52 protein-coding genes, 9 tRNA genes, 1 other RNA gene and 1 riboswitch (1 of these 63 running past the window's edge) are annotated in these 57,671 nt (G+C 36.0%); of the genes, 25 read left to right on the top strand and 37 right to left on the bottom strand.

Going from position 1 to position 57,671, the window contains the following annotated elements; translation table 11 throughout:
* The 4 genes from AC2A07_RS18030 to AC2A07_RS18015 all read left to right on the top strand — a co-directional run.
* On the top strand, nt 1-355 hold the 3' portion of the coding sequence (locus AC2A07_RS18030) for a hypothetical protein (protein ID WP_484051524.1). Its footprint begins 170 nt before the window's first position; 355 of the gene's 525 nt are visible here — the last part of the coding sequence; the start codon falls outside the window, past its left edge; it ends in the stop codon at nt 353-355.
* A gap of 558 nt (nt 356-913) precedes the next feature.
* Nucleotides 914-1,402 (top strand): hypothetical protein, encoded by a 489-nt coding sequence (locus tag AC2A07_RS18025; protein ID WP_484051523.1) that lies wholly within the window; start codon nt 914-916, stop codon nt 1,400-1,402.
* A gap of 186 nt (nt 1,403-1,588) precedes the next feature.
* Nucleotides 1,589-2,038: a hypothetical protein gene (locus tag AC2A07_RS18020; protein WP_484051522.1), complete on the top strand. Its 450-nt coding sequence runs from the start codon at nt 1,589-1,591 to the stop codon at nt 2,036-2,038.
* A 525-nt stretch (nt 2,039-2,563) separates the two neighbouring features.
* Complete coding sequence (locus AC2A07_RS18015; protein WP_484051521.1) at nt 2,564-2,689, top strand: hypothetical protein; 126 nt, start codon at nt 2,564-2,566, stop codon at nt 2,687-2,689.
* Nucleotides 2,690-3,507: 818 nt separating this feature from the next.
* Here the strand turns inward: AC2A07_RS18015 and AC2A07_RS18010 are convergent.
* From AC2A07_RS18010 to rplK, 16 genes are all read right to left on the bottom strand, one after another.
* Nucleotides 3,508-3,816 (bottom strand): DUF3467 domain-containing protein, encoded by a 309-nt coding sequence (locus tag AC2A07_RS18010; protein ID WP_073291426.1) that lies wholly within the window; start codon nt 3,814-3,816, stop codon nt 3,508-3,510.
* A gap of 142 nt (nt 3,817-3,958) precedes the next feature.
* Nucleotides 3,959-8,224, bottom strand: coding sequence for a DNA-directed RNA polymerase subunit beta' (rpoC, locus tag AC2A07_RS18005; protein ID WP_484051520.1), 4,266 nt, complete (start codon nt 8,222-8,224; stop codon nt 3,959-3,961).
* Nucleotides 8,225-8,347: 123 nt separating this feature from the next.
* Nucleotides 8,348-12,172 (bottom strand): DNA-directed RNA polymerase subunit beta, encoded by a 3,825-nt coding sequence (rpoB, locus tag AC2A07_RS18000; RefSeq protein WP_484051519.1) that lies wholly within the window; start codon nt 12,170-12,172, stop codon nt 8,348-8,350.
* Between the two features lie 510 nt (nt 12,173-12,682).
* Entirely contained in the window at nt 12,683-12,808 is a 126-nt protein-coding gene (locus tag AC2A07_RS17995; protein WP_484051518.1) for a hypothetical protein, read from the bottom strand.
* Nucleotides 12,809-12,899: 91 nt separating this feature from the next.
* Entirely contained in the window at nt 12,900-13,679 is a 780-nt protein-coding gene (locus AC2A07_RS17990) for a hypothetical protein (RefSeq protein WP_484051517.1), read from the bottom strand.
* A 25-nt stretch (nt 13,680-13,704) separates the two neighbouring features.
* On the bottom strand, nt 13,705-14,568 hold the full coding sequence (locus tag AC2A07_RS17985) for a hypothetical protein (protein WP_314498571.1): 864 nt from the start codon (nt 14,566-14,568) through the stop codon (nt 13,705-13,707).
* Between the two features lie 3 nt (nt 14,569-14,571).
* Nucleotides 14,572-15,390 (bottom strand): hypothetical protein, encoded by an 819-nt coding sequence (locus tag AC2A07_RS17980; protein WP_484051516.1) that lies wholly within the window; start codon nt 15,388-15,390, stop codon nt 14,572-14,574.
* A 66-nt stretch (nt 15,391-15,456) separates the two neighbouring features.
* Entirely contained in the window at nt 15,457-16,059 is a 603-nt protein-coding gene (locus AC2A07_RS17975) for a hypothetical protein (protein ID WP_484051515.1), read from the bottom strand.
* Between the two features lie 375 nt (nt 16,060-16,434).
* Nucleotides 16,435-16,851: a helix-turn-helix domain-containing protein gene (locus tag AC2A07_RS17970; RefSeq protein ID WP_484051514.1), complete on the bottom strand. Its 417-nt coding sequence runs from the start codon at nt 16,849-16,851 to the stop codon at nt 16,435-16,437.
* 619 nt (nt 16,852-17,470) lie between these two features.
* On the bottom strand, nt 17,471-17,827 hold the full coding sequence (locus tag AC2A07_RS17965) for a hypothetical protein (protein WP_484051513.1): 357 nt from the start codon (nt 17,825-17,827) through the stop codon (nt 17,471-17,473).
* 418 nt (nt 17,828-18,245) lie between these two features.
* Nucleotides 18,246-18,974, bottom strand: a complete 729-nt coding sequence (locus AC2A07_RS17960; protein ID WP_314498586.1) for a hypothetical protein — start codon at nt 18,972-18,974, stop codon at nt 18,246-18,248.
* A gap of 364 nt (nt 18,975-19,338) precedes the next feature.
* Nucleotides 19,339-19,941, bottom strand: coding sequence for a Crp/Fnr family transcriptional regulator (locus AC2A07_RS17955; protein WP_484051512.1), 603 nt, complete (start codon nt 19,939-19,941; stop codon nt 19,339-19,341).
* Nucleotides 19,942-20,292: 351 nt separating this feature from the next.
* Complete coding sequence (gene rplL, locus AC2A07_RS17950) at nt 20,293-20,661, bottom strand: 50S ribosomal protein L7/L12 (protein ID WP_056220716.1); 369 nt, start codon at nt 20,659-20,661, stop codon at nt 20,293-20,295.
* Nucleotides 20,662-20,707: 46 nt separating this feature from the next.
* The gene (gene rplJ, locus AC2A07_RS17945; RefSeq protein WP_314498594.1) at nt 20,708-21,304 is read right to left on the bottom strand and encodes a 50S ribosomal protein L10; all 597 of its coding nucleotides are present in this window, start codon (nt 21,302-21,304) and stop codon (nt 20,708-20,710) included.
* Between the two features lie 17 nt (nt 21,305-21,321).
* Complete coding sequence (gene rplA / locus AC2A07_RS17940) at nt 21,322-22,014, bottom strand: 50S ribosomal protein L1 (protein ID WP_484051511.1); 693 nt, start codon at nt 22,012-22,014, stop codon at nt 21,322-21,324.
* An 11-nt stretch (nt 22,015-22,025) separates the two neighbouring features.
* Nucleotides 22,026-22,469 (bottom strand): 50S ribosomal protein L11, encoded by a 444-nt coding sequence (gene rplK, locus AC2A07_RS17935; RefSeq protein WP_034749661.1) that lies wholly within the window; start codon nt 22,467-22,469, stop codon nt 22,026-22,028.
* 215 nt (nt 22,470-22,684) lie between these two features.
* On the opposite strand from rplK, the gene AC2A07_RS17930 reads away from it, so the two are divergent.
* Both AC2A07_RS17930 and AC2A07_RS17925 read left to right on the top strand, forming a co-directional pair.
* A complete protein-coding gene (locus AC2A07_RS17930; RefSeq protein WP_484051510.1) occupies nt 22,685-23,182 on the top strand; it encodes a hypothetical protein in 498 nt (165 codons plus the stop codon).
* A 7-nt stretch (nt 23,183-23,189) separates the two neighbouring features.
* A complete protein-coding gene (locus AC2A07_RS17925; RefSeq protein ID WP_484051509.1) occupies nt 23,190-23,933 on the top strand; it encodes an LVIVD repeat-containing protein in 744 nt (247 codons plus the stop codon).
* A gap of 63 nt (nt 23,934-23,996) precedes the next feature.
* Here AC2A07_RS17925 and nusG read toward each other — a convergent pair whose 3' ends face one another.
* The 4 genes from nusG to tuf form a co-directional block, all read right to left on the bottom strand.
* Nucleotides 23,997-24,539, bottom strand: a complete 543-nt coding sequence (nusG, locus tag AC2A07_RS17920; protein WP_047444878.1) for a transcription termination/antitermination protein NusG — start codon at nt 24,537-24,539, stop codon at nt 23,997-23,999.
* Between the two features lie 17 nt (nt 24,540-24,556).
* Complete coding sequence (secE, locus tag AC2A07_RS17915) at nt 24,557-24,760, bottom strand: preprotein translocase subunit SecE (RefSeq protein WP_484051508.1); 204 nt, start codon at nt 24,758-24,760, stop codon at nt 24,557-24,559.
* Nucleotides 24,761-24,773: 13 nt separating this feature from the next.
* Nucleotides 24,774-24,844 (bottom strand) — tRNA-Trp (locus AC2A07_RS17910).
* A 52-nt stretch (nt 24,845-24,896) separates the two neighbouring features.
* A complete protein-coding gene (tuf, locus tag AC2A07_RS17905; protein ID WP_047444879.1) occupies nt 24,897-26,111 on the bottom strand; it encodes an elongation factor Tu in 1,215 nt (404 codons plus the stop codon).
* Between the two features lie 246 nt (nt 26,112-26,357).
* Here tuf and AC2A07_RS17900 point away from each other — a divergent pair, with 246 nt between their 5' ends.
* A complete protein-coding gene (locus tag AC2A07_RS17900; protein WP_484051507.1) occupies nt 26,358-27,863 on the top strand; it encodes a DUF4394 domain-containing protein in 1,506 nt (501 codons plus the stop codon).
* A 138-nt stretch (nt 27,864-28,001) separates the two neighbouring features.
* Here the strand turns inward: AC2A07_RS17900 and AC2A07_RS17895 are convergent, their stop codons facing one another.
* From AC2A07_RS17895 to AC2A07_RS17875, 5 genes are all read right to left on the bottom strand, one after another.
* The gene (locus tag AC2A07_RS17895) at nt 28,002-31,103 is read right to left on the bottom strand and encodes an efflux RND transporter permease subunit (protein WP_484051506.1); all 3,102 of its coding nucleotides are present in this window, start codon (nt 31,101-31,103) and stop codon (nt 28,002-28,004) included.
* Nucleotides 31,104-31,208: 105 nt separating this feature from the next.
* The gene (locus tag AC2A07_RS17890) at nt 31,209-32,291 is read right to left on the bottom strand and encodes an efflux RND transporter periplasmic adaptor subunit (protein ID WP_484051505.1); all 1,083 of its coding nucleotides are present in this window, start codon (nt 32,289-32,291) and stop codon (nt 31,209-31,211) included.
* A gap of 1 nt (nt 32,292) precedes the next feature.
* Nucleotides 32,293-33,534 (bottom strand): TolC family protein, encoded by a 1,242-nt coding sequence (locus AC2A07_RS17885; protein ID WP_484051504.1) that lies wholly within the window; start codon nt 33,532-33,534, stop codon nt 32,293-32,295.
* A gap of 202 nt (nt 33,535-33,736) precedes the next feature.
* Nucleotides 33,737-35,101, bottom strand: a complete 1,365-nt coding sequence (locus AC2A07_RS17880; RefSeq protein WP_484051503.1) for an ATP-binding protein — start codon at nt 35,099-35,101, stop codon at nt 33,737-33,739.
* The gene (locus tag AC2A07_RS17875) at nt 35,102-35,782 is read right to left on the bottom strand and encodes a response regulator (RefSeq protein WP_314498629.1); all 681 of its coding nucleotides are present in this window, start codon (nt 35,780-35,782) and stop codon (nt 35,102-35,104) included.
* 324 nt (nt 35,783-36,106) lie between these two features.
* Nucleotides 36,107-36,199, top strand: a riboswitch (TPP riboswitch).
* 62 nt (nt 36,200-36,261) lie between these two features.
* On the opposite strand from AC2A07_RS17875, the gene thiM reads away from it, so the two are divergent.
* From thiM to tenA, 4 genes are read left to right on the top strand one after another with little or no spacing between them, the layout of a single operon-like run.
* The gene (thiM, locus tag AC2A07_RS17870) at nt 36,262-37,065 is read left to right on the top strand and encodes a hydroxyethylthiazole kinase (RefSeq protein WP_484051502.1); all 804 of its coding nucleotides are present in this window, start codon (nt 36,262-36,264) and stop codon (nt 37,063-37,065) included.
* Nucleotides 37,055-37,720 (top strand): thiamine phosphate synthase, encoded by a 666-nt coding sequence (thiE, locus tag AC2A07_RS17865; RefSeq protein WP_484051501.1) that lies wholly within the window; start codon nt 37,055-37,057, stop codon nt 37,718-37,720. The genes thiM and thiE overlap by 11 nt, the downstream gene beginning before the upstream one ends.
* Nucleotides 37,690-38,523 carry a bifunctional hydroxymethylpyrimidine kinase/phosphomethylpyrimidine kinase gene (gene thiD / locus AC2A07_RS17860; protein ID WP_484051533.1) on the top strand — a complete coding sequence of 278 codons (834 nt, stop codon included), beginning with the start codon at nt 37,690-37,692 and terminating at the stop codon, nt 38,521-38,523. Before thiE ends, thiD begins: the two co-directional genes overlap by 31 nt.
* Nucleotides 38,510-39,163: a thiaminase II gene (tenA, locus tag AC2A07_RS17855; protein ID WP_484051500.1), complete on the top strand. Its 654-nt coding sequence runs from the start codon at nt 38,510-38,512 to the stop codon at nt 39,161-39,163. The genes thiD and tenA overlap by 14 nt, the downstream gene beginning before the upstream one ends.
* 83 nt (nt 39,164-39,246) lie before the next feature.
* On the opposite strand, the gene AC2A07_RS17850 is transcribed toward tenA, so the two are convergent.
* The 11 genes from AC2A07_RS17850 to rpsU all read right to left on the bottom strand — a co-directional run bounded on the left by AC2A07_RS17850 (nt 39,247) and on the right by rpsU (nt 41,948).
* Nucleotides 39,247-39,331, bottom strand: a tRNA-Ser gene (locus tag AC2A07_RS17850).
* Between the two features lie 186 nt (nt 39,332-39,517).
* Nucleotides 39,518-39,589 (bottom strand) — tRNA-Thr (locus tag AC2A07_RS17845).
* Between the two features lie 42 nt (nt 39,590-39,631).
* Nucleotides 39,632-39,704: transfer RNA gene (locus AC2A07_RS17840), tRNA-Gly, on the bottom strand.
* Nucleotides 39,705-39,789: 85 nt separating this feature from the next.
* A tRNA-Tyr gene (locus AC2A07_RS17835) sits at nt 39,790-39,870 on the bottom strand.
* 20 nt (nt 39,871-39,890) lie between these two features.
* A tRNA-Thr gene (locus AC2A07_RS17830) sits at nt 39,891-39,964 on the bottom strand.
* Nucleotides 39,965-40,054: 90 nt separating this feature from the next.
* A tRNA-Gly gene (locus tag AC2A07_RS17825) sits at nt 40,055-40,127 on the bottom strand.
* 86 nt (nt 40,128-40,213) lie between these two features.
* Nucleotides 40,214-40,294, bottom strand: a tRNA-Tyr gene (locus AC2A07_RS17820).
* A 20-nt stretch (nt 40,295-40,314) separates the two neighbouring features.
* A tRNA-Thr gene (locus AC2A07_RS17815) sits at nt 40,315-40,388 on the bottom strand.
* A 108-nt stretch (nt 40,389-40,496) separates the two neighbouring features.
* Nucleotides 40,497-40,787 carry an HPF/RaiA family ribosome-associated protein gene (locus AC2A07_RS17810; protein WP_314498643.1) on the bottom strand — a complete coding sequence of 97 codons (291 nt, stop codon included), beginning with the start codon at nt 40,785-40,787 and terminating at the stop codon, nt 40,497-40,499.
* Nucleotides 40,784-41,671, bottom strand: a complete 888-nt coding sequence (locus tag AC2A07_RS17805) for a tyrosine-type recombinase/integrase (protein WP_484051532.1) — start codon at nt 41,669-41,671, stop codon at nt 40,784-40,786. The genes AC2A07_RS17810 and AC2A07_RS17805 overlap by 4 nt, the downstream gene beginning before the upstream one ends.
* A gap of 79 nt (nt 41,672-41,750) precedes the next feature.
* A complete protein-coding gene (rpsU, locus tag AC2A07_RS17800) occupies nt 41,751-41,948 on the bottom strand; it encodes a 30S ribosomal protein S21 (RefSeq protein ID WP_034702010.1) in 198 nt (65 codons plus the stop codon).
* A 156-nt stretch (nt 41,949-42,104) separates the two neighbouring features.
* On the opposite strand from rpsU, the gene AC2A07_RS17795 reads away from it, so the two are divergent.
* The 14 genes from AC2A07_RS17795 to AC2A07_RS17730 all read left to right on the top strand — a co-directional run bounded on the left by AC2A07_RS17795 (nt 42,105) and on the right by AC2A07_RS17730 (nt 56,175).
* Entirely contained in the window at nt 42,105-42,860 is a 756-nt protein-coding gene (locus tag AC2A07_RS17795) for a hypothetical protein (RefSeq protein WP_484051499.1), read from the top strand.
* Nucleotides 42,861-43,013: 153 nt separating this feature from the next.
* Nucleotides 43,014-43,413, top strand: a transfer-messenger RNA (tmRNA) gene (gene ssrA / locus AC2A07_RS17790).
* A gap of 482 nt (nt 43,414-43,895) precedes the next feature.
* Nucleotides 43,896-44,108, top strand: a complete 213-nt coding sequence (locus tag AC2A07_RS17785) for an OB-fold protein (RefSeq protein ID WP_484051498.1) — start codon at nt 43,896-43,898, stop codon at nt 44,106-44,108.
* Nucleotides 44,109-44,128: 20 nt separating this feature from the next.
* On the top strand, nt 44,129-44,404 hold the full coding sequence (locus AC2A07_RS17780; RefSeq protein WP_484051497.1) for a hypothetical protein: 276 nt from the start codon (nt 44,129-44,131) through the stop codon (nt 44,402-44,404).
* A gap of 204 nt (nt 44,405-44,608) precedes the next feature.
* Complete coding sequence (locus tag AC2A07_RS17775; protein ID WP_484051496.1) at nt 44,609-46,108, top strand: hypothetical protein; 1,500 nt, start codon at nt 44,609-44,611, stop codon at nt 46,106-46,108.
* 98 nt (nt 46,109-46,206) lie between these two features.
* Entirely contained in the window at nt 46,207-47,265 is a 1,059-nt protein-coding gene (locus tag AC2A07_RS17770) for a DNA cytosine methyltransferase (RefSeq protein WP_484051495.1), read from the top strand.
* On the top strand, nt 47,255-50,161 hold the full coding sequence (locus AC2A07_RS17765) for an ATP-binding protein (protein ID WP_484051494.1): 2,907 nt from the start codon (nt 47,255-47,257) through the stop codon (nt 50,159-50,161). The genes AC2A07_RS17770 and AC2A07_RS17765 overlap by 11 nt, the downstream gene beginning before the upstream one ends.
* Nucleotides 50,154-51,845 carry a response regulator receiver domain gene (locus AC2A07_RS17760; protein ID WP_484051493.1) on the top strand — a complete coding sequence of 564 codons (1,692 nt, stop codon included), beginning with the start codon at nt 50,154-50,156 and terminating at the stop codon, nt 51,843-51,845. The genes AC2A07_RS17765 and AC2A07_RS17760 overlap by 8 nt, the downstream gene beginning before the upstream one ends.
* A complete protein-coding gene (locus tag AC2A07_RS17755; RefSeq protein ID WP_484051492.1) occupies nt 51,845-52,435 on the top strand; it encodes an HNH endonuclease in 591 nt (196 codons plus the stop codon). Before AC2A07_RS17760 ends, AC2A07_RS17755 begins: the two co-directional genes overlap by 1 nt.
* Before the next feature lie 132 nt (nt 52,436-52,567).
* Complete coding sequence (locus AC2A07_RS17750; protein ID WP_484051491.1) at nt 52,568-53,017, top strand: hypothetical protein; 450 nt, start codon at nt 52,568-52,570, stop codon at nt 53,015-53,017.
* Between the two features lie 15 nt (nt 53,018-53,032).
* Entirely contained in the window at nt 53,033-53,452 is a 420-nt protein-coding gene (locus AC2A07_RS17745; protein ID WP_484051490.1) for a very short patch repair endonuclease, read from the top strand.
* Between the two features lie 718 nt (nt 53,453-54,170).
* Nucleotides 54,171-55,472: a serine hydrolase domain-containing protein gene (locus AC2A07_RS17740; RefSeq protein WP_484051489.1), complete on the top strand. Its 1,302-nt coding sequence runs from the start codon at nt 54,171-54,173 to the stop codon at nt 55,470-55,472.
* Entirely contained in the window at nt 55,420-55,656 is a 237-nt protein-coding gene (locus tag AC2A07_RS17735; protein WP_484051488.1) for a tetratricopeptide repeat protein, read from the top strand. The genes AC2A07_RS17740 and AC2A07_RS17735 overlap by 53 nt, the downstream gene beginning before the upstream one ends.
* 117 nt (nt 55,657-55,773) lie before the next feature.
* Nucleotides 55,774-56,175: a helix-turn-helix transcriptional regulator gene (locus AC2A07_RS17730; RefSeq protein ID WP_314498712.1), complete on the top strand. Its 402-nt coding sequence runs from the start codon at nt 55,774-55,776 to the stop codon at nt 56,173-56,175.
* Nucleotides 56,176-57,429: 1,254 nt separating this feature from the next.
* On the opposite strand, the gene AC2A07_RS17725 is transcribed toward AC2A07_RS17730, so the two are convergent.
* Nucleotides 57,430-57,573, bottom strand: coding sequence for a hypothetical protein (locus AC2A07_RS17725; protein WP_484051487.1), 144 nt, complete (start codon nt 57,571-57,573; stop codon nt 57,430-57,432).
* Nucleotides 57,574-57,671 lie beyond the last annotated feature (98 nt).

Raw genomic sequence — 57,671 nt, 5'->3', positions numbered from 1 at the left:
TAATAAGAGTAGTGATATGGTAAATGCTTATTGGTTGGATATTTCTTTTGTTAATCCCAAATTATTATATGATTTTAAATATACAAATGTATATGAAATAGATGGCTACAAATTAATAATCGACGAATCATTGGATAAAGCAAATGATTTAAAGGAGTCTTTTACTAAGACAAAATATGAAAATTTTAACTTAGCAAAAGACATCATAGATTATGATTCTAAATATTGGCTTTTCACATTTAATTTCAAAGATGAAATTATTCGCATATCTCCACAGCAAAAATCAAAAAATATAAAGGATTTACTTATAAAAAAAGGAGTAAAATTTAGCACAGAATTTCATGACTTAGAATAACTCTCTTTAAAGATTTTTTAAGGTTAATTCAGAAAACTGATTCAGCAAGGACTGAGAAATCAAGAAAATTTAGATAATAAAGTATATATTTTTAATGTTTATAAGCTCGCTTATATTGATTGCTTGTAATAAAAATGAAAAATCTTTAAAAACTAAAAAGATATTTTTAGTAATGAACACTTTTCTATTCCTACGAATCTAAAGACATTAAGAAACATGAAAAAAGAAATTTCAAATAATTCATTAACTAAAATTACGTAGCTGCGGCTAAGGAGGCAAGTGCAAAAAAATACAAAGTAATTGGTCAATCTTGTGCATGTGTAATGTTAGATGCTCTTAATGAAATTGTAGATATAAGATCCAATAATGCATGGTATATTCCTAAATTTATAGATCCGGCTCCCAATATTATCTTAATAAAGAAAAAGGTGGAGGAATCAACTTTTTAAATAGATTCCTTCTTCCTGCCGATAAAGAAATACAAGTACGTAAAGTTGGAAAACTTGAAGTTGGTCCTCTTATTCCCGAAGGTGTGGACAACAATAAAACTCAGTAGTTATGAAAAAAAGAGCTTTTAATTTTATAGGTATCATTATACTTGGTATATTCTTTTACTATACATTCGGTGTTTTTTCTTCAGCTGTAGGTTGGTATGGTTACCAAAAATGGAAATATAGAGGTGGTACTACAACAATTAAAGAATCAAAACAAAGGAAAGTTTTTGTAAAAGAATTGAATTATAAAATCGTTGATTCTGCAAATTTGAAAAGTTTCTATTTTAAACCTTACATTGAAAAAGGATTTAGATATGGTTATCATTCTATGGAAGATACGAGAATAGATAATTTTTCATACTATCCTTATAATTTAAGTTATGAAAGAAATATAAAAGATTCTATTGTGTTGAATATTTTTCCAGAGGATAAAAAAAAATTAGATAGCTCCGATATAGTATGGGGGTATTTAAAAAAATCATCTTTACAAGACACTATTAGAATTGAAATAGAAGGAATGGGAAAGCAGAAAGGAATAATAAAGGTATGGTAAATAATCTTTACTCCTGCTGGTAATGTTGTAGGATGTTGTGCAGAATTTCAAGCAGGAAATAATTTATTATTGAATAATCCTTTGGCTACTCTTTCACAAATTAACTTTACAGGAGCAATTAGACCAAGAACAGGTCAAACAATACCAATGTGTGAAAACTGGAAAACAACTTTTGGAAAATAATATATGTATACAGAAATAGAACAACAAAATTTAGATATAGATTGGTTTTTCACAGATAATAATGAAATTGCTTTTGTCGCATCGGCAGGAGGCAAACTTCCTGAAACAGTAGCAAATTTGGAAGATCAAAATGAGGTACTGTCTTCTTACTTTAGGAATTTACCTGAAATGTCAGAGATTATTATTAATCCTCAGTTAAAACATATCATACCTGATGCAAATGAAGCCTATTTATCAGATTTTATAAATATGGCTAAGAAAGGAGTTTATGCTTTTGATAAAACTGTTTTAAATAATTTTTTCGATTCTAATTATCACTTAGTAGCTAATCCTAAAACTCCTTTAAAATTAGAAGATTTATCACAAGATATATTGGAAATTATCTTAAAAACGCAATTAAATGAAAATCTTAAAAATACAAAAAAAATTGATATTTTAAAATTCAATAAGTAACTCCTTTGAGCGAAGAGTTTGATGATCTTTCTCCATATAATTATGCGTTTAACAATCCTATTAGATTTATTGATCCTGATGGTAGACAAGGAACAGATTGGTTTAAAGACAAACAAGGAGATTATATTGTAATTTGCTTTGGTTACCATAATGGGGAGAATTGTTGTAAAAAGATTATAGAATAAAAAACCATTGAGCAAAGTCCCAACTAGTGCGAGCGTCCTGCTCATGGAAAAGCATTTATGGATATAATGTCAAATCATAAAGAAGGAGAAAAAGTAATAATTTATGGATATAGTTTAGGAGGTGTAGGAGCAACTCAATTAACAAAAATGTTAGATCCCAAAGACATCAAAGTAAATTTACTTATTACAGTTGATCCAGCTTTTAGTTTTTTTGGAAAAAATATTAACATACCTGATAATGTAAAAAAGGTAAATAATACCTATCAAGAGAACAGATCTTTAATTTGGTTCTCGAGGTTTTACTGCGACACCAATTGAAGGTAATGATAAGACTGAAATCGTGAATAATAATGTAACTGATAAAACTTCTGGAAAAGGTAAAGATGCTTATGGAACAATTGATGAAAATACTATGAAAAGATCTATTCAACTTATACAACAGGAAATGCAAAAAAAAGATAAATGATGAGCAATAAAGGTACATACATAAATGCAACACTTATATTATTTTTGATGTTGTTTGTAATAGATATAATTTACATGATTTTTACACTTCTAAATTTTTCGTTTACATACGAAACATACGTAAGTGAATTATACAGCAATGTTGTAGCATTTATTTTTTGGTCATACCTGATAATTTTTATTTGTTTACTGTTCCTTCGGGTTTATATAAGTCGTTATATCAAAATATTATTTCTAATATTGTTAATCATAAAGATATGTTTAATCATTATTTATATTAAAAATGGAGGATTATAAAATTCAGTTAAAATAATAATTTACCGTACCGCCGCACAAAGTCTGTGACTTTGAGCTGATAAATAAAAACCTTGCAAAATGTGAGGTTTTTATTTATATAATGTGTCTATTCCTGAAATAGCGATACAAAAAAGACTTGTTGTCATTGGGAAAAATGCCTTCAATTCTTCCGTAAAATTAAGAAAGACTATATTGTATGAATTATACAGATTAAATACAAGTAATTTCAAGAGGCAAAAAGTTATCAAAAGAGCTGTAAGCGGTAAAAAGTATTTTACTGGACTTAAAATATATTGTAATAAAATACAAACGCATAGATTTGAGATCACTGTCGAATTCATTCACTGCTATATTTTTCATCCTCCAATTGCTAATCCACTAATTTTATGACATGAAGATGTAATGAATTTTCAGACATATCGAACGGCTGATCAACAAATAACTTCCAGTCTTTTTTACCCGAATAAAAAAATCCGTCTCACCAATAATGATGAGACGGATTCTTATATATTTTAAGAAATCTTAAGCTTGTACGTTGTTTCCACCTAATACGAAAGGTTCAACTTCTTTGATCTCTCCGAACTGCTGCTCATAGTTTGTGATGTTCTGCTGAAGAGCGGTAAGAACTCTTTTAGCGTGAAGTGGAGCAAGAATAACTCTTGAACGCACATTCGCCTGCTGTACACCCGGCATTAACTGGATGAAATCTACTACAAACTCTGATGGAGAATGGTTTACTAGAGCAAGGTTACAGTATACTCCTGAAGCTACCATTTCGTTCAGTTGAATGTTGATGTTGTTTGGATCTTGGTTTTGATTTTGGTTGTCCATTATTTTGTTTAAGTTTATGTTTAAAAAATTCAAGGCTCAAAAATATAAAAAACTTTCAACCTTGAATATTAAATTTTAATTTATTTTCGAGAAGCGTGATCCGGGATACTCAATTGGTATCCCGAAACACGAAACTCTTTTATTAATTTAAATCTTCGAATTCTTTCTTAGAACCTACGATTACATTCTGGTACTCTTTAAGACCTGTACCTGCAGGAATTCTGTGTCCTACAATTACATTTTCTTTAAGTCCGTTCAGACTGTCAACCTTACCGGCAACGGCTGCTTCGTTAAGAACTTTCGTCGTTTCCTGGAATGATGCTGCAGACATGAATGATTTAGTCTGAAGAGCAGCTCTTGTAATCCCCTGCAATACCGGCGTAGCGGTTGCTGGAAGTGCTTCTCTCACTTCAACTAATTTCTGATCTTCACGCTTCAACTTAGAGTTTTCGTCTCTCAGTTCTCTTGCAGTAATCATCTGACCCGGTTTGAATTCTTTAGAATCACCCGCTTCTGTTACTACTTTAAGACCAAATACTCTGTTGTTTTCAATTAAGAAATCATATTTGTGCTCTAAAGCAGCTTCAAGGAACTGAGTATCACCTCCATCAACGATGGATACCTTGGTCATCATCTGTCTTACGATGATTTCAAAGTGCTTATCGTCGATTTTTACCCCTTGCAGACGGTACACTTCCTGAATTTCATTTACTAAATATTCCTGAACCGCAGTAGGTCCTTTGATCTTAAGGATGTCGTCCGGAGTTACTGATCCGTCAGAAAGCGGCGAACCGGCTCTTACGAAGTCATTTTCCTGTACCAGGATCTGGTTGGATAATTTTACCAGGTAAATTTTTCTCTCACCTGTTTTAGCTTCCACGATCAATTCACGGTTACCTCTCTTGATTTTTCCGTAAGAAACTACCCCATCGATTTCTGTAACAACCGCCGGGTTTGAAGGGTTTCTCGCTTCGAATAATTCGGTAACTCTCGGAAGACCTCCGGTGATATCCCCTGACTTAGCAGATTTTCTCGGGATCTTGATTAAGACTTTACCGGCCTTAATTTTTTCACCATCGTTAACCATTAAGTGGGCTCCTACCGGTAAGTTGTAACCTTTCTGTTCAACACCTTTAGAATCTACCACCTTCAAAGTAGGTACGGCTTTCTTATTTCTAGATTCAGAGATTACTTTCTCTTCAAATCCTGTCTGTTCGTCAATTTCCAGCTGGAATGAAATACCCTGGATAATATCTTCATACTCTACCTTACCGGCATTTTCTGCAATAATTACCGCGTTATACGGATCCCATTTTGCAATAATATCGCCTTTTTTCACTTTATCACCGGACTTAACCAGCAACTGAGAACCGTAAGGTACGTTGGCAACCATTAATGGAGTTCTTGATTCGTTATCAGCAACCAATCTGAATTCCGTTGTACGGGATACCACTACTTCAGCGTTATTTCCGTTTTCATCTTCAGAAGTAATTGTTCTTACCTCATCCAATTCAACAATACCGTCTCTTCTTGCAGCGATTGATGGATTTTCTGATACGTTCGTAGATACACCCCCCTGGTGGAAAGTTCTCAATGTTAACTGAGTTCCCGGTTCACCAATAGACTGTGCAGCAATTACACCTACCGCTTCACCCATGTGGATCTTCTTACCGGTTGCCAGGTTTCTACCATAACATTTGGCACAGATTCCTTTTTTGGTTTCACAGGTCAATGGTGAACGTACTTCTAATGCTTCAATACCCATCTCCTCGATTCTCTTCGCTAAAGCTTCATCAATAATCTGATCAGCGTTTGCTACCAATTCGTCAGTTTCAGGATCATATACATTGTGAAGAGATACTCTACCTAAGATTCTTTCAGAAATTCTTTCAACGATTTCGTCATTTTTCTTAAGTGCAGTAACTTCAGTTCCTCTGAGTGTTCCACAGTCTGCTTCAGTAATGATGACATCCTGGGCAACGTCTACCAGTCTTCTTGTCAGGTAACCTGCATCGGCAGTCTTCAGTGCCGTATCCGCAAGACCCTTACGGGCACCGTGAGTAGAGATAAAGTATTCTAAGATCGAAAGACCTTCCTTAAAGTTTGCAAGAATCGGGTTTTCGATAATTTCCGCACCGGTAGAACCGGCTTTCTGCGGTTTTGCCATCAAACCTCTCATCCCTGATAACTGACGGATCTGTTCTTTGGAACCCCTCGCACCGGAATCAAGCATCATGTATACAGAATTGAATCCACCCTGGTCAACTTTCATTCTGCTCATGATCATTTCAGTTAATCCTGCGTTGGTGTTTGTCCAAACGTCAATTACCTGATTATATCGTTCAGTATCTGTGATAAGACCCATGTTATAGTTGGCTCTGATCTCGTCTACTGTTTCAATAGATGTTGCGATCATTTTCTTTTTCTCAACAGGAACAACAATGTCTCCTAGTGAGAATGAAAGACCTCCTTTGAATGCATTTGAATACCCTAAGTCTTTCATTGCATCAAGAAACTTCACTGTTGTCGGGAAATCTGTGTCAGCAAGTACTTTACCGATAACATTTCTTAATGATTTCTTCGTAAGAAGTTCATTGATATATCCTGACTGTTTAGGAACGATCTGGTTGAATAAGATTCTACCAACAGAAGTTTCAGTTAATTTCGTTGTGATTTCACCGTTTTCTTTGATTGGAAGTCTACATCTTACTTTAGCGTTCAGTGAAACTCTGCCTTCAGCATAAGCGATTTCCGCTTCTTCCGGAGAATAGAATGCAAGACCTTCCCCTAATACTTTTTTCTCATCTGTAGAGCTTAATTCTTTGGTCATGAAATAAAGACCAAGAACCATGTCCTGAGATGGTACTGTAATTGGAGAACCGTTGGCCGGGTTCAAGATATTCTGAGAACCTAACATCAATAACTGAGCTTCCAGAATTGCTTCCGGACCTAACGGTAAGTGTACCGCCATCTGGTCACCATCAAAATCGGCATTAAATGCTGTTGTTACCAACGGGTGAAGCTGAATCGCTTTACCTTCGATCATCTTAGGCTGGAATGCCTGGATACCCAGTCTGTGCAAAGTAGGTGCTCTGTTTAATAAAACAGGGTGACCTTTCATTACACCTTCCAAGATATCATATACTACAGGTTCTTTTCTGTCAATAATTCTTTTGGCAGATTTTACTGTTTTTACAATTCCTCTTTCAATCAGTTTTCTGATGATAAACGGTTTGTATAATTCAGCTGCCATATCTTTAGGAATACCACATTCGTGAAGCTGTAAGTTTGGACCTACAACAATTACCGAACGGGCCGAGTAATCTACCCTTTTCCCCAATAAGTTCTGACGGAAACGACCCTGCTTTCCTTTCAGTGAATCTGAAAGTGATTTTAATGGTCTGTTTGACTCAGATTTTACTGCAGAAGATTTTCTTGTATTATCAAATAGTGAATCTACCGATTCCTGAAGCATACGCTTCTCGTTTCTTAAGATTACTTCAGGAGCTTTGATCTCCAAAAGTCTCTTCAAACGGTTGTTTCTGATAATAACTCTTCTGTAAAGGTCATTTAAGTCAGAAGTTGCGAAACGTCCTCCATCCAATGGAACCAATGGTCTCAATTCCGGTGGTATTACAGGAAGCACACGCATAATCATCCACTCCGGTCTGTTGATCATTCTGGTGTTGGCACCTCTCAATGCTTCCACCACGTTTAATCTTTTCAGAGCTTCAGTTCTTCTCTGCTTGGAACCTTCGTTATGAGCTTTGTGTCTCAGGTCGAAAGACAAAGCATCAAGATCAATTCTTTTCAGCAATTCCTCAACAGCTTCAGCACCCATTTTAGCGATGAATTTGTTTGGATCTGCATCATCAAGATATTGATTTTCTAGAGGAAGGGTTTCCATGATATCAAGGTATTCTTCTTCTGTAAGGAATTCTTTATCATCAAAATCAGAACCGTCTAATTTCTTAGCGATACCCTGCTGAATAACAACATATCTCTCGTAATAGATAATCATATCCAATTTCTTGGAAGGAATCCCCAAAAGATAACCGATTTTATTCGGTAAAGAACGGAAATACCAGATGTGCGCAATAGGAACAACCAGACCAATATGTCCGATTCTTTCTCTACGTACTTTTTTCTCCGTAACCTCTACACCACAACGGTCACAAACGATCCCTTTATAACGAATTCTCTTGTATTTACCACAAGCACATTCGTAATCTTTGATAGGACCGAAGATTTTTTCACAGAACAAACCGTCTCTTTCCGGCTTATGTGTTCTGTAGTTAATAGTTTCCGGTTTTAAAACTTCTCCTCTGGAATCCTGAAGAATGGATTCCGGTGAAGCTAAACCGATGGTTATTTTATTAAATCTACTTGATTTATTTTTATTTGACATAACTTTTTTTTAGATTTTAGATTTCAGATTTCAGATTTCAGACGAAATCGTCATTCCAAATTCAAGGATTATAAAATTCTTAGAGTGTCATAGTCTGACATCTTGTGTCTGACATCTGATATCTTACTCTTCTAATCTTACGTCTAATCCAAGACCCTGTAACTCGTGAAGTAATACGTTGAATGATTCAGGAATACCCGGTTCAGGCATTGCTTCACCTTTCGCAATTGCTTCGTAAGTTTTTGCTCTACCAATCACGTCATCAGACTTCACCGTCAGGATTTCTCTCAGGATATTGGATGCTCCAAATGCTTCAAGAGCCCAAACCTCCATCTCTCCGAAACGCTGACCACCAAACTGAGCTTTACCTCCTAATGGCTGCTGAGTAATCAATGAGTAAGGTCCGATAGAACGTGCGTGCATTTTGTCATCTACCATATGTCCAAGTTTCAACATGTAGATAATACCTACCGTTGCAGCCTGTGTAAATCTTTCTCCGGTACCACCATCATAAAGGTGAGTATGACCGAATTTAGGAACTCCCGCTTTCTCAGTATATTCTGTAATCTGATCAAGAGTTGCCCCATCAAAGATTGGTGTTGCGAACGTCATACCCAATTTCTGACCCGCCCATCCAAGAACGGTTTCATAAATCTGTCCGATGTTCATACGGGAAGGCACCCCAAGTGGATTCAATACGATATCTACCGGTGTTCCGTCTTCAAGGAACGGCATATCTTCTTCACGAACGATTCTTGACACGATCCCTTTGTTACCGTGACGTCCTGCCATTTTATCTCCTACATTCAGTTTACGCTTCTTAGCGATGTACACTTTAGCCAGTTTCATAATACCTGCCGGAAGTTCATCTCCGATAGAAATTGCGAATTTCTCACGGTTTTTAACTCCCTGAATATCGTTGAACTTGATTTTGTAGTTGTGAATCAACTGTTTGATCAATTCATTCTTATCATTATCAACCGTCCAGTCTGCACCGCTTACGTTTACATAATCTTCAACTGAAGTCAGTAATTTATGCGTGAATTTTATTCCTTTACCGATAATTTCCTCATCAAGATCGTTGGTAACTCCCTGAGAAGTTTTTCCGCTGACCAATGTGTTTAATTTTTCGATTAAAGTATTTCTCAACTCGTCAAACTTAGCTTTGTAAGTGTTTTCAATTTCTTCAAGCTTCAGTTTTTCTTCAGTTCTTTTCTTTTTATCTTTAATGTTTCTTGAGAACAATTTTTTGTTGATCACAACACCTCTTAATGAAGAATCTGCTTTCAGTGAAGCATCTTTTACATCACCGGCTTTGTCACCAAAGATAGCTCTAAGAAGTTTTTCTTCAGGAGTCGGGTCAGATTCTCCTTTTGGAGTAATCTTACCGATCATGATATCGCCAGGCTTCACTTCAGCACCAATTCTGATCATCCCGTTCTCATCAAGATCTTTCGTCGCTTCTTCTGAAACGTTTGGAATATCTGCTGTCAGTTCTTCCATCCCTAATTTGGTATCACGAACTTCAAGAGAATATTCATCCACGTGAATTGATGTAAACCAGTCTTCACGTACAACTTTTTCATTGATTACGATTGCATCCTCAAAGTTGTATCCTTTCCAAGGCATGAAGGCTACTACCAGGTTTCTACCCAAAGCCAATTCTCCGTTTTCAGTTGCATAACCGTCACAAAGAACCTGACCTTTCTGTACCGTTTCCCCTACTCTTACGTTTGGTCTCAGGGTAATAGTCGTACTCTGGTTGGTTTTTCTGAACTTAGTCAGTTTATACGTTTTTGTAGCAGATTCGAATGATACTAAATCTTCGTCATCGCTTCTTTCATACTTAATCGTAATCTGGTCAGCATCTACATATTCTACGATACCGTTACCTTCAGCATTGATAAGAATTCTTGAATCCTTAGCAACCTGCTGTTCCAGGCCTGTACCTACAATCGGAGCCTGGGGCTTCAACAAAGGAACTGCCTGACGCATCATGTTTGATCCCATCAATGCACGGTTTGCATCATCATGCTCCAGGAATGGAATCAATGAAGCTGAAATACCGGAAATCTGGTTAGGAGCAACGTCAATCAGATTAACCTGTGAAGGCTCAACTACCGGATAGTCACCATCTAATCTGGCAATAATCCTGTCTGTTAAGAACGCTCCGTTATCATCCAGCTCAACGTTTGCCTGAGCAATTACTTTATCTTCTTCGTCTTCTGCATTCAGATAAATAGGGTCAGCATGTAGATCTACCGTACTTCCTTCTACTTTTCTGTATGGAGTTTCGATGAAACCTAAAGTATTGATTTTAGCATAAATACCTAAAGAAGAAATCAAACCGATGTTTGGTCCCTCAGGAGTTTCGATAGGACAGATTCTACCATAGTGGGTATGGTGAACGTCACGTACCTCGAAACCTGCTCTTTCTCTTGATAAACCACCAGGTCCCAGGGCAGAAAGTCTACGCTTGTGCGTGATTTCTGATAGCGGGTTGGTCTGGTCCATGAACTGAGAAAGCTGGTTGGTACCAAAGAATGAATTAATTACTGATGTTAAAGTTTTCGCATTAACAAGGTCAAGCGGAGTAAAAATTTCGTTATCTCTAACGTTCATTCTCTCCTTAATTGTTCTTGCAATTCTCGAAAGACCTACACCAAACTGTCCTGCCAACTGTTCACCAACAGTCTTGATTCTTCTGTTTGATAAGTGATCAATATCATCAACCTCAGCTTTAGAGTTTACCAATTCGATCAGGTGTCTTACAATCGCAATGATATCTTCTTTTGTAAGAACTTCAGTGGTCGTCGGGATATTAAGACCTAACTTTTTGTTTAGTCTGTAACGTCCAACTTCACCAAGGGAATATCTTTGCTCAGAGAAGAATAATTTTTCAATGATCCCTCTTGCAGTTTCCTCATCGGGTGGATCTGCATTTCTTAACTGACGGTAAATATATTCTACCGCTTCTTTTTCAGAGTTGGTAGGGTCTTTCTGTAATGTATTCTGGATGATAGAGAATTCATTTGAATTTTCTTTGTGAATCAGGATAGATTTCACGCCGGCATCCAAAATAAGATCTAAATGTTCTTTTTCAAGAATCGTTTCTCTGTCTAAGATGATTTCGTTTCTTTCGATAGAAACAACTTCACCGGTGTCTTCGTCTACGAAATCTTCGAACCATGTGTTCAGTACTCTCGCAGCTAAAGTTCTACCTTCTACTTTTTTAAGCGCAGCTTTAGAAACTTTCACTTCTTCCGCCAGGTCAAAGATCTGAAGAATATCTTTATCAGACTCGAAACCGATTGCTCTTAACAATGTAGTTAAAGGTAATTTTTTCTTACGGTCGATATACGCATACATTACGCTGTTAATATCGGTCGTAAATTCCATCCATGATCCTTTAAAAGGAATAATTCTTGAATAGTACAATTTTGTTCCGTTGGCGTGGTAAGTCTGTCCGAAGAATACCCCCGGAGATCTGTGTAACTGAGTTACGATAACACGCTCTGCACCGTTAATGATAAACGAGCCGGAAGGGGTCATATAAGGAACCGGACCTAAATACACATCCTGTACAACTGTCTGAAAATCTTCGTGTTCAGGATCTGTACAGTATAATTTAAGTCTTGCTTTAAGAGGAACTGAATATGTCAGACCTCTTTCCACACATTCGTCGATCGAATAACGCGGAGAATCTACCAGATAATCTAAGAATTCCAATACAAATTGGTTTCTTGAATCGGTAATTGGAAAGTTTTCCTGGAAGGTTTTGTGCAAACCTTCTTTCTTTCTGTCTTCAGGAAGGGTATCCAGCTGGAAAAAATCTTTAAATGACTCTAACTGGATATCTAAGAAATCCGGAGTAATGATTTTTCCTTTCGCTGTGGAGAAATTAATTCTCTCATTTCCTTTAGTAGTAATTGCGGTTGTTTTACTCATAAAACTTTTAAGAAAGGGTTAAAAAATATTTTGATTTTACAAAAAATATCAGAACGACAAGAAAATAAGTTAAAATATAAAAGGTAAAAGTGTTTTTGGCGCTCACGTAGGAACCTTTATTACTTTATATTACTGTCTTAATCTTTCTAACTGCAACGCTGGTATATCTTTTCACAGCGTAATGCAAAATATTTTTAATGATACTTTAGACGAAAAAAAATGCTCATAAATCCATAAACACGAAATCCCTTTCAAAAACATGAAAGAGTTGATTTACAATATTTTACTGATGTATAAACAATTATTAGCGCCAAAAGAACTGCAAATATACGGAATAAATTCTGGACAGACAACAAAATAACCACTTCGTTTTGAAGTGGTTATCCATTTATTACTATTTCCAGATATCTGCACAGATTTTAAATTAGCAATCAAGCATAAAAAAACCGCTTTACTTGATGTATTGCGGGATTACTATTGTATAAAATTATATCATACTGACCAACTGCGTTACTGGATTGATTCCAGAACCTGAACAGAAAGAGACGTACCACCATCTGAGGATTCAGAGTGGTCGACCCCGCCTGACTCAACCCTGATGGTCAGTGTATTGCCATCCGGAACATTCCTTCTCACGCAGGCAAATTGTATTCTGTTTACAGCTGCAAGATTCCATTAAAAACCCTGCCCGGATGACCGGAGCAGGGCTGATAAAATATTTGTTTTTTTAATAAGTCTGCAGAACCGAGGTTGTCATCGTTGATTGTGCCATATTACTATTCAGTGTCGTAGCATCAACAGCTCTTCCAATACCTAATGTGGTAAGAGTTCCGGCGGTGGTATTACCCAGATTTCTGTTGGTACAGGCTGCTTTAACCTGATATGACCCCAGCTCAAGAGCATCCAAGGTAACATTGAGATTAAAGATCCTGTAAGTTCCGACACCACCTCTTACTACATCGTTTCTTACTGCTTTAAGCTGAAATGGGCCTGAATTCCTACTCAGAAACACTCCGCAGGCATAACTAGCCGAACCTGTCGTCCAAGTTTGCCCGGCGCCTCTCGTGATCTGAACAGTAGTCTGAAAAGACAAAACAGCCTTGGAGAGATTATCATTTTTTGTCACATCAAAACTATCCGTAGTACCCTCCATATAAACCCAGTTTGGAGTCGACGGAGAAGTAGTGAAAGTAGAATTTAAACTATAAGAGCCTGTAGTTCCGGTCTGTGTAAACTGTATTCCGTTCACATCCTTTGTTGTATTGAGATAGAACAGAGATAAGCTTCCTGTACCATTTGCGATCTGAACGGTTTTCCATGTATCAGACACCCCGTCCTGAACACCGAAAAGTTGTCCGGCTGCTCCGGGAGCACCTGTTACCACTGATGTTCCCCCTGTTCTTATTTCCTGGCGGACATGTAATGTTCCATTAACATCAAGAGTCTTTTGAGGCGTTGCCGTGTTTATACCGACCTGACCCTTGACAACGATTAAAGAAAAAGACATTAGTACTATATATATGTTTCTCATTTTAAGGTATAATTACTGATGAAAAGTTTTGTGGAATTTCGTAAACGTCAACTTTGAGAGACGACTGCGTCATAAAGTTATTCAAATTTACCGTTGTAGCGGTAGCAGGCACTCCTACACCCAGGGTAATACCTGCCAGAGGGTTGGTTAATCTTGCACATGCTACACTGACAGTGTGAGAACCTGTAGAAACGTTTTCTACGCCACCTATTTGAGTATGGGTAATAAAGGTATTCGCATTCGGACTTCTGGTAAGCACATTGAGCCTGGCACTTTTCAAGAGACCGTCTACAAAAATTCCACATGCATATTTAATATCCGTGGCATCAGCTGCTGCATTATTTTGCTGCACAACCGTTTCAAACATGAAGTATGCACTGCTCACTGTACTGTTAACGGTAAAATTACGTGTAAGACTTGCAATTGATCTGAATCCTCTGCTCTGCAGACTGGCAAATGTAGCATCAACCACCAATTCTGTCGAGGGATTAAATGCAGCGGGCGCAACCTGACTGTCATCAAAGCGAAGACCCTGTGCTGTTCCCTGAGAAGTATTAGGGTTAGCGGTGTCAAAATCCTTATAAGAGTCGTTGAAAATAAGATAAAACTGGTTGGTCAGATATTCCGGGATCCGTAAAGTTTTCCAGGTCGGAGGATTATTAGCACCCCGCGAAACCAGCAGCTGACCGTTTGTTCCTGCCAGCATAGTACCACTACCGTTATCCAGAAAAATCTTTTTTCCTATATTCAGGTCTCCATTGACATCAAGATTAGCAAGAGGACTTGTCGTCTTAACACCAATATTACCTTGCGCACTTAACAAAACTCCTAAAAATAAATTCAGAATAATATATGTTTTTTTCATTTTTTAATTGGTATATGTTACTAGTTCTGCCACGTCAATTTTAAACAGCGACCTCAGTGCAAAGGCATTTGATCTTGTGTTGGTAACAATCGGAGCTGGACCGTAGGTTGGAATATTGATGCCGATTCTGAAATAATTATTGGTAGGATCTGAAGAAAATGTTTTTCTGCAGGCAACTTCTAACGTATAAGGACCCGCAACAACATTTTCCTCAGTGTAATTTAATGTATAAATTCCCTGAACCGGAGTTGCATCCACTGCAATAATACCATCCGGACGGAGAGCCACCAATTTATTATTTTTAAAAATACCGCATATAAAATTGACTGATGATCCACTGCCCGCAGATTTATTCACCAACTCCACCCCGGACTGTACCTGATAGGTAATTTTATTCTGAGAAGATCTTATCTGCAGAGTTGTAGCGAGATTACTTATTTTAACCCATGCCGCTGTGTAATCTTCTCCTAAAACACTTGTGGGAGGAGTCGATACAGCGACACCGTTTGAGAGCGTAGTAATACCTGCCTCATCATTTCGTAAATATGTATTCACTAATTTGTACTGTGAGTTCTCCATAAAAGGAACATTCACACTTTTCCATGTAGGCGGAAGACCCGAACCTCTGGACACCAATACCTGATCGACATTACCGGGATCCAAAGTTCCGGGAGTTGTAGTACTGGGTACGATTAGCGCTTTTCTAAGCACAACATCGCCATTAACATCCAATGTTGCTCTTGGAGTAGTGGTGTTAATTCCTATCTGCGCGTGAGCAACACCGCATGAGAACAGGAATAATAATTTGAATTTATTATACATTTTAAGTTTATTGAATTAAAGAATAAGCTGCTACAGGACTTGCAAACAGCCGTAAAATATTTAAAATCAAATACTTAAAGGTGGTGGTCTTACAGAAAAAACCTTGGAAAAACAGAAATCAAAAGATCTGCTGTTATAAAAAACATATTTTTGAGAATGTAAAAACTCTAATGAATAGGTTGCAGAATTATACTTTTCTGCCGGGTGAATTTTAGTAAAATCATGATTATTATCACCAGGAGCAACATAGCTTTTGAGAATTATGTTTGACGCAAAAAATACATCAGGAGAAGGAAAGCCTTTAAAATCAAATTTTTCAAAAGTTTCTTTACGATTCTCGTACTTTTCTATCTGCTTCTCAATCTCTAGCTCCTCAATACGCTTTTTAGTTTTAGCGACTTTAAGGGTTGTCTTAAAATCTGACAGATTCTTTTTTGAGTCCGAAGAAATAACCTGAAGAGAATTTTCTTTATTGAAATTCTTTCTGAAAGACAGCTGACCTTTTTTAAGAATTACTTTGCGTGTAATAAACTGCCGGTTAAAGTTGGGATCGGTCGAATAGATCTTTGCATCACCAGTCACTACAACCGTAGCAGGCGAAACCTTCCTAATACTGTCACTTTCCTGAGCATTAAAACTACCATAAGCCAACAGGAATCCAGCCCACAAAAAAAAACGAAAAAAAACTGACCTTTTACAAAAGTCAAAATTTTCCGCAACTTTTTTTAAACAATATGAAGCTGTTTGCAATTATGATAATTTAAGAGCGCAAAAGTAAACATTATGTTGTAAAATTTACAATAAAATCACATTAATAAACTGTAATATATCATACTGACAGGGGCACTCAAAAAGTAAAAATAAAATCATCTTCTGATAAATAATTAATTTTTTTTTAAGCCCTTCTAAATTTGATTTTAATTTTTAGCCATACCAAAAAAAATTCATGCAAAAATTTTAGTGGTAATGAAACTTGCAAAAAAGCTAAAAACAGAAAATCCACCTCATTTTGAGATGGATTTCACTGAGAAAACAAGTTTGTTTCTAATTATTTTTATCAATCAGTTTCTCAAGCCTTATCAACATTTCGTCTTTTTCTTTCAACATTCTTTCGTATAATTCAATCTTATCTTCGTGATTTTTTTTGATTTCTTCAAATGTATTAATATTGAAAGTCGGCTGGGAATTTCCAATAAAAGCATCTTTTTCAATATTAAATGTGCTTGAAATGATATTTACAGCCTGTTCATCATCAAAATTCTGAAAAGCCTGTACAGGAACTTTCAAAACCTCGGAAAGTCTTTTAAGCATAGGATCATCAATGACCTCTTTTTGCTCTAAAAGAGATACTTTTTTCTGATTCCAGTCATCACCAAGATCAAAGGCTAAGGATTCCTGTTTGATTCCCAACATTTCTCTGAAGCGTTTTAAATTGCGTCCGTGATGTATTTTCTTTTCCATGCGTTTTTATCTTTAAGGGCTTAATGAAAATCAACTTAGTTAAATGTTAAAAAAGTAAATTTAGATAAATATCTTTAGAAATCAAAAATCAATCATTGTTAATACTTAAGTAAAATCATTTTCAAATCAACTATTCCTTTCCGTATTTATTTCAATGACATCAATTTCTTCTCAGTAAGATTTGAAAAATCAAATAGCATAAACTATTATGGGTGCTCATATTTTTTCCTTGTGAACATTTATTTTAGAAAACTAGGACAGAAAGACTGTGTTAGGCATAATAATTGCAAATATTAAAATACCAAAATCATTACCATATTAATTGAAAAATCCCCGTTTATTATAAATCGGGGATTTTTTTTATTATATTTTAAAAAATTCAATACAACGTACAGGAAACTTCAAAAGTTTCTGACACCAAAAAAGCAGGAAAAATCCTGCTCAGTGAAAATTGAATTAACCATGGTTAATACTTTAAATGTAGTAAAAATTACACTATTACGCAACATAATAATACAATTTATTTATATTTTATAGCAAAAGCCTGTTATATCTCAAAATTACAGGTATTTACCATAAATATTTGTCAAAATTATGAAGAAATACCGTACTGTGATGTCTATCTGGGTTTCTTTTTATTATCCTCTGCGGGCAAATCTTTAGTCAGCCTTTTCTTCTTTACTGCCTGATCCTTTGATTTTGAAGCCGGGTGATTGCGTTTAGTTGATGAAACTTTCATTATTTTCACACCTGATGCATTCTCGTCGTACGTAACGTCAGTCTCCTGATGAATTATTTTACCTGTAGAAACCTGCTTATTGAAAGCTCCGTCTGTCGAATAAATTTTCGCTTTGCTGTCAAGTACAATTTTAGCTTTAGGCTTTTCGGTGACAGAATCGGCGGATTGGCCATATAAAAAACCTGTGAAAAGGAGAAACGCAACAGGAAGAGCTTTTATTAATTTAGTAAGAATCATAAGAGGTGAAAATTGTATCATCAGTAATTGTAAAGATTTCAAAGTAAACAGTTTATAAAATCTTTTGCAAATATATAAATCTTTATGCGTCAAATCATATACCTGTCATTGATTTTAACAATCCAAAATTTTCAATTCAAATAAAAGAGATTTAGTTTTGATCTCTCAAACCTATCCCTTATCCGTCGAAGACCAGAGTCGCATGAAAATACAATAGATATTTTCTTCAATATATTTATCAGAGTCCACCTGATTTGCTCCTAATATAAGTATAACCAGCCAAATCACAAGGCAAAAAAAATCCGTCTTCACAAATTGTGAGACGGATTCTTCTGTTGTATTCTCAACATTAAAAGGAGCATGGTTATTGTATAATGGATTCTCAACTAAGGAATTGAGTTCATAAAATAATTTTTTATTATGGTAATGTATTTGAAATTTTATAGATAGAGAAATTACTAAGACTTGAACCCAACAGACCTACATCCAATGCGGTAGACCCTGTCAGACCAAAGGATATTCTGTCACCAGCCTGAAAATTATATATTGAATCCAGTGTAGTTTCTGAGATTGTGAGACTGAGAAGGATCAGGTTAGCCCCACTAAACGGACGGTTGCCTACAAGAGTTGACACTCCTGCACGGTTTCTCACAATCCCTATTCCCGGCGAGTTTGCCAGTAAGGATGCCTGCAGTCCTGTTCCGTATCTAAAAGTAAAATTGATTTTATACAAACCGTCTGAAGGCACAACATACGTATTATCAGTATCACTAAAAACAGCTGAACTCCCTACAGTTCTTTCTGCATTGAGAAAATTTACAGCTCTGAAACCTGTAGGAAACAGGCCTAAACTTAATAAAGAGATTCCTGCTGTCTTTCTTGCAGCGAATATGGTGGTATTAGGAGTTGATGCAGAGGAAGTGAAGAGCGAAGAATCTAAAGAGGTTACTTCAAAAGAAGAATTATTCAACGCTAAAACGGTATAGTTGGTCATCGTAGATGAGGAGGGAATGGTTCTTATTTTTACATTTCCATTAACATCTAAAGTCGCGGTCGGAGTTTCAGTATTAATTCCAACATTTCCCGTCTGAGTGAAAGCGAGCATACTGACGCACATCATTCCTATAGAAAATAATTTCTTTTTCATGTTATAATATTTTAATGGTTATCGATTTAGTAATACTGTAAATATAAAACAATATGAAAACAGAATTGTATGACTTGGATCAACCATTTTAAAAATAACCTATTCTTTTAGGAATTTTTAAAACATAATTCATAAAAACGAATATTATATTATGCGAAAATAAGAATAAATTAAATCACTATTTATCAATACATTAAATAAAATACCCTTTTCCTAATAAAAACTAAAATAAAAACATTCTGTTATAAAAACATACACAAAGGGACAAAAAAATAATTTAAAATTTAAAATAATTCCCTCCGATGGTATTAATACAACCTGAATCTAAGTTAAAATTCCCTTAATTGACAGGTAGACCATAAATCTAAAAATAGATCTTTTTGTCAATAACCTTAAGGGTTCCGGCTTCGTTCATCCGTTTTACGACACGGACAATTGTTTCTAGACGCAGACCGGTAAGGCTTGCTATTTGTTTACGGGTATAAGGAATATGAAAAAGCGATTTTTCTTCTTCTTCGGCGGTGAAATAATCTTTGAGATGCCTGAAAAGGATTTCAATTTTTACGGTAGGATCTGTAATAGCCAGAAAGCTCGAAATAATATATCTGAAATGAAGTCTTTCTGCGGAATATCTATTAATACTGTATAGCGCATCAGGCTGTTCATCAAAAATATCAAATATACTGTTCTTTGCAATTTTGATGATACTGCAATGCTGTTCTGCGACTGCATTAATTGCATAATCTTTTTCCGTAAAGAGATAGCTCTCTCCAAAACAGTGGCCTTCGAAAGGAAATCCATGCACAAATTCTTTACCGTCGTTATGTACCGTGCTTATCCTGACTGTTCCTTCGAGAATCTGGAAATAGTATTTAGGCGTACTGCCTTCCAGAAAAATGGTTTCCCCCCTCTTATACCGCTCTACCTGTCCTCCATAGGAGAGCAGCAATTGCTTATTGATTATCATATTAAAGTTTGTTATTAGTTTCTATAAAATTAGTGTAAATGAAAATAAAACAGTCTAAATAATTCACTTAATTATTTAAAAAAAACCTCAACTTCAACACAATACACTAATTACCAAATACTTAAACTCTTTAATAAGTGAAAAAAAAGATAAATATTCAAGCTGAATAATAATATAAAACAGCTTAAAACCCTATAAAACTGATCGGGTATACCACATCTTTAAGGAGCATATATTCCAAAATTAACCGGCGTGCTCATTATTTTTACAAAATTCTGTATTCTCAGATATAATAAAAAAAAGAAGCGATAAACAATGTTTACCGCTTCCTTATATTTAAAAATTGAAAAATTATTTCAATTCTACTTCAGCACCAGCTTCTTCCAATTGCTTCTTAAGAGCTTCAGCTTCGTCTTTAGAGATACCTGTTTTGATAGCAGCAGGAGCTCCGTCTACGATATCTTTAGCTTCTTTAAGACCAGCACCAGTTAAATCTTTTACTAATTTAACGATTGCTAATTTAGAAGCACCAGCAGCTTTAAGAATTACATCGAATTCTGTTTTTTCTTCAGCAGCTTCACCAGCACCAGGACCAGCCATAACAACTGCAGCAGCAGCTGGCTCAATTCCGTACTCATCCTTAAGGATAGCAGCTAATTCGTTTACGTCTTTTACTGTTAAGTTTACTAGCGTTTCAGCTAAATTTTTTAAATCTGACATTGTTGTAATGTTTTTGTTGATTATTTATTTAATTTTTTGAGAGTCATTATTCAGCAGCCGGAGTTTCCTCGGTGCTATCTGCTGCAGGTGCTTCAGGAGCTGCCTCAGCAGGTGTTTCTTCTACAGCAGGTGCAGCAGCTTCATCAGCCTGAGCTTCTCCTGTTTCAGATTTGTTTTGAAGAGCAGAAACAACTCTTTGAATTGGAGACTGAAGTAATCCGATGATTTCACCGATCATTTCTTCTCTTGATTTAATGCTTACTAAAGCATCAAGATTGTTGTCACCAACATAGAATGTTTCCTGTACAAAAGCAGACTTTAATGCCGGCTTCTCTTCTTTCTTTCTGAAATCCTTGATTAATTTTGCCGGAGCGTTAGCTGTCTCAGCAATCATTAAAGCAGTATTTCCTTTGAAAGTTTCGAACATTTCAGAGTAATCTACTCCTTCAATCTGTTCCATTGCTTTTTGCAAAAGTGTGTTTTTCACAACTTTTACTTTAATATTCTGCTTGAAAGCCTGTCTTCTGAAATCAGAAGATTTTGCAGCGTTCAAACCGTCTAGATCTGCTACATAAACTACTTTAGCATCCTGAAGCAAGTCTTTGATCTCTTGTATTGCTACAACTTTTTGGTCTTTTGTCATTGTCTTAAGGATTATAATTAGTTAACAGATTTACTATCAATTGCAATACCCGGGCTCATTGTAGAAGACAGATAAATGCTCTTCACATAAGTACCTTTAGCAGCAGTAGGCTTCATTTTGATCAATGTAGAAATTAATTCCTGAGCATTTTCTCTCAATTTTTCAGCATCAAAAGATACTTTACCGATACCTGCGTGGATAATACCGTATTTATCAACTTTGAAATCGATTTTACCGGCTTTTACTTCAGTTACCGCTTTACCAATTTCCATAGTAACAGTTCCTGATTTTGGGTTAGGCATCAAACCTCTTGGTCCTAATACTCTACCCAAAGGTCCTAATTTACCCATAACAGCAGGCATTGTAACGATCACGTCAACATCTGTCCAGCCTTCTTTTATTTTCTGTAAATATTCGTCAAGACCTACATAGTCAGCACCTGCGTCTCTTGCCTCAGCTTCTTTATCAGGAGTAACCAATGCCAATACTTTAACATCTTTACCGGTACCGTGAGGAAGAGATACTACCCCTCTTACCATCTGGTTAGCTTTTCTCGGGTCAACACCCAATCTTACAGCGATGTCTACAGAAGCATCAAACTTTGCAGTGTTTACTTCTTTTACAAGCGCAGCACCTTCTTCAAGGTTATAAATTCTTCCTTTTTCTACTTTGCTTAAAGCTTCTTTTTGCTTTTTAGTTAATTTTGCCATTTCTATTAGTTTTAAGCGTTAGTTGGTTTTGTTCCTGTTACTCTTAATCCCATAGATCTAGCAGTACCTGCAACCATAGAAAGAGCAGAATCCAAAGTAAAACAGTTAAGGTCTGTCATTTTATCTTCTGCGATCTTTTTAACCTGATCCCAAGATACAGCACCTACTTTGTTTCTGTTTGGTTCACCGGATCCTCCTTTGATTTTAGCTGCATCCATTAACTGAATTGCTGCAGGTGGGGTTTTAATAACGAATTCAAAAGATTTGTCTTCGTATACTGTAATAACTACAGGCAAAACCTGACCTGGCTTATCCTGAGTTCTTCCGTTAAATTGTTTACAAAACTCCATGATGTTCACACCTGCAGAACCCAATGCCGGACCTACTGGTGGAGAAGGGTTGGCAGCGCCACCTTTCACCTGAAGTTTAACCATTTTAAAGACTTTTTTAGCCATTTTTTAATTTTTAATAATGAATAATTAATGAGTTTGGAAGCATTTATTATTCAGTAGAATTACCTACTCACATACAGCAACCCTACTTTTCGGACTGCAAAATTATGAAATATTTTTCAATTAGCAAATACTTAACTCATTAAATTTCAGAAATTAAATGATAAAATATATTATCAGCTGTAATATAATTGATTAATTTTAAAAAAACGATTTTCATGAAAACTACCCCATCTGTATTAATCTCATTTTCATGTCTGTTCCTGAGTTCCTGCTGGCCCTGGAACCGGAATGACGAGCCTCTATCAGAACCTCAGTCTGCCTTTATACCGGTATTGGTTACCAGAGCAGAATTGAATAATATCACCCTCCAAACTATTAAATCAACCGTGAACAATGAAAAAATTTATGTGAAAGACCAATATATATTTGTCAACGACAGACGGGACGGCTTTCATATCATCAACAATTCTGACCCGGCAAATCCACAAAAATTAAAATATCTTAAAGCGCTGGGCTCTACTGACATTGCGATCAGGAATGATATTTTATATATCAACCAGGCAAGGGATCTGGTTGCCCTCAAAATCAATCCTGCCACCAACGAAGTCCAGATTTTAAAAAGAATTGAAAATGTTTTTCCAGCTTTAAAATCACCCGACGGTTTTGATGCTGCCGGCACTGATAAGATCGTAATCGACTGGAAACAAAAATAAGCACTCAATGAAAAAATATTTTACACTACTCTCTTTAGCCATCCTTGTAAGCTGCAGTGACAACAGCGACACAGCAGATAATCAGTCAACTGACGGCAAAGAAGGCTCTACAGCAACATTTATTCTCAAGAATAATTACATGTATGTCGTTGACCAAATGAATTTAAATGTATTCAGTATTATTGAACCAGCGAATCCTGTAAAAGTAAAAACAGTGAATGTAGGTTTCAATATCGAAACATTATTCTCAATGGATCATTATTTATTTATCGGCTCACGAAGCGGAATGTATATTTACAGCATTACACAAAATCCGGAAACACCGGTATTCGTTTCAAAGGCGCTGCATTTTACAGCCTGTGACCCTGTAGTTGCCAATTCTACACACGCATTTGTAACATTGCACTCCAATACAGTCTGTAATGCCGGAATCAACAATAAACTGATGGTTTATAATATTGCAAACATTCAAAATCCTTTATTGATATCTGAGAGAGATCTTCTGGAACCGAAAGGATTGGCGTTAAGCGGAAACTATTTATTCATCTGTGATAAAAATGACATTGTCATCTTTAATATTTCAGATCCTCAGAATGTCACGGTTGCCAAGACTATTCCCAATATTCCAGCAAAAGATTTAATTATTGATGGAAACAGAATGTACGCCTTCACCTCATCTACTGTTCATCAGTTTAATCTTGATCCTACCAATATTCAGAACATTACTCCTGTAAGCGCCATTCCACTCTGATCATCATTATACAAAAAAGCCGCTCATTTCTGAGCGGCTTTTTGATTATATCTGAAAAGTAAATTATACTTTTTCTACCTGCATAAAGCTTAATTCCATCGGTGTTTTTCTTCCGAAGATCAAAACAGAAACTTCTACTTTCTTCTTGTCTTCCAGGATTTTCTCAACAGTACCGTTGAAGCCATTGAATGGTCCGTCGATAACTTTCACGTTTTCACCAACGATGAACGGAATTTCTGCATCTGAAGCAAATTCTGAAAGTTCATCCATTCTTCCAAGCATTCTGTTAACCTCTGATTTTCTCATTGGAACAGGATCCCCTCCTTTGGTTAAACTCAGGAAAGAAATTACACCCGGAATATTTTTGATTACGTGGGGAATCTCCCCCATCAGTTCTGCTTCTACCATCAGATAGCCTGGATAATAAGGTCTTTCTTTTGGTACTTTCTTCCCATTTCTAAGCTGAATTACCTTTTCCATAGGAATAACTACCTGAGTAACGTACTGCTCAAAGCCTAAACGCTTGATTTCCGTCTCAATATAGTTTTTCACTTTATTTTCCTGTCCGCTGATTGCTTTCAGCACATACCATTTCAATTCGCTCATTATGGGAAATTACTTTTTTAGTTGAACACGTTGATTAGCATTCCTATTATATTGCTGATTGCTTTAGAAAACAATTCATCAACGCCAAAGGTGAATAATGCCAAAATAACAGTTGCAATAGTAACTACGATAGTTGAAGACTGCAGATCAGACCATTTCGGCCACTCTACTTTGTGTCTGAATTCGTGATAAGAACCTTTTAAAAATTCTACTAAGCTCATTATTTTCTTTTTGCACGGGCACAAGGATTCGAACCCTGATCAACGGTGTTGGAGACCGGTATCCTACCATTGGACGATGCCCGTAGATTAAAAGTTCCGTAAGTTTCCTTACGGAACTTTAATTATATTAAGATGATTAGTCTAAGATTTCAGTAACCTGACCTGAACCAACTGTTCTACCTCCTTCTCTGATCGCAAATCTAAGACCTACGTTAAGAGCGATTGGCTGTAACAATTCTACAGTGATCTCTAAGTTATCACCAGGCATTACCATTTCTACACCTTCTGGTAAGAAGATCTCACCTGTAACGTCAGTTGTTCTAACGTAGAACTGAGGACGGTACTTGTTGTGGAATGGAGTGTGACGTCCACCTTCTTCTTTAGAAAGAATATATACAGAAGCTTTGAATTTCTTGTGAGGCTTCACAGAATCTTTCTTAGCGATTACCATACCTCTCTTGATGTCAGTTTTTTCAATACCTCTCAACAATAGACCTACGTTATCACCAGCTTCACCTCTGTCTAGGATTTTTCTGAACATTTCAACTCCTGTAATTGTAGAAGTTAATTTTTCTTCACCCATACCGATGATATCTACAGGATCTCCTGTATTGATAATACCAGCTTCGATTCTACCAGTTGCAACAGTACCTCTACCTGTAATAGAGAATACGTCTTCGATTGGCATCAAGAATGGCTTGTCAGTATCTCTTGGTGGTTGCTCGATCCATTCGTCAACAGCATCCATCAATTGCTCAACAGATTTGAACCACTGGTCATCAGTCTTAGCACCTCCTTCTGCAGTAGCAGCAGTAAGAGCACCAAGTGCAGAACCTTGAATTACAGGAGAGTTATCTCCGTCAAATTCGTAAGTAGACAATAGATCTCTAAGTTCCATTTCCACAAGCTCTAATAACTCAGCGTCATCAACCATGTCAACTTTATTCATGAAAACAACGATTCTTGGTACGTTTACCTGACGGCAAAGCAAGATGTGTTCTCTAGTCTGAGGCATAGGACCGTCAGTTGCAGCACATACTACGATAGCTCCGTCCATTTGAGCAGCACCAGTTACCATGTTCTTTACGTAATCCGCGTGACCCGGACAGTCAACGTGAGCATAGTGTCTTTTTTCAGTTTCGTATTCGATGTGAGCAGTATTGATAGTAATCCCTCTTTCTTTTTCTTCAGGAGCAGAGTCAATAGATGAGAAATCTTTTTTCTCAGCAAGACCTTTGCTAGCCAATACAGCAGAAATTGCTGCAGTAAGTGTAGTTTTACCATGGTCAACGTGACCAATAGTACCAATGTTCAAGTGTGGTTTGTTACGATTAAACGTTTCCTTTGCCATGATTTAAATTATTTATTTTATTGTTTATTCAAATTTTCGGTGTGCAAATATAATGAATTTTTAAATACTAAAATCTTTTTGTCAAAAAAAACTTACGATTCAATCCAAAAAATGGCAAACACCCTTCTTCTGTATATTGGAACTGCAAATTTATAACAAAAAAATGAATTAAAAAAAAACACATTACAAATCCACAGCCTTTTTTCTGTCGTATATTTAAATGAACTATCAATTAAAATAAATTTTATGAAAAAACTTTTCAACATTTGTCTGGCTACATTTGCTCTTATCACGATATTTTCCTGTGATGACGATGAAAACAGTATGCCCGAAACACCATCGATGACTCCGGCTCCGGATCTTATGGTATATGGTTTAGGTGCCAACAATGAGCTCTTTACTTTTAATGCCAATAACAGCTACTCTTTTTCTTCCAACAAACCCATCACAGGCCTTGCTTCAGGAGAAAGACTTTTAAGTATTGATTTCAGACCTGCTACGGGAGAACTTTATGCCGTGTCCAATACAAGTAAACTGTATATCATCAATACCTCTACCGCAACTACCAGAGTAGTGAGCACTACCGCTTTTACTCCAGCGGTTTCAGGAACGGTCACTTCCATTGATTTTAACCCGACCGTTGACCGTTTGAGACTGGTAAGCAATACAGGACAGAATTTACGGATCAATCCTGAAAACGGAGTCACCGCAGCTATGGACACCAATATTGCCACTACGGCCTCTATTTCTGGCATTGCTTATACCAACAGTAAATCCGGCGCTACATCGACAGTACTCTATGACCTTGACCTGACTTCAGGAAAATTATTCAAGCAGGATCCTCCCAACAACGGAACTTTGGTAGAAGTGGGAAGTTTAGGTCTGACATTTACAGGTCAGGCAGCATTTGATATCAGCCCTGATAATGCCAATGCGCTGATGGCTGTTACCAGCGGTGGACAAAACGCCCTTTATAAGGTAGATCTCAGTACAGGAAAAGCATCAAGCTTAGGAACGCTTGCTCAAAAAGTTATTGATCTTGCCATACCAACGAATGCAGTTGCTTATGCAATTGATAATACAAATGCACTTCAGATTTTTGACCCTAACAAACCTGAACCGGTTTCAAAACCAATTACAGGATTACAGTCCGGAGAAAATATTCTGGGAATTGATTTCAGACCTTTAAACGGGCAGCTATATGCTTTGGGGAACTCAAGCAGGATTTACACGATTAATTTAGGTACCGGAGCAGCAACAGCAGTTGGCGCACAATTTCCTACAGCTCTTTCAGGAACTGACTTTGGTTTTGATTTTAATCCTACGGTTGATAAAATAAGAGTGGTAAGCAATACCGGGCAGAATTTAAGATTAGATCCTGTTACGGGAGGAATTACTGCTACAGATTTAGCTCTTAATCCCGGAACACCTGCCATAGGTGCGGCCGCTTATACTGATAATTTTGCAGGCGCTACGACAACCAATTTGTTTGTGATTGATCATAATACTGACAAACTTTATTTACAGACTCCTCCAAACAATGGAGTACTCGTAGAAAGAGGGTCTTTAGGAATCAATATAGCTTCAGCTAACGGATTTGATATCGGAAGCACAAGCCAGAAAGCTTATCTTTTAGCGACTGTGGGTGCCGAAACAAAGATCTACAGTATCAATACGACCAGCGGTGCTGCAGCATCACTTGCTACTTATCCAAACGCAGTGAGAGGCTTTACCATTGGGTTGGGATTTTAGAATACAGACTTGATTTCATATTAAAAGAAGCCCCGGACAGAATATCTGTCCGGGGCTTCAACTATATAAAAATAATGAAAGAATGATTTTTAAAATCTTACAGAACTTTGTTTCCACTATCTTCCGGTTTCAAAGGATCTAAAAATCATCAACCGTTTTCTTCGTTTTATTGAATATCCAAAAGATGATCGGGAAAATCAAAAGCGTTAAAAATGTTGCTGTAATCAAGCCTCCGATGATCACAATAGCCAGTGGTTTCTGTGATTCTGAACCGATTCCCGTAGAAAGCGCTGCCGGCAGTAAACCTATAGATGCCATTAACGCAGTCATGATCACAGGGCGGGTTCTTGATCTGACCCCATTAAATATTGCCTCATCGATTTTTAATCCGTCTTTTACATTCTGATGGAATTCTGTGATGAGAATAACACCATTCTGTATACAGATTCCTAAAAGAGCAATCATCCCGACTCCTGCAGAAATTCCAAAATTCATATGGGTGATATGCAGTGCAATGATTCCTCCGATCAGCGCAAAAGGCACATTAGCCAATACCAGAAATGAATCTTTCATATTTCCAAAAAGAATGAATAACAAAAAGAAAATCCCTATAATACTGATCGGAACAACCTGCATCAATCTTTTAGAAGCCCGCTGCTGATTTTCAAACTGCCCTGTCCAGCCTACAGAATATCCGTCAGGAATTTTGATTTTTGCGACTTCTTTCTGTGCATCACCTATCGTTCCGCCTAAGTCACGGTCACGAATTGAGAATTTGATTCCGATATATCTTTTAATATCATCCCTGTAAATAAAAGCGGCCCCGTTATCTTTGACAATCGTACTGATTTCTTTTAACGGAATCTTTGAACCGTCCTGTGTAGGAACCATCAGCGATGCAATATCTTTTTCATCTTTCCTGTACTCTTCAGAGTAACGAAGCCTGATCGGGAATTTTCTTTCCCCTTCAAACATCTCAGAAGCCGTTTTTCCACCAAAAGCCATTTCCAAAACTGACTGTGCGTCATCGGGCATCACTCCGTACGCTGCCATTTTATCTCTGTCAAGCACCACGCTGACTTCCGGCTGACCTATATTTTTAATAATTCCGGCATCTTTTACACCCTCTACATCCTTAATGGATTTGAGAACCTGATCGGCTAACTGATCCAGTATCTGCAGATTATCACCGTAAATTTTAATTCCGTTTTCTGCTTTAAAACCTGCAACTGCTTCAGCCACATTATCGGAGATCGGCTGGGAATAATTAAAAGTAATTCCCTGGTAATTTCTCAGTTTTTTGTCAATCTCTTCTACCAGTTCTTCATAATTGATTTTCCGTTTCCATTCATCTTTTGGTTGTAGATTAACGGCAAACTGTACAAAACCGAATCCATTGGGGTCTGTTCCGTCATTACTTCGTCCGGTCTGAGCAAGTACATCAGTTACTTCGGGAACGCTCATTATATCTTTTTTAAGGATATCTGCAGTTTTCAGTGATTCTTTTAATGATGAACTCATCGGCATTTCTGCAGTAATCCAAAGGGAGCCTTCATTTAACTGGGGTAAAAATTCTGTTCCTAAAAATTTACCCGAAAACAGAGTGACCGCCATGAAAGAAAGTGCAACTATTAAACTCAGTTTTTTATGCTTAAAGGTAAAACTGAAACCTTTCAGGACAATTCGGTCCCAGAAATTCACAAAAGGATTATTCTTTTCCCTCACATTTTTATTCAAAAGCATATGGGTAAGTACAGGAACCAGGGTCAGAGTAAAAATCAAAGCTCCGATCAAAGCAAATCCCAGGGTAAATGCTAACGGTGAAAACATTTTACCTTCTACTTTCTGGAATGAGAAGATTGGGATCAGTGAGGTGATAATAATTAATTTTGAAAAGAAGATCGCTTTTCCCAAACCGGTCCCTGTCTGCTTGATCCACCCCGCCTTTGCCATCTTGTTAAATTTTTCCGGACCGTACTTTTTGGCTTTATGATCGAGCATCACAAAGATCCCTTCCACCATGACGACGGCACCGTCAATAATGATCCCGAAATCAACAGCACCCAGTGACAGCAAATTAGCACTCATTCCTGCCATCTTCAGACATAAAAACGCAAACAGAAGGGACAGCGGAATGATGATCGAAACAATCAGGGTCGTACGCCAGTCTGCCATGAAGATCAGAACGATGACTGTTACCAGAATAATCCCTTCCAGTAAATTGTGCATGACGGTCTCGGTTGTAAAATCCATCAGGTTATCACGGTCATAGAACGTAACCATTTTCACGTCTTTCGGAAGTATTTTTTCATTCAGTTCATTGATTTTAGCCTTTACACCAACCAAAACTTCACGGGGATTTTCGCCTTTCCTCATCACCACGATTCCCTCCACGGTATCATCATGGCTGTTAAGACCGGCCTGCCCTACTCTGGGCAAAGAACTTTCATGAACTTCTGCCACATTTTTGACGAGAACAGGATTTCCGCTTTCATTCTGAATTGTAATATTCCCGATATCTTCAACAGACTGCACCAAACCGATACCACGTACCACGTATGCCTGCCCGTTCTTCTCAATAACATCTCCCCCGACATTCAGGTTACTTTTGGTCACTGCTTCAAAAATCTGTGAGGGGGTCAGGTTATATTTGTCCAAAGCTCTGGGGTCAATACTCAATTCAAAAACCTTGTCCTGCCCGCCAAAAACGTTGATATCTGCAACACCGGGAACCCCTCTGAGCGCACGGTCAATCACCCAGTTTTGTAAGGTCAGCAGTTCACGGGAGTCTTTGGTTTTACTTTCCAGAGTATATCTGAAAATTTCTCCTGTCGGTCCGTAGGGGGGCTGTACTTCAGGATCAACTTCATCCGGAAGACTTACATTCCGAAGCTGATTATTCACCTGATTCCTGGCAAACATATCATCTACGCCATCGTCGAAAAGAATTTTAACAATCGAAAGTCCAAACATCGTGGTACTTCTCACACTTGTTTTTTTCTGAACAGGGCTCATGGCCAGTTCGATAGGAGTTGTAACAAAACGCTCCACTTCTTCTGCGCTTCGACCATTCCACTGGGTAATAATGACGATTTGGGTATTGGTCACATCAGGAAAGGCTTCAATCGGCATATTTTTGAAGCTGATAAATCCCGCAACTGCCAAAATCGCCACCCAGATAAATGTGAATGCTTTATTTTTAAGTGAAAACGAAATTATATTTTTAATGAATTTATTCATGCTGAATAGATATTAGATAATAGATTTCAGATATTAGCGTATTTTGAAATAAACAAAATCACCTGTCTTGCTGTATTTAATTGATGATGCAGGTAAATCCTGAGCTTAGTTTTTCAGTGATCGGTAAATCAACAACTGATTATTGGTGATCACATTTTCTCCTTCGGCTAATCCTTCAGAAATGTAAGTAACGTCACCCAGCTGTTTCAGAACTTTTATTTCTTTTACTTTCACATCGGTTCTAGATTTGAAAACCACCACAAAACTTCTGTCATCATCAAAAATCACTGCTTTCGAAGGCACTGTCAGCGCGGAAGCATTTTCAGATTTTGAGACTTTGATCGTTGCCTTGCTTTCCGGAATCAACAGTCCGTTGGCATTGTCCAGAACAACTCTCGCCTGCATCGCATTGGTCTGCGGATCGATGATCTTAAATATTTTATCTATTTTACCGTCAAATACTTTGTCAGGGTAAGACAGGGTAGAAACCTGAGCGGCCATTCCCAGACTGATTTTATCAATATCAGATTCATTGACATTCATGATCGCCCAGACATTGGTGGTATTGGCAACATCAAAAATATTTTCGCTCCGGTCACTTCTAAGCTGCATATCTTTGTTGATGTCTTTATGGACAATATATCCATTGATCGGTGCGAGAACGCTGTAAAGATTTCCTTTTTTGACATTGTACACAGTACTTACTGCTGCAGATCTCTGCATCTGGTCCTGTGCTTTCTGGACCTGGCTCTTAGCTTCCAGAACCTCTCTTTCGGTTGTCAGTTTTCCTTCGTACATTTCTTTAGCAACACGAAGATTGTTTTGGGCAACAACCAAATCTGTTTTGGCATCACTTACATCTTTCTGTACATCCGCCAGCTCAGTACTTCTGATGGTCGCCAAAACCTGCCCTTTTTTCACATAATCTCCCAGCTCAACATTGACACTCATCACATTTCCGCCTACCAGAGGATAGACATCAATGTAAGAGTTCCTGTCAGCAGATATTTTTCCGTAAAAATTATAAGTATCTTCTATATTTCTGAATTCGGCTTTTGCCATGGTGATGGATTCAAGCATGGTATTGCTGAGTTCAAAGCCTTTGGGCTGAGTTTCTTTCGGAGCTTCCTTTTTTGAACAGGCTGTTAAAAAAAGTGCGGTAATGACAGGGAATATTATTTTTTTCATTTTAATAGAAGATTTTCGTTTGTACCAGTTGATTGAGTTGCTCTACAGATTGGATCAGTTCATTTTTCATATCATAAATCTGCTGCGAAGTCTCTCTGTAGCTTTCCATAAAGTCTGTGAATTCGATGAGATTGACATTTCCGTTTCTGAAATTTTTCAGAATCCCGTTGTAGACCAGATCGAGATTGTCAAGATCGGTTGATTTTATTTCGAGCAGCTGATCGTATTGATTTTTCCACATTTGAAAAGCTGACTGCACTTTGGTTTCGAGATTCAGTTTCTGGAATTCCGCATTTCTCTGATTCTGCTGTACAGCATAATTGGCTTTCTGCACATTGCCTTTATTTACTTTCCAGAGCGGCAATGGAATTCCGACTTTAAGGTTTACTTCATTTCTGAAAGTCCCTGAGTTCTGATCGTACTCTGCACCTACATTCAGATCCGGGACATTGAGGGATTTCTGCCACTGCGCATAGAGTTTGGAATTATCAATCAGTTTCAGGTTAAATTGATAATCTGCATTGTTCTCCAGTGCTTTTCTCTGAAGATCAGATTCATCTCCGAAAGGCTGTGCCGCAAGAATTTCTTTCACTTCATCATCTGAGATCTGAGGCTCAATATTTTCTGTAATTCCTGTAAGAACTTTCAGGTTCTGTTCATATTCAAGAATATTTTTACTGATTCCGAGTTTATCATTATTCAGCTGAATGACAATACTCTGCAGTCTCACCTCGTCTTTAAGAGAAACATTTCCTTTGGCCGACTGTATCTTATAGGCTTTGAGAAGATCATTCATATACCCCAGCTGCTTGTCGGTATTTTTAAGCTTCAATTTCTCGAAGTAAAGATTGTAGTAATTGGTATGCAGCTGGGTACGAAGGTCTACCAGCAGCTGAGTGAACTGAAGCTGTGCCATCTCTTTGTTGGATTTTGCAAAAGCAACTTCATTTTTCTTTTTACCCCCCATGTAGATTAGCTGGGTAATCTCAAAACCTTTGGCTTTACCTGCCTGCAGAACTTTTCTGTCTTCAGGATTATAGGCGTTGATGTAACCGCTCATCTGAGGAAGTTCCCAGATTTTAGCCTGCAGAATATCTGCATCAGCCATGTTGATGTTGTACTGTTCGGCAAGAAGCTGAAGATTGTTGGCTTGAAAGGCATTTTCGCAATCCAAAAGCGACATTTGCTGTTGCGCTGTCATTATAGAAGAAATAACAACGAACAGTCCTGCAATTTTGTTCATTCTCTCAATTTTGATGACAAAAGTGCGGCTCCACGATTAAAACGACCTTAAAGGATGCTTAAAAAAAAATTAAATTTATTTTAGGGAGGTATCTGTAATGTTGCGACAATAAGGATATGAAAGAATAATTCTCAAGAAAATCAAACAGATTTTTTATAAAGGCAGAATGATAAATAATTTCTTACATCTTTAGTTCAATCCACTATTTATTAAAAGTAACGGTAAATTTATTGATCTGTTCGGAAGGCGAACTGTATATAATTTTCGCATTATGATATTCCAGGATTCTCTGGGCAATCCGGAGACCGAGGCCTGAGCCGGTAATGTTCTGAGAATTATTTCCGCGCATAAAAGCATCAAAAAGTCTGGGCTGCTCTTCCTCTGAAATGGTATTTCCTGCTGTAATAACATCTACGGTGAGTTGAGATTCGGTTTCTGTTATTAATACTTTTGCTTCAGAATCTGATGAATAGACAGCGGCATTTTTTAAAAGGTTAATAAAGACAATATTTAAAAGGGACTGTACTCCGTTAATGGTCAGAAAAGCCTGCTCTGAAGTATTTTCAGAAATCAAAAAATCCATTGTAAGATTGGGAAAGCTTTTCTGGACGCGCTCAAAAGATTCAAATATTACTTCATCGATCCGTACCTCTTCATAGATCGTCTGAATATTCTCTTTGTCAAATTTTGTAAGAAGCAGAAGAGAATTCGTTAAGTCTGACAACTGATAGACATCTTTCAGCATTTGCTTCAGAGAAGAAAGGGTTTCAGAAGAATGCTGTTCCAGTTTAATCAGATTTTCCAGCTGGAAGGCCATTCGGGTAATCGGAGTTCTGATTTCATGGGATGCACTGGCTGTAAAATCCCTTTGTGACTGAAAAACATCGTTAAGGCGCACAATCATGGTATTGAAGGACTTTGCAAGGATGCTGATCTCATCATTAGACTGTTCCACAGGGATCTGTGTATTTAGTTTGTGGGCAGTCACTTCAGAAATTTCTTTGTTCAGATCTTCTAAAGGCTGAAGGAATTTTCCCATAAAATAATAGCTGAAAAATCCGATCAGAAGTGTGCAGGTAATAAATGCGGTGATCAGAAGATATTTGAGATAGTCAAGTTTTGACTGTCCGTTGGTATCAAATGCACTGGTGAGGATATAATAGTTTTCCCCGTTAATTTTTTTAAGGGCAGCGTAGACTTCGGGTACGGTATCTTCGGTATGAACAGCTTTCTTCTGATCAATGTCCTGCAGAAGTTTTTTATCCCAGGTCACTTTTCTGTCCTTGATCGTACTGTAAATAAGTTCTTTTTTGGAATTGAAGATCAGAATGGTCTCATTCAGAAGAACATTATCTGAATTCTCATTAAAAAAGATAGGCGCCTCTTCCTCAAAATTCTTAGATTTTGAAATAAAGTTCGTGGTAAAATCCAACCTGCGGACAAATCTTTCTTTAAACTCCTCTTTTCTGAAATCGTTGAAAGATATATAAATGATAATAAGGACAAAACCAAAAAGTAATGAAAATGAAATGCTGAGGGTAAGTGCAATTTTCCTTTTTAAAGACATCTATAAAGGATTTAGATAATATCCGAAACCGGAACGGGTATGAATTAATTTAACTTTAAAATCCTTATCCAGTTTTTTTCTCAGGAAATTGATATAGACCTCAACCGTATTGGTATTGGTATTAAAATTATGTTCCCAGACATTTTCTGTGATCTGTTGTTTGGACACTGTTCTTCCCTGGGCTTCTGCCAGATAAACCAACAGCTGAAATTCTTTCAGGGTCAAAGCAATTTCGTTTCCTGACCGGAATACTTTCTGTTCTGTTTTATTGATAATCAGGTCATCGATTCTGATGATATCCTGATCTGTTGCATCGGACGGCACTTTACGTCTCAGTAGAGAATTCATTCTCAACAACAGTTCCTCAAACTGGAAGGGTTTCACCAGATAATCATCTGCGAGCCGGGTAAAGGCATCTTTTTTATCTGAAAGATCCCCATAGGCGGAAATGATGATGATGGGTGTGTTTTTATCAAAAGACCTGATGGTCTGGCAGACATCCAATCCGTTTATTTTCGGTACGTTGATATCCAGCAGATATAGATCGTACGAATTGCTTTTGATCTGGCGCAGGAAAGTTTCTCCGTCATAAATTCTGTCGGTGGTAAAACGGTTGGACTCTAAAAACTTACTCAGTTCTGCTGAGAGAATGAGATCGTCTTCTAATAGAAGAATATTCATCAAGGGGATATTTACTACGAATTTAACGAAAAAAATAATGTGAAAACGTATCGGTAGAAGTAAGAATTCCTGTCCGTACCTAAAATGTTAAAGCAATATTCGATGTAAAGCTGCTGACCTGTCTGTTTTTCATTTTTCATTTATGATTCATTAAAATAATATTAAACTTTTAAGAGGAATACAAATGTTCACTTTTGATGCCCCAAAGGAGTTTATGCCTCATCAAAAGTATCGGCAGATTACTTATTACACCCTCTATCTTCGCAGCGAAATAATTTTTTAAAACCTTCGAATGTAATAACTCAATATTTTTAAATACTTTTGTATATGCTTTAGGGGTATTCTGAAAAGAATTGAGACAGTCCCTTTGAACCTGATACGGCTTACACCGACGTAGGGAAAAGCAATAAGTCATTATTCTGACAGAAGATGACTGTTGTTCCCGATTGATCCTAAAGCTTTATTCATAAAATAACAGAATGGAAAACAATCTCTGGAAACACGTACTTAACGTAAGAAAAACCTCCCCCCTGATTCACAATATCACCAATTATGTGGTCATGAACAATACCGCCAATGCGCTCCTGGCGATTGGTGCATCCCCGATCATGGCTCATGCAAAATCCGAGGTGGAAGAAATGGTCAGCATTTCGCACGCACTGGTAATCAATATAGGAACCCTAGATGAATATTTGGAAGAGACAATGCTGCTTTCGGCAAGAAAAGCGAATGCATTAAACAAACCCTGGATCTTAGATCCTGTAGGAGCCGGGGCAACCTCTTACCGCAATTCTGTTTTAAGTCAGCTACTGGATCTGAATCCTACAGTAATCCGCGGAAATGCCTCTGAAATCATTGCCCTTGCACAATTTAACAACACGATTACAAAGGGAGTCGACAGTACGGCTGCGAGCAATGAAGCGGTTGAAGCAGCCAAGGTTCTCGTGCAAAATCATCAATCGGCAGTCTGTATTTCGGGTGAAACTGATATTGTTATCAGCAAAGATCAGATGATCTATCTGAAAAACGGTCATTCAATGATGACAAAAGTGACAGGACTGGGGTGTACGGCTTCAGCCCTCATCGGTGCATTCATCGGGGTCACTGAAAATACAACGGAAGCTGTAGTTGCCGCTGTGAGTTTTTTAAGCATTGCAGGAGAATTAGCGGCTCAGGAAAGTGCAGGTCCTGCAAGTTTACAGCTTACCATTATCGATAAACTTTACAATATAAGTGAAGAGGAATTTTACGGGCATTTGAAATTATTCAGTTATGATCTGTAATCCTGCGTTTCCCTATCAGCTGTACCTGGTGATTTCAGAGAAAGACTGCCTCGGAAAAGATTTTCTTGAAGTCGCTGAACAGTCGATTTTAGGAGGTGTGGATATGATTCAGCTTCGTGAAAAGGATGCTTCGACGAAAGATTTTCTTCACAAAGCCCTACAGCTCAGAGAGATCACCGAAAAACACAGCATTCCACTTATCATCAATGATCATGCTGAAGTGGCTGAAAAAGCAGGTTCTGCCGGCATTCACGTTGGGAACAGCGATACTGCTCCATTGGTTCTGAGAAACCAAAATTTCTTCAAAGACCGAATGATCGGGTATTCCATTGAATATCTCAGCCAGCTGGAAAATGAGAATACAGAACTGTCTGATTATTTAGGCATCAGTCCCATATTCAGTACCGATACCAAAAAAGATACAGTGACCGAGTGGGGTTTGGACGGACTGTCAAAAATTCGCTCCCTGACAAAAAAGCCTCTGGTTGCCATCGGAAATATAAATCTTTCAAATGCAGCTGCCATTATGAAGGCAGGAGCGGATACGTTAGCAGTCGTTTCTGCGATCTGTACAGCTGAAAATCCTGAGAAAGCAGCCTACCAACTTAAAAATGAAATACTGAAATTAAAAAATACACTTACCCTTCTGTACTGACTATTGCAGGATTCGACGGCAGCGGCGGCGCAGGTATACAGGCAGATATCAAAACATTTTCGGCGCTGGGATGTTATGCAACGTCTGTACTTACCGCACTTCCTGTACAAAACACAATGGGAGTCAGAAAAATATATCCTATCCCGATGGAAGCTGTTGCAGATCAACTGGAAGCAATACTGGATGATATTTTTCCCCAGTCCATTAAAATCGGGATGGTACATACTTCATCACTGGTGGATACCATCGTTCATACTTTAAGTAAATATCCAAAAATACCGGTTGTTTTTGATCCGGTCATGGTTGCGACCAGCGGACACCGGCTGATTGAGGAGGAAACCGTCAACACGATTATTGATAAATTAATTCCCCTCGCTGACATTATAACACCCAATATGGATGAAGCCGGTATATTAGCGGATATGGAAGTAAAAACGTTAGAGGATATGCAGGTCGCCGGTGAAAAGATGATGACATCAGGCTGCAAAAATATACTGCTGAAAGGCGGACATCAGGAACTCCCCACCGTAACGTCATTGTTTTTTAATGAAAACGGGAAACATATACCTTTCGAAACTGAAAAATTCACCACCAATAATACCCACGGTTCGGGATGCACACTCTCTTCAGCTATTGCTGCTTACCTTGCCCGCGGTGAAGAATTATGCGACGCAGTTTCACTGGCACAGCAATATGTATTTGAAGCGATCAGAAGCGGAAAAGATGTTGTGACCGGAAAAGGAAACGGCCCGCTAAATCACTTTTTTAACCCACAAAAACTTATTAAAAATGAACTGGTCTGAATTAACCTGGGAAAAGACTGAGACTAGGTATCAGTCTATCCTGAAGATGCCTTTTGTCACTGAACTGGCTGAGGGAAGCCTGCCTCTGGAAAAATTCAAGTTTTACATGGCTCAGGATTCTTTGTATCTGGAACATTTTGGAAGGGCACTGGCATTCATTGCTGCAAAGGCACACGGTATCAGCGAAACGCTTACTTATATCAGATATGCAGAAACAGCCATTATCGTAGAAAATGCTCTTCACGAATCTTACTTTAAAGATTTCGGAGTCACCGAAAAGGGGATCATGCAGCCTGCCTGTCATCATTATGTTCACTTTTTAAAGAGTACAGCTGCGTTGGATTCTGTAGAAATTGCAATGGCAGCAGTCCTCCCCTGCTTCTGGATTTATCAGAAAGTGGGAGAGCATATTTATAAAAATCTGCATTCTGAAAATAATCCTTATCAGAAATGGATTGACACCTATGCAGGAGATGATTTTGCACACGCTGTCCAGCAGGCGATTGACCTCTGTGACCGCGCAGCTTCTGAAACGACTCCGGCCATCAGGGAAAAAATGACAGAAGCATTTATTACTTCCTCAAGGATGGAGTATTCTTTTTGGGAAGCGGCTTATGAATTAAAAAGCTGGACGGACTAAAAATTCTAACGATTTTCCAAATATAAAAAAGCCTTTCAATAATATATTGAAAGGCTTTTTATTGTATTGGGTTTCCCGCTTTGCGGAGAGAGAGGGATTCGAACCCCCGGACCTGTTACAGTCAATAGTTTTCAAGACTATCGCAATCGACCACTCTGCCATCTCTCCTTAAACTCCGATGATATCTTCGTTTTTGGTGGTGCAAATATAATATGTTTTTCTTAATCTTCAAAATATATTTTTACATTTTAAAAACAAAAGATGAATGTTTTTGTTTTCAGGTTCAGAAATGTTGAAGTGCGGGTTGAAAATTCCGGGCAAAAAAATATCCCGAAAAAATCGGGATTTACAGTGAGCCAACTACGGGACTTGAACCCGTGACCTCTTCCTTACCAAGGAAGCACTCTACCGCTGAGCTAAGTCGGCATTAAAAGAAAAAAATCACGCTGTGATAGGGTGATTTTTTTGAGCGGAAGACGAGGGTCGAACTCGCGACATTCAGCTTGGAAGGCTGACGCTCTACCAACTGAGCTACTTCCGCAATTTTGTTTCCAAAATTATTGGTAAACGCTGCGCAAACTTAGGAAAAACCTGTATAATCTGCAACATTTTTTTAATATAAAATGTGGGGAGAGCAGGATTCGAACCTGCGAAGCCGAAGCAACTGAGTTACAGTCAGTCCCATTTAGCCACTCTGGAATCTCCCCAGATATTTTATATTAAATTGAGCCTCCAGAGGGACTCGAACCCACGACCTGCTGATTACAAATCAGCTGCTCTAGCCAACTGAGCTATGGAGGCAATTTACATAAAAACTGAAAGCTATCAGAGAAACTCTACTCTGTGCTGCATCAGCAGTTAAAAAAAATCACGCCTGAAGGTGTGAAATTGAGCGGAAGACGAGGGTCGAACTCGCGACATTCAGCTTGGAAGGCTGACGCTCTACCAACTGAGCTACTTCCGCAATTTTGTTTCCAAAACCATTGGTAAACGCTGTGCAAACTTAGGAAAAACCTTTTAAACCTGCAACATTTTTTTTAATATAAAATGTGGGGAGAGCAGGATTCGAACCTGCGAAGCCGAAGCAACTGAGTTACAGTCAGTCCCATTTAGCCACTCTGGAATCTCCCCAGATGTTTTATATTAAATTGAGCCTCCAGAGGGACTCGAACCCACGACCTGCTGATTACAAATCAGCTGCTCTAGCCAGCTGAGCTACGGAGGCAAAAATTAAAAAGATTTCAAAAAACGATTGTTCCTTTTTGCGAGTGCAAATATAGAACAGATTTTTTGAAATCTCAAACTTTTTTAGAAACTTTTTTTAATTTATTTTCTAAGCCAATTCTTTTTTCTTGATTAACAGTTTCTTAGCCGCATCAACGCACTGGTCTAAACTTTCTTCAAAACTTGTACCTGTCTTTTTTACGACAATATCTTCACCGGGAACAACCAAAATGAGTTCCGTAGTTTTGTTGGCTCTATCAGAATTGTTTTCCACTTTCAAAAACACTTTGCATTCCTGAAGCTTATCGTAAAAGGTGTTAAGCTTGCTTACTTTTTTGTCAACATGTGACTCTAACGGTTCGTGCGGAGTTAAGCCGATTGCTTGTACTGAAATCTTCATAATTCTTCTTTTTTAACAGCTCTTGGATGAGCCTGATTAAACACTTTTTTCAACTGTTCTATATTGGCATTCGTATACACCTGCGTACTTGCGAGACTGGAATGCCCTAAAATTTCTTTTACTTTTGATATCTCTGCCCCGTTATCCAAAACATGCGTTGCAAAGCTGTGTCTCAGGATATGCGGACTTTTCTTTTGCTTTGAAGTAACAAGACTAAGGTACTTATTAACGGTTACATAAACAAATTTTTCGGTCAGTTTTTTTCCCTTTCTGTTGACAAAAAAATACTGATGAAAGCCTTCCTGAGGTTTTCTGATTTCTTTATAAAGCATCAATAATTTTGCCAAGTCAGATGAAATCGGAATGTAACGTTCTTTATTTCCCTTACCCAAAATCTTCAGCTGCTCACCTTCCAGATTTACACTTTCAAATATTAAGCCACAAAGCTCTGCCTTCCTGATCCCGGTCTGGTACAGAACCTCAATGATGCATTTTTCAAGAATATCGTCTGAATGGTTCAAAATCGTATCCTGAAGCGTTCCCATTTCTTCCTCTGACATGGGAATCTGTTTTTCTGCATAAAATTTCAGCGAGCTGACGGCATCGACCGGAGAAACTTCGATTTCACGGATTTTGAGAAGGAACAGGTAGAAACTTCGCAGGGAAGATAATTTTCGGTTGATGCTTCTTTTGGAAATATCACGCTCACTGAGATCAACGATAAAATTCCTGATTGTTTTTTTATCGGCTTTTATAATATTTTCAGATCCTTCTGTTTTCAGATAAAAAGCATAGAAATCATCAAGATCCTTCCGGTAGCTCGTAATGGTGTGAGGCGAATACCTCTTTTCAAGTTGTAGATAGTCTAAAAACTTCTCCCGCATGGCATATATATAAAACAAAAAATCACTTCTCAAATATAACTATTTAAGAAGTGACGGAGTATGTGTTTAAGAAAATTTCTTAAGCCTGTTCTTCCTTGCTTAATCCTCTTTGCTTATAAGCAGCTTTTAATCTTGCTTGTCTAAGAGTTACAGAAGGCTTGATAAAAGCTTGTCTCGATCTTAACTGACGAACTGTACCAGTTTTATCAAATTTTCTTTTGTATTTTTTCAGTGCTCTATCGATGGATTCACCATCTTTTACAGGTATTATTAACATAATTTACATCTCATTTTGGATTGCAAAAATAGAACTTTATTTCGGAGTAGCCAAATTATTTTTCAAAATTTTCAAATAAGCTTCAGGCTATTAATACATCCATTTTTCCTAAATTTGAATAGTTAACTTTAAAATATCATCTAAACCACACAACTTATGAAAAATTATCTTTTAAAAAAAGTATTGAGCTTTATTGTATTACTATTTATTTGCCAACTTGGAATTGCACAGGTTGGGATCAATACAACCACACCTAATCAGGATGCTGTCCTGGACATCACATCTTCCAACAAAGGATTCCTGCCTCCAAGACTTGCACTGACCTCCACTTCACAGGCCTCCCCGTTAAACCAGCACGTTGCAGGAATGGTTGTCTATAATACAGCCATCCAAAACGGTTTATCAGAAGGGCTTTATCTTAATGACGGGACAAAATGGGAAATCCTGAATGTGGTTTCAGAAACTGAAGGTTCTGTCCTGACGAAAACAAAATACAGGGGAAGAAATCTTGCCGTAAACGGATACGACAAGCCTACCCTTCACGTCCCATCCATGAATATGGAGTTCAGATTCGCTACCACAGCCGGATCTACTTATCTTGAAGTCCGGTTATTGTCAGCACCTTCTGCAGATGTCACCTATTACGCCAACGAACACTGGTTTGGAAACAACACGGGCGGAGGAAAACAATCTGTCACTTTTACTCCAGATAATTGGAATACATGGTCAAGAGCGCTGTCCAACGGTGTATGGAATAATTCATGGGGATATCAGTATCAAATTTCCACAAAGGACGGAGTCGTTCCGGGAAGCAATGACCTGCTGGCCGGAAACTTCTACGGCTTTAATAATTACGGAAACGGCGCAGGCGCAGAGCAGGAAATGTATGTGCTTGCATTCGAACAGTATTAAATTTTCTGATTGATACAGAACCGATGTAATGACAGTGCCGGATAATTATTCAGATACTGTCATTACATGATTTTCCAGGCAGTTCTCAATAATTAGGATTTCCGGATGAACGTATTTGAACAAAAATCTGTATCTTTGCCTTTACTAACACATGGGGTTGACTGGTTTCGACAGCAAGATCAATGGGTAAGTAAGCATGCAGAGAACCGTAGTGCGATCTCTTTAATCCCTTGCTACAAACTTTTAACTGGCAACGAAGAGTTCGCTCTTGCAGCTTAATCCGAATAAAGTAAGATTTCAAGCGTTTTCCCGAAGATAGTAAGGAAGCAGGATGTCTCACAAATGCTCTGTTCTGCGGCGTTTGATCCTGAGATATAGTAATGCAGGAATAAGGTTTTAGACGCTTTGGCTAAAACTCGAAAACCTCAGAAGATAAGCCGGAAGTTGGGTGTTTGCTCTCTGCCTCCGGTCGAAAATCAACAGTAAAATAAGCATGTAGAAATCTTATGTATTGCTTGTTTGGACGAGGGTTCGAATCCCTCCAACTCCACAAACTTTAATTCCGGACACCTTTAGGTGTCCTTTTTTATCGTCATATCCAACCAATTACACGCAAATCCGCATTAATTAAAATCAAATAAAATTAACTAAACGTAAAATATCCGCCCCCCTCCCACCCCTTTCTATTATCTTTATAGAGATAACTATGATGATTGTAAAATGATACATGTAAGTTTCATATTAAAAGAAACAAATTCTCAAAAAACTTCAGTAATTCTACATTTCCGATATGACAATAAGACAGGAAAAATTTTTGCAAAAGTTCCAGGGATTATTTTTTCGTTGATTCATGGATTGATTCAGGTTGTTATTATCCTTATGACAACAAAATAAGATTATGTAGATTATATAAAAACAGGTTAATCCAGAAAGTCAATATATTCCTAAAGTAGATATCGAAGTTACTGTACCGGAACTTTACAGAACTTATGAAGCCAATGAAGTTTCTGCGGACGAGCAATACAAAGCAAAAAGATGGTGATTACAGGTATTCAATATTGGGAAAGATATTCTAGATATTCCTTGAAAGTAGATTATTTCCAGTCTGTCAACTGTTATTTCTCGGATAAAAATAATAAAATCATTTCCCAGATCAGTAAAGGTCAAAAAGTTACCATTGTTGGGGAATGTGCAGGACTTACATTGACTGATGTGGTTATTCAGGATTGTAAATTGTGGGAACGATAACTTATTAATCACAAATAGGAATGAAAAAGATATCTAAAATTACACTGACAGCGGATAATGGAGTTTTTAAATATCTAATTCACGATATTTCACAAGCTATGCTATATAATAAAGAATTGGAGAAATTTAAAATTATTTTTTTAGCAAAAATAATAGAAACTCAAATTATCATTACAGAAAAAAAAGGTTTCAAAGTCATTCCGGAAGACTGGATCAAAATACAACAGTTTTTAGATTATAAAACAGTTGATTTGGTTTTTACAAAGATTTTGGAATTATTTTTTGAAAGTAATTAAATACAATTTAATCTTGCACGGTTTCCCGTAATTAAAATAGAAAAAATAATTTTTAATTCGCATTTAACAGAATCTAAATTTTTGTATATTAAAAATAAAAAAATATCAAAAAAAATGCATGGAATATTAAGCGAAAGTCAAAATTCCCAACATAAAAAGCTACAAGAATTCCTCAATTTTTGGTCTTTGGATAGAATTCAAACTATGAAACTAGAAGACTACACAAATGTTGGAAGCCAAAATACCTTTTGCTATTGGTTAGAGTTTGAAACTGAAATTTTAGGAAGAATTGGAGGCAAACCTTCTAATAAATTTGGTATATGGAAAAGAAAATCAAACGATCCTATAACTTCTAAAAATTTCCTTTATGATGACGATTATGCATGGTATAAAAAATATGGAAATAATTCAAAAGAAGCATTTGACACTGTTAAAAGAATAATAATTGAAATTATCAAGCATTGTAAATCTAGACAATTTCATGAAATTGACAATATCGATTTAGATAGTCTTATTCGTTGGAAAATAGCCTTTATATATTCGGAATATAATTTAATGCCGATTTATAAAAAAGAGATTATTAGGAATATTGCCAAAAGTTTAGATTATGAATATTATAAAAAAGATAAACTTTCGAATATTCACAGTTTTATAGTTTCACAAAAACCAAATGATGAGGATATTTTTGCATTTTCCGGACGAATGTATCAAACTGCAACTACTAACTTATCCAGAAGTTATTATTTAATTGGTTCTAAGTACGCAGATGAAGATGAGAATGATGTGGTTGACGTTTCAGAGCTAATGTATGATAAAGAAGTTATATGTACTGGCTTCTTATGGGGCATAAACTTTAATGATCTACTTGGCAAGGAACATAACATCATTAATAACTGGATTGACGAAAATATTATTGATAAATCCGGAAAATATCAGACAGCAAAAAGAACATTAAATTATTTTTTAAATATAAAACCTGGTGATTTGATAGCTGTTAAATCCCACGGTAGATTTGGAAATCTAACAATTATCGCTTACGCAGAGGTTATTGAAAAATTAGAATATAATTTTGATGATGATGATTTGGGGCATACAATAAAAGTTAGATTTTTAGAGAAAAACTTATGGATTGATACAGGTTTGACCTATGCACAAACCATTCATAAAATTACTCCTTATGAAAGGGATAATCATTTTGAAAAAATTTTTGGGGCTTATGTATTAGAAAATAATTTTACTGAAAATGATAGTGAGGAAGAAATATTTTTAGATGATGAAGAGGATGAATATTTAGAAGAAGATAGAATAAATGATAAAGAAATTAGTGATTATATTAGAAACACTTCATCTTCTCAAATTGTCACCAGAGTACATAATAAAGTTCAAATTGATTTCGCGAAAAAATTAAAAAAAATATATCCAACTGACTCTGTCAGAACTGAGCATAAAAATATAGATATAAAAAGGGAAAACACTTATGAAATCCACATATATGAAGTAAAACCATATAATTCAGTATATTCTTGCATTCGTGATGGCATAGGTCAACTGATTGACTATTCGTTTAACAATTCAAAAGTGAATAAAAAAACTTATTTATACATCGTGGGAGTAGGTATGCCTGATAATAACGAATTGAAATTTATAGAATATTTAAAAAATATTTTAAACATTGAATTTAAATACCTTAATGTCAATGATTAATAGATCCGTAATATTTTTTTGCAATGTTAATTTTTTTTAAAAAATTTGAATCCCTCAAAAAATCAATTATATTTACGAGTTAAACTAATTTATTGAAAATGCATAAATTAAAAGCAGTAGATTTCTTTTGTTCGGGAGGCGGTATGAGTTATGGAATGCAAGAGGCTGGCATACAAATTCTTGCAGGAATAGACATTGATAATACTTGTAAAGAAACATATAAATCTAATATAAAAGGGGCGGAATTTATTCATGCTGATGTTTTTGGTTTACATGAAGAATATCTAGAAGAACAATTATCATTAAAAAAAAATGATGATGAACTTGTTTTAATCGGCTGCAGCCCTTGTCAATTTTGGAGTATAATTAATACGGATAAGAAAAAATCTAAACAGTCTAAAGACTTATTAAAAGAATTCAGACGTTTTGTGGAATATTTTAATCCAGGTTATGTAGTAGTGGAAAATGTACCTGGAGTTCTCAGAAAAAAACGGTCAAGTGGTTTAGGTAGTTTTATAAAATGGCTAGAAGGAAATAACTACAAAGTTCATTTTAATGTACATGAAGTAAGTGAATATGGAGTTCCTCAATATCGAAAACGATTCACTCTAATTGCAAATAGAATAACGAAATATGAAATAACTCCAATAGCTTCAACAAATAAAAAGATTACCGTTAGAGATGTGCTTGGTGTACATAATGGTTTTCCTAAAGTACCACATGGAAATAAAGATAAATCTGATTTTTTACATACTGTTGCACGACTAGAAGAAATAAACTTAAAAAGACTAGAACTCACACCTAAAAATGGAGGAGATAGACTGAATTATGTATTTGATAAAGAGCTAGCACCAGCTTGTCATTATGGTAAACTTGATGGCTTCAGAGATATTTATGGGCGTATGTGGTGGGATCGTCCATCACCAACTATAACAACAAAATTCTACAGTATGTCTAATGGCAGATTCGTACATCCGGAAGAAGATCGCGCTATTTCCTTACGTGAAGGAGCTGTCTTACAATCATTCCCTAAAGAATATAAATTTATAGGTACTAGCGTAGCCCGTATAGCAAGAATGATCGGTAATGCAGTACCACCAAAATATGCTTTCTCAATTGGTCAAGCAATAATTCAAAATCATACTAATGCAGTTTAGAACAAAAGCCAGAGCTGTAGATTTATTGGGTAAAGGACAAATCGCTGATTTACCTACCGCCATTACCGAGTTATGGAAAAATGGCTATGATGCATATGCCGATAATTTAATCGTCGATTTGTATAAAGAGGGATACAATGGGCTTTCAAAATCTTATTTTGTAATTTCAGACGATGGGAAAGGGATGTCTGGAACTGATATTTTAGACAAGTGGTTAGTACTTGGGACAGATTCAAAATCGAGAGCTGAAGTAGATGTAGAATCTGAAGATACATTATGGAAAAAACCACGTATTAAGGCCGGAGAAAAAGGTATCGGGCGTTTATCAGTAGCTTATTTAGGTAACCCAATGTTAATGCTCACTAAGAAAATCGGCTTTCCATTACAAGCAGTATATTTTGATTGGAGACTATTAGAGAATTATAATTTATTTCTGGATGATATTATTATTCCAATTAAATCTGTAGAAAAAATAGAATCACTGATTATTGATTTCTCTGAGCTAAAGAAAATGTTCCTAAAGAATTTTGATAGGGAAACAGATTTAGATAATAAACCAATTTGGGAAGGAAAACAAAGAGAACTAAAATTTGAAATTGTTTTAGAAACAGAAAATTCTTTGCTAGAAAATGCCCTTCTAAATAGAATTTCTTCATTTTTCGAATTGAGTGATGCGCATGGAACAATGTTTATAACATTTAACCCAATTGACCAAATTTTAGCACTTTCAGAAAAAGAAGAAGATGATGATTTGGATGACCGAAAATTTATTATTTCAAGCTTAACAGGTTTTACAAATCCGTTTAAGGATACTGTAATAAAAATTGGAACGGCATTTAATATTCATAAAAATTCGGAAACATACAATTTGCTTACATCACAAGGTGTATTCTTCAGTAAGTCTGACTTTAGTTTAGCGGATGTTTACATCAAAGGAGAGTTTGATGGAAAAGGCAGTTTTAGTGGGAAGATTAGGATATATGATGAAGAAATTGATTATACATATACTAACCCAAGAAAAAAAGACACTCGATCTATTTATGGTAAAATCCCAATTGAGCTAGGTTACTCGCAAGGAAACAGAAATGAGTCAATGCAAGATCAATTATCATTTGATAAAATTGGAGATAAAGTCAAAAATTATGGTGGACTCTATATCTATAGAGATGACTTTAGAGTATTGCCTTACGGAAGAGAAAATGTAGATTTTTTAAATTTTGATAAAAGACGAAATTTAAGAGCAGGGGACTACTATTTTTCTTACAGAAGAATGTTTGGTTATTTAGATTTAAAAAGAGAAACAAATCCTAGTTTACAAGATAAATCAAGTAGAGAAGGGTTGATTAATAACGCTCAATATAGAGCATTTACAAATGACGCAATAGGTTTTTTTATAAGCCTAGCCAAAGATTACTTTCAAACAGATCCAAAATTCTCATTATTTAGAGATAAGCAAAAAGAAATAAAGGACGAAAAGGAAGCGTTAAAAGCTGATAAAGCTAGAGAAAAAGCTGAAAAGATTGCATTTACTAAATTATTAAATGAATATCCAAAAAAATTAGATGAATATCAAACTAAATATGAAAACCTCCTAATCTCTCTAGATGAAAAACTGAATAATATTAATGTTACATATTCGGAGGTGGAAGATATTTTAGATAATCTTCAAAAATTGGATTTAGAATTTAAAGGTTTAATTCCTAAAACACCCAAAAGGTACAAACCTACCGAAACACAAAAAGAACGACTATATAAATTTGAAACTCGCCTAAACACATATAGAGAACAAGTTATACCTAGAAGAGAAGAATTAAATAAAAAAGCACAGGATAAATTAGAAATTCGAGATTTAAAGTTAGATTTTACAAAAAAATATAATAGATATATTGCTTCTCTTGAAAAATCACTTAACGATTATAGGCAACAACTTGATGAAAAATCCTCTGCACTAATTAAAGATTATAGAGAAAGAACAAAAAGATTAGTAAACTCTCTGTCGGAAAATAAAGATAGAATAATTGCCAATTTAGTATCCAAACAACAGGTAAATCAATTTACAGAAGAAATTGAAAGTCAATACAATAAAATCATAGAGGAAGCAGAAAAAACATTATTCCCTTTAGTTGAACACATAAAACGTTTGACTTTCGACATTGATGAAGAACAGATCCAAGGAGCTTATAAAGCTCAATATGATCAAATGAAATATCAATGGGAGCAAACCAGAGATACAGCCCAATTAGGAATTGCAGTTGAAATTATTGATCATGAATTTAACCAATTATATGCAAAAATAAATGGTCAGTTAGAGGAATTAAGTGGAAATAAAGTGGTCAATTCAATTAAAGAGTTTGGATTTTTAGAAAAGAATTTTAAGCAATTGGAGGATAAATATGCATTACTTTCTCCTTTATATAGGATTTCTGGCGCATTAATTAAAGATATTTCAGGAGAAAAAATTTACAATTATTTACTTGAATTTTTTGAAAATCAGATTAAAGAATATAATATAGAATTTGAAGTATCAGAAGATTTTAAGAATCATTCTATTACTATTAAGGAGCCTGTAATCCATACTGTATTTATTAATATTATTAATAATGCCATTTATTGGATGCGCAATAAAGAACAGCGCATAATTAAACTGGACTATCTAATAGATACAGAGAAAATTATAATAGCAAATTCAGGAGAAAAAATACCTGATTACAGATTAGACAAAATTTTTGAATTATTTTATTCTCAACGTCCAAATGGAAGGGGTATCGGACTATATTTATCAAAACAAAGTCTAAATGAAGCAGGATTACAGATTTCTGCCACCAACGATAAAAAACTTAATACTTTAAACGGAGCATGCTTCGTTATTAATCCAATAACCATAGAAGATGTATAATCAAAAAGCATTTGATATATTAAATTCATCAATTAATTCTGCTGTTTTTATTGATGAGAAAGCCAAAGATTTTTATTCAGGAACTCCAATTAATACTAATATTGTTGAAGAAAAATTATCCGGCGATTTGTTTAAAACTTTCAAAGAAAATGGGAAAAGTTTAATTGTTCATAAATTTGAGAAAGAGCATTTAAAAGACACTTCGTTAATAAATTATTTGTTTTCGGGAAAAGATTTAATACTATTAGATTGGGAGCTTGATGACAATGATGGACAACAATATTCACTTGAATTACTTTCTAAATCAATCAGAGAGCCCAATATTAACTTTTGCTGCATATATTCAAGATCAACAAATTTTAATAAGATACCTCTCTACTTATCTGCATATTTTTCTGGTTTGCAAGAAGAAGAAATTGAGAGTATAAAGAATGAATATTCCCATTTAACAATAGATGAAATTGATAAATTTTATAGTAACCCTAAAAATGATATTGATTCTTTTTTTAACGATAATTTAATAATTATAGATCAATTTCCAGTTGCTAGATTTAGGGAGAAACCCAAAAAGATAATACTTGAGTTAATTCATATCTCTATTGATAAGGATAATTATTTTTTTCAAAAGGAATCAAACTTCAATTATGAAGTTATTTATTCTGGAGAAGATTCTTTTATTATTAACAACACCTTTGTACTTACAATAAAAAAAGAAAAAGATGACTCAGATTATAAACATTTGATAAAAAGAATATCAGATGAGATTGTAAAAAATAAAAGCAGTTTCTTTCAATTGCTAGGATTAGAAATGCAATCTGTTTTTAATTCAAATGAACGATTTATAGATGAAAATATATTAAAGTCCTCGACAGAAGCCCTTTTTCAATTTAGGAACCATTTAAATGACGACAAAACATTTGGAACTATTATTAAAAGGTTGCTAATTGAGCAAGCAACATTAAAATTAAGGACTGCAAAACTAGAGCTTCTAAATCCAGAGTTCTTAGATTTTAAAAGTCAAGAACTACAAAATAAAGTTCCAACTACTGACGATTTATTTCAGCTAAATGTATTTTATAATTCTGCGATTGTAAATGGTTTAGATCAAGATAGTATACCAAATTTAAATTTCGGGGATGTATTTATTGATGAAAATGGTCTTTATTATTTGTGTGTAACAGCTTTATGTGATTGCTACAACCCTAATAAAATTCAAGGAAATTTTTATTTTGTAATAGGAAAAGTTCTAAAAAATAAAGATTTAGCTCTTAAGCTTGGAGATACATCATTTATTAACTTTTTGCCTAATAATACAGCAGTTAATTGGGGGAATATGGAAAGTGCAACCTTTGCTGAAATTGACAAGCAAAAAAACGGAGAATCTATGGAATCTTATAGGGTTCGTAAATTAACAAATGAAATCGAAGGATATAAACAGTTTCTATACAAACCTTTCTATATTAAACCACAAGTTTTTAATGTGGAAAATAATAAGTTAATAGATAAAAAAATAACAATTTGGGATCTTTCCAATAAGTATACTAAAGAAGAAATTAATCAAGATATTAATCGCTTTAATTTAACCTATATTACTACATTAAGAAATGATTATACTCAGCGTATTGCCAACCATGCTTTTGGACATCCTGCAAGAGTTGGAGTTGATTTCGTAAAAATTAAGTAATGTTTGAATTAGATAAAACATATACAAATAAAGATATTTATATAATATTATCTGTTCCTATAGAGCAACAAAAAGGAGCATGGGATACCGGATATCGGGAATATAGGGACAGTATATATATTTTCGCAAATGTTGGTATTCCCGGAAGAACAGGAAGTAACTACAATAATTTCTGGGAAGGAGATTTATTTCATTGGGAGGCAAAAACAAATTCTAATATAAATCAGCCATTTATTCACAAGATGACAGAAAATAACTACCTTTATAATATTCATCTTTTTACCAGAACAGACAATTCACTACCATTTACATATGAAGGTGTAGTAACCTGTCATGAATTTTTTGATACGATTCCAGTTAAAATAGTTTGGACTTTTGATACTAATTTCTATAATTTAAATACACAAACAAAATTGCATGAAGGAGCAAGGCATCAAGTTACTTTAAACAAATATGAACGAAATCCTCTTGCTAGAAGAATATGTATCAACTACTATGGTTATAAATGTCAGATTTGTGATTTTGACTTTCATATAACTTATGGAGAATTTGGGAAGGATTTTATTCACGTTCATCATATTGTTCCTTGACTGAAATTGAAGAAACACATGAAATTAATCCTATTAAAGATTTGATTCCAATATGTCCAAACTGCCATGCTATCATTCATAGAAAGTCAGATGTATTAAAAATTGATAATTTAAAACTAATTCTAAATAAACATGATAGAAATTCAAAACATTAACAGCAATAAACTTGAAGATATAATTAATTTACTGTTGAATGAGCAAGAGCAACCGTTTGAAATTTATTTTCCCAAATGTACTGTACTCTATTCAAGTACAAATGAAGATATCGCCGATGATTATGCAAGATTAGCTTACGTCGGTCATAGATTAAATCAGTCATCAGATCATATAAACTATGAAGTAGTTTACCCAAATGATCATGACAGCGTGTTATTTGAGGTAACTACGAAGAACTTGAATCAATTAGCTGAATTATTATTAGAATTATCTTATCTATATGAAAATAGTAATGAGGAAACCAACCAAGAATATAATTATTGGGATGACGTTTATCAATATATAGATGATATAGAATGTGGAAAACATAATCCTCATTGCCCAGAATTTATTGAAATTTATACAGAGTACATTCAACAAAATTAATAGAGAAAAGGGATAATGTCTGACATTTTTTCATCTGAAAAACGATCTGAAATTATGTCAAAAATTTCAGGAAAAGAAACCAAACCAGAAATTTTGGTACGGAAGTTTTTATTCGCTCATGGATTTAGATTCAGAAAAAATGATAAAAAACTTCCAGGCAAACCTGATATAGTTTTACCAAAATACAAAACTATTATTTTTATTCACGGATGTTTTTGGCATGGACATAGTAAATGTAAAAAATCTAAATTGCCTGAAACAAGAAAAGAATTTTGGGAAGAAAAAATAAATCAAAATATCGCCAGAGATCTTAGGAATATAGAAGAGCTAAAAAATCTAGGATGGAATGTTATATTAATTTGGGGATGTACTTTAGGTAAAGATAAAGAAGAAACTCTTACAAACTTAGTAATGGATATTCGAAGTAATATTTAGTAAACTAAAATTAGTATGCCGTCAATAAAAACACCCCCAAAAACGTCCCTTTTAATTAAAAACGACTTAAAAAAAATACACAAAAACTTACAAACAAACAACTACACAAATACTAATCCGTCCAACTCCACCGAGATGAAAGGTTATGAAACCTTTTGTCAACTAAAAACTCTTTACATCATTGATGTAAAGGGTTTTTCTTCTCATTTTAATTTATTTGAGTATCTTTAAATATCACTTTGGTGGTAACAACTTTGGTGACAAATCTTTTTTATTATAAAAAACCATATTTTTTTACCTAGTTCAAACAGATTGTCACACCTTTCTTGAATTCTTTTCTCATTCTATACATCAATTTATAAATACGGCGCTAAAGTTTCGACACCACCTGAATAATGTATTAATCCTTTGTTTTTTAAATTCCTTTTCCTTTTAAAGAGTCAATTGTGGTTCCCGAATTGATGCATTTAAACTCTGAATGATAATGGCTAAATTTCCTATCGTTTTAAGTTTGAAATTTCTAAAATCACGATCATCCTTATTTTTTAGTTTATCCCATTTTTTAATCTTCCCTAAAAACTGGAACATTTAAAAATATAGTTTTTAAATTTAACAGACCTCCCCACAAAATCCATCATCAAAAAAATTTTAAATCCCCTTCCCATGTAACAAACTCCCCCACCCAGCTGTCTTAACTATAACACCCAACCATAAACCAATGCAACGATCTCTTAATAACATCCAGACAGCCTTACTTCTGTTAACCTTAACATTATCACAGCTATGGTCAGCACAAACCACTTCCGACAGCATTGATCACTTTATTAAAGAAAAGATGACCCAGCTGAATATTCCCGGACTTCAACTGGCGGTTGTGAGAAAGGGAAAATTAGAGAAATCCGGGAAGTATGGCTTTGCGAGTTTAGAACATCAGGTGGCAACGGATTCAGAAACAACTTTTTCGATCAACTCGATGACGAAAGCCTTTGTCGGAGTCGCAATGATGCAGTTACAGGAACAGGGAAAATTAAATGTGAAAGACCCGATATCCCTTTACATTGATGATATCCCCAATGAATGGAAAGCAATCAGGATCGAACAGCTGCTCAGCAACACGTCCGGGCTTCCCAATAATATCGATGAGAAAGAACAGGTGCTTGGTGACGGTACCGAAGATATGAATTGGGAAACGGTCAAAAAACTTCCTGTGGAATTCAAACCAGGTGATAAGTTCAGCTATAACCAAACGGGATATTATATTTTGGGGAGAATCATTCTTAAAGTGAGCGGTCAGCATTTTACGCAATTCATTGAAGATCGTCAGTTCAAACCCTGCAGCATGACCTCTACCCAATTCGGAGACTCCAATGATATTATCCCCCACAATTCAAATTCTTACTCAACGATATTTAATGATAACGGAAAATGGATCAAAGACGGAAACCTTCACAATTCTTTTGCGACCTTCCCAGTATTCTTCAGAACTGCTACAGGGATCATTTCCACTGCTGAAGACCTGAGCAAATGGCTCATTGCCCTGCAGAGCGGAAAATTGCTGAAAAACCAGGCAAGTCTTGACCAAATGTTGTCACCGATAGTGCTGAACGATGGAAAGATCGGCGGATTCAATCCACTGACCAATGGCTATGCATTAGGCTGGCCGACCGTAACCCGGGATGAGCATCCTGCTGCCGCGCCGGTGGGTGGTATGCGGTCCGCACTCTTTGTCTATCCTCATAATGATTTGTCCATTATCGTTTTAACGAACCTTCAGGGTTCCAACCCGGAATGGTTCATTGATGAAATTGCAGGATTCTATATCCCGGATATGAAAGTGAAAAATGGTTTCGGACTGAGCAAAAATCTAAAATTGTTCCGTCAGCAGCTCATCAAAAGTAATTTTCAAAATGTCGAAAGCATTTATAAAAAGCTGAAAAAAGACAATAAAAATTTCACCCTGGCGGAAGATGAAATCAATTCATGGGGCTATCTGCTTTCCGGACTCGAAAAAAAAGAATGAAGCGCTACAGATCTTTAAATTCAACACCTTTTTATTTCCTGACAGCGCCAATGTCTATGACAGCTACGGAGAACTCCTTGAAATGCTGGGAAACCGAAAAGAAGCCATCATCAATTATAAAAAATCGCTGCAACTGAACCCCAACAACACCAACGCAACTGATTATTTACGGGATAAAAAATAGGATGAAATGCGATATTTTTTTTCTGTAAAAAAGGATATTTACAGGATATTTTTTAACTTTACCATTCAGATATTTAACGGGATTGCTTATTTGAAGCTTTTAAATTGAATAAACACTATGGAAAAGAAGGTACACCACGGAAAAAACGTAAAACGCTTCAGAGAAATGCTGGGAATCAAACAGGAGGCTCTGGCTTTTGACCTAGGCGATGACTGGAATCAGAAAAAAGTATCTCTTCTTGAACACAAAGAGGTCATTGACGACCAATTGCTGAAAAGGATTTCCGAAGTCCTACAGGTTCCTACAGAAGCATTTCAGAATTTCGATGAAGAGAATGCGGTGAATATTATTTCCAATACTTTTACAAATAGTGACAGTGCTACAGGCTTTGTAGTCAACAACTACAACCCCCTTGATAAAATGATCGAATTGCACGACCAGAAGATTGCGCTCTACGAAAGAATGCTGAAAGAAAAAGAAGATATGATGGACCGGCTTGAAAGGCTGATTAATAAATAAAAAAGAAGCAGGCTTATCTTTTGGGTTGAGCCTTTTTTTTGACCTTTTTTATAGAAGTTTGAATGGTACAATTCTTTGTGTTTATAAAAATATGCAATTTCCTCATGAACTAAACCGGGATTCTCTGGGTTTAGATTCCTCCGGAAAGACAAACTGTGCGCTGAGAGTTGAGCCTGTTTACTATTTAAATTGATTCTGTTATTTTAATATGACTGAAAGTTAAGCTAATTTTAAAAATCCGTCAGTTCGAGTAGAATTCTGAAAGAATTTGTATCGAGAACCAGTGAACTTAAAAACAAAATTTGTCCATTGTTCAGGAATTCTCGATACGGTTTTCTGCAAAAACCTACTCGAATGGACGCGTAGAATCTTTGTATTTCATCGAATCTTGGATTTCCAGAGGAATCTCAACAGCGAATTTTTAATAAAACTAGATTAGTCGGAAATTAATCAGTGATAAGCGATGCGTAAAAAACTTCACTATTTAAATTGATTCGATATTTTCAAACGCAAAGTTTTATTTAAATAACGCATCATTAAAGGATCAAAGAAATGAAATCAATGAAATTGATTTTTATAAAGCTAGCTTCATCAGCGGCTATGCCGCCCCTCTTTGCTCCTTAAAATTGAGCAGCTTGCATGATAAAACTTTGCGTTAAGAAATTTAATTATGCAATTTCATGATAAACTGGGATTCTCTGTGTTTAGATTCCTCAGGAATGACAAACTGTGCGCTGAGAGTTGAGTCTGTTCTGTGGATATTGAAAGTAAATTACAGATTTTCATTCAATAATTCCGACAGCCTCTCTGTCATTGATTTTATCGAATCTTCGATTTCCGGAGGAATCTCAACAGCGAATTTTTAATAAAACTAGATTAGTCGGAAATTAATCAGTGATAAACGATGCGTAAAAAACTTCACTATTTAAATTGATTCGATATTTTCAAACGCAAAGTTTTATTTAAATAACGCATCATTAAAAAGCAAAGAAATGAAATCAATAAAATTGATTTTTATAAAGCCAGCTTCATCAGCGGCTTGGCCGCCACTCTTTGCTCCTTAAAATTTAGCAGCTTGCATGATAAAACTTTGCGTTAAGAAAATTTAATTAGGAAATTTCGTTATAAACCAGGATTTTCTGGGTGTAGATTCCTCCGGAAATCGAAGATTCGATGAAATCAAAGAAAAACTGTGCGCTGATAGTTGAGTCTGTTTACTATTTAAATTGATTCTGTTATTTTAATATGACTGATTTAAAAATCCGTCAGTTCGAGTAGAATTCTGAAAGAATTTGTATCGAGAACCAGTGAACTTAAAACAAAATTTGTCCATTGTTCAGGAATTCTTGATACGGTTTTTTCAAAACCTACTCGAATTGACGAATCTTTGTATTTCATTGATAAGTTTACGCCTTTGTTTATCTTAAAAGCATAAAGCTGTAGAAAAAAACTTTGTCTTGCCTTGCGTTAAATCTAGAATAATTAAAGGAGCAAAA

This window comes from Chryseobacterium sp. HNCC26DJ238 (assembly GCF_057180465.1).
This window is presented reverse-complemented; position numbering and strand designations above follow the sequence as displayed.

Bases quoted from the DNA above. Each gene is read 5' to 3' on its own strand.
- AC2A07_RS18025 (WP_484051523.1), top strand. From the start codon at position 914: ATGAAAAAAAGAGCTTTTAATTTTATAGGTATCATTATACTTGGTATA.
- AC2A07_RS18020 (WP_484051522.1), top strand. From the start codon at position 1,589: ATGTATACAGAAATAGAACAACAAAATTTAGATATAGATTGGTTTTTC.
- AC2A07_RS18010 (WP_073291426.1), bottom strand. From the start codon at position 3,816: ATGGACAACCAAAATCAAAACCAAGATCCAAACAACATCAACATTCAA.
- rpoC (WP_484051520.1), bottom strand. From the start codon at position 8,224: ATGTCAAATAAAAATAAATCAAGTAGATTTAATAAAATAACCATCGGT.
- rpoB (WP_484051519.1), bottom strand. From the start codon at position 12,172: ATGAGTAAAACAACCGCAATTACTACTAAAGGAAATGAGAGAATTAAT.
- AC2A07_RS17990 (WP_484051517.1), bottom strand. From the start codon at position 13,679: ATGTCTTTTTCTTTAATCGTTGTCAAGGGTCAGGTCGGTATAAACACG.
- AC2A07_RS17985 (WP_314498571.1), bottom strand. From the start codon at position 14,568: ATGAAAAAAACATATATTATTCTGAATTTATTTTTAGGAGTTTTGTTA.
- AC2A07_RS17980 (WP_484051516.1), bottom strand. From the start codon at position 15,390: ATGTATAATAAATTCAAATTATTATTCCTGTTCTCATGCGGTGTTGCT.
- AC2A07_RS17970 (WP_484051514.1), bottom strand. From the start codon at position 16,851: ATGGAAAAGAAAATACATCACGGACGCAATTTAAAACGCTTCAGAGAA.
- AC2A07_RS17965 (WP_484051513.1), bottom strand. From the start codon at position 17,827: ATGATTCTTACTAAATTAATAAAAGCTCTTCCTGTTGCGTTTCTCCTT.
- AC2A07_RS17960 (WP_314498586.1), bottom strand. From the start codon at position 18,974: ATGAAAAAGAAATTATTTTCTATAGGAATGATGTGCGTCAGTATGCTC.
- AC2A07_RS17955 (WP_484051512.1), bottom strand. From the start codon at position 19,941: ATGATAATCAATAAGCAATTGCTGCTCTCCTATGGAGGACAGGTAGAG.
- rplL (WP_056220716.1), bottom strand. From the start codon at position 20,661: ATGTCAGATTTAAAAAATTTAGCTGAAACGCTAGTAAACTTAACAGTA.
- rplJ (WP_314498594.1), bottom strand. From the start codon at position 21,304: ATGACAAAAGACCAAAAAGTTGTAGCAATACAAGAGATCAAAGACTTG.
- rplA (WP_484051511.1), bottom strand. From the start codon at position 22,014: ATGGCAAAATTAACTAAAAAGCAAAAAGAAGCTTTAAGCAAAGTAGAA.
- rplK (WP_034749661.1), bottom strand. From the start codon at position 22,469: ATGGCTAAAAAAGTCTTTAAAATGGTTAAACTTCAGGTGAAAGGTGGC.
- AC2A07_RS17930 (WP_484051510.1), top strand. From the start codon at position 22,685: ATGAAAACTACCCCATCTGTATTAATCTCATTTTCATGTCTGTTCCTG.
- AC2A07_RS17925 (WP_484051509.1), top strand. From the start codon at position 23,190: ATGAAAAAATATTTTACACTACTCTCTTTAGCCATCCTTGTAAGCTGC.
- nusG (WP_047444878.1), bottom strand. From the start codon at position 24,539: ATGAGCGAATTGAAATGGTATGTGCTGAAAGCAATCAGCGGACAGGAA.
- secE (WP_484051508.1), bottom strand. From the start codon at position 24,760: ATGAGCTTAGTAGAATTTTTAAAAGGTTCTTATCACGAATTCAGACAC.
- tuf (WP_047444879.1), bottom strand. From the start codon at position 26,111: ATGGCAAAGGAAACGTTTAATCGTAACAAACCACACTTGAACATTGGT.
- AC2A07_RS17900 (WP_484051507.1), top strand. From the start codon at position 26,358: ATGAAAAAACTTTTCAACATTTGTCTGGCTACATTTGCTCTTATCACG.
- AC2A07_RS17895 (WP_484051506.1), bottom strand. From the start codon at position 31,103: ATGAATAAATTCATTAAAAATATAATTTCGTTTTCACTTAAAAATAAA.
- AC2A07_RS17890 (WP_484051505.1), bottom strand. From the start codon at position 32,291: ATGAAAAAAATAATATTCCCTGTCATTACCGCACTTTTTTTAACAGCC.
- AC2A07_RS17885 (WP_484051504.1), bottom strand. From the start codon at position 33,534: ATGAACAAAATTGCAGGACTGTTCGTTGTTATTTCTTCTATAATGACA.
- AC2A07_RS17880 (WP_484051503.1), bottom strand. From the start codon at position 35,101: ATGTCTTTAAAAAGGAAAATTGCACTTACCCTCAGCATTTCATTTTCA.
- AC2A07_RS17875 (WP_314498629.1), bottom strand. From the start codon at position 35,782: ATGAATATTCTTCTATTAGAAGACGATCTCATTCTCTCAGCAGAACTG.
- thiM (WP_484051502.1), top strand. From the start codon at position 36,262: ATGGAAAACAATCTCTGGAAACACGTACTTAACGTAAGAAAAACCTCC.
- thiE (WP_484051501.1), top strand. From the start codon at position 37,055: ATGATCTGTAATCCTGCGTTTCCCTATCAGCTGTACCTGGTGATTTCA.
- tenA (WP_484051500.1), top strand. From the start codon at position 38,510: ATGAACTGGTCTGAATTAACCTGGGAAAAGACTGAGACTAGGTATCAG.
- AC2A07_RS17810 (WP_314498643.1), bottom strand. From the start codon at position 40,787: ATGAAGATTTCAGTACAAGCAATCGGCTTAACTCCGCACGAACCGTTA.
- AC2A07_RS17805 (WP_484051532.1), bottom strand. From the start codon at position 41,671: ATGCGGGAGAAGTTTTTAGACTATCTACAACTTGAAAAGAGGTATTCG.
- rpsU (WP_034702010.1), bottom strand. From the start codon at position 41,948: ATGTTAATAATACCTGTAAAAGATGGTGAATCCATCGATAGAGCACTG.
- AC2A07_RS17795 (WP_484051499.1), top strand. From the start codon at position 42,105: ATGAAAAATTATCTTTTAAAAAAAGTATTGAGCTTTATTGTATTACTA.
- AC2A07_RS17785 (WP_484051498.1), top strand. From the start codon at position 43,896: ATGGTGATTACAGGTATTCAATATTGGGAAAGATATTCTAGATATTCC.
- AC2A07_RS17780 (WP_484051497.1), top strand. From the start codon at position 44,129: ATGAAAAAGATATCTAAAATTACACTGACAGCGGATAATGGAGTTTTT.
- AC2A07_RS17775 (WP_484051496.1), top strand. From the start codon at position 44,609: ATGAAACTAGAAGACTACACAAATGTTGGAAGCCAAAATACCTTTTGC.
- AC2A07_RS17770 (WP_484051495.1), top strand. From the start codon at position 46,207: ATGCATAAATTAAAAGCAGTAGATTTCTTTTGTTCGGGAGGCGGTATG.
- AC2A07_RS17765 (WP_484051494.1), top strand. From the start codon at position 47,255: ATGCAGTTTAGAACAAAAGCCAGAGCTGTAGATTTATTGGGTAAAGGA.
- AC2A07_RS17760 (WP_484051493.1), top strand. From the start codon at position 50,154: ATGTATAATCAAAAAGCATTTGATATATTAAATTCATCAATTAATTCT.
- AC2A07_RS17755 (WP_484051492.1), top strand. From the start codon at position 51,845: ATGTTTGAATTAGATAAAACATATACAAATAAAGATATTTATATAATA.
- AC2A07_RS17750 (WP_484051491.1), top strand. From the start codon at position 52,568: ATGATAGAAATTCAAAACATTAACAGCAATAAACTTGAAGATATAATT.
- AC2A07_RS17745 (WP_484051490.1), top strand. From the start codon at position 53,033: ATGTCTGACATTTTTTCATCTGAAAAACGATCTGAAATTATGTCAAAA.
- AC2A07_RS17740 (WP_484051489.1), top strand. From the start codon at position 54,171: ATGCAACGATCTCTTAATAACATCCAGACAGCCTTACTTCTGTTAACC.
- AC2A07_RS17735 (WP_484051488.1), top strand. From the start codon at position 55,420: ATGAAATCAATTCATGGGGCTATCTGCTTTCCGGACTCGAAAAAAAAG.
- AC2A07_RS17730 (WP_314498712.1), top strand. From the start codon at position 55,774: ATGGAAAAGAAGGTACACCACGGAAAAAACGTAAAACGCTTCAGAGAA.
- AC2A07_RS17725 (WP_484051487.1), bottom strand. From the start codon at position 57,573: ATGAAATACAAAGATTCGTCAATTCGAGTAGGTTTTGAAAAAACCGTA.